Origin of the sequence: Cohnella lubricantis (genome assembly GCF_014212015.1) — a bacterium.
Lineage (GTDB): Bacteria > Bacillota > Bacilli > Paenibacillales > Paenibacillaceae > Cohnella > Cohnella lubricantis.
Genome location: NZ_JACJVN010000028.1, coordinates 1 through 56,988, shown reverse-complemented (window position 1 = coordinate 56,988; position 56,988 = coordinate 1). Strand labels below are relative to the sequence as shown.

Here is a 56,988-nt window from a genome sequence, read left to right as displayed (position 1 = left end):
GGGTCAGGTGTTCAAGCAATTCCCGGTCGACCCGGGCAAACAGGTTGATGTCGGGACCGCGGTTAAGCTCTGGATCAGCAACGGCTATCCGGAAGGAACGAAGGAGAAGTGGATCGACGTCACCGTTCCGCCGGCTGAAGACGGCAAGGAGAGCACGATCCGCATCACGGTCAATGACGAGACCGGCGAGGACATCGAGAGAGTGGCGCCGCAGAAGATCAAGTCGGCGACGACGTTCCGAGTGCTGCTCGTCATGCTGCCCGATACGCAAGGGGTTATCAAGATCTATCGCGATAAAGTGCAGCAAGAGGAAATTCCGGTGCCGTATGAAGACCAGCCGCTGTGGGTGAGTCCGTTCGACCCTCCAGCTGCGGATGATCCGATCGGCGGACTGCCGTTCGATACAGGCGGCCAAGGCGGGGACGGCAACGGCGGCGGGCAAGGCCAAGGCGGTCAGCATGGCGGCCAAGAAAGCAACCCGCAAGGCGGCAACAACGAAGGCGGACAATGACCAAAGGAGTAACCGAATGCCTGAAGGCATAATCTACAAAGCGCTCAGCGGTTATTATTTCGTCGAAGACGATAGCGGAAGAACAGTGCAGTGCAGAGCAAGAGGTATTTTCAAGAAGAGAGGCGAGTCTCCGCTTGTCGGAGACCGCGTGCTGTTCGCGGAGACGGAGAACGGGGAAGGCACGGTGGACGCCATTCAGCCGAGGTCGACGGCGCTCGTTCGACCTCCAGTTGCGAACGCGGACCTGGCGGTGCTGGTGTTCTCCGTCATTCGACCGGAGCTGAACCTGCAGCTGTTGGACAAATTCCTTGTCCATACAGAGCATGCAGGCCTTGATGCGCTTATCGTGCTGACGAAGATGGACGCAACGGCGGACTCGGAGAATGCAGACCGGATTCTCCGTGACGTTGAATCCGCCCGTTCGCTCTACACATCTATCGGCTACGATACGATCGTCACCAGCGCGAAGATGCAGGATGGAATAGACGAGCTTCGAGAACGTCTAAGCCGCCATATCAGCGTATTCGCGGGACAGTCCGGCGTAGGCAAGTCGTCGCTCGTCAATGCGCTCGTCCCCGGCCTTCAATTGGAGACGAATGAGATTAGCGAGAAGCTCGGCCGCGGCCGACACACGACGCGGCACGTCGAGCTGGTGAAGATGGCGGGCGGCGGCTACGTGGCGGATACGCCGGGCTTCAGCCAGCTTGACTTCGCCGAGCTTGGCATCGACCAGATCTCAGACTGCTTCCGGGAGTTCCGGGAGCTCGCTTCCGGCTGCAAGTTCCGCGGCTGCACTCACCTTCACGAACCGGGCTGCGCCGTCATGGCCGCACGGGAGAGCGGAGGCATCGCGGAGAGCCGGTATCAGCATTACGCCGCATTCATGGCGGAATGGAAAGAGAACCGACGGAGGTACTGACATGAACAAGACGATTATCGCACCCTCAATTCTGTCGGCGGACTTTGCCCGTCTCGGCGAGGATGTCCGCGATGTGGAAGCTCGCGGGGCGGATTGGATTCACATCGACATCATGGACGGACAATTCGTCCCGAACCTGACGTTCGGACCGCCGGTCGTAGCGGCGGTCCGTTCGTACACGAAGCTGCCGTTCGACGTTCACCTGATGGTGAACACGCCGGAGCGGCTGTTCGAGGATTTGGTCAAAGCCGGCGCGGACCGGATCACCGTGCATGCGGAAGCGTGCACGCACTTGCACCGGACCGTGCAAGCCATTCGCGGGCTGGGCCTCAAGGCGGGCGTCGCGCTGAACCCGCACACGCCGTTGTCCGTGCTTGATTATGTGCTGGACGACCTGGATCTCGTGCTCATCATGACTGTCAATCCGGGCTTTGGCGGTCAGTCGTTCATCTCGGCCATGCTGTCTAAGATCAAGGCGCTGCGGGAAGAGCTGAACCGCCGCGGGCTTACGGACGTTCATATTGAAGTCGACGGAGGCATTAACGCCGAGACGGCGGGACTGGTGACCGAGGCCGGCGCGAACGCGCTGGTGGCCGGCAGCTATATTTTCGGACATAAAGACCGTTCGCTCGCCATTTCGACGTTGAGATCGTAAGCCCGGAGTTGAAAATTCTCTTATCCTGTCCGGTATAGGGCCAAGCCGTACCCGCATACATATGTATCAAACAGCGCGCGCCAACCAAGGCGAACGGCGGGGCTGCGAAGGGACCGGAGGAGGGTGTGAGGATGAAGTTTTACACGATCAAGCTTCCGAAGTTTCTGGGCGGGTTTGTCAAGGCGATTCTGAACACGTTCCAGAAGAACTGAGCCTCCATGGAACCCGCGGTTCCCGGAGGCTCCGGCTCTGCCGGGAAGACGCTTGCAACGATAGGGGATGGCTGGACGGCGTCCGCCAAAGGGCGGCGGCGGCAGCTTCTGGCGGATGCTTGGCCAAGCAGGCATAACAAAAAGCACCTGGGATCCAGGTGCTTTTGTCAATCATCGGATTTTATAAATTTCCTGAACGCTCCGTAACGTCCGGCGTTATTAGACGCGGGTCACTTTGCCGGATCTCAGGGCGCGGGTGCTCACGTAAACCCGTTTCGGTTTGCCGTTAACCAGGATACGCACTTTCTGCACGTTAACCCCCCAGCTGCGGCGGTTATGGTTGTTGGCGTGAGATACGTTGTTGCCGGAACCAGGCTTCTTGCCCGTAATGTAACATTTGCGTGCCATTAAATCCACCTCCCTACCCAGACCTTGCAGACACTTTCCCTATCATAGCATACGCTAACATGCCTTGCAATCTGCGTTTTGGCTTCAAACCTGGGGAATTTTATAGTACAATGAACTAAAGTCCATAATAACAGCATAAAGGAGTGAATTTCCATGCCCATGCAGCTGGCGACAGAAAACGGGAAAATCGACATCGACGATCAAGTGATAGCGGTCATCGCCGGTTCCGCAGCGGTGGATTGTTATGGATTGGTCGGCATGGCATCCCGCAAGCAATTGAAGGATGGCATTGCGGAGCTGCTCGGGAGGGAGAACCTCGCGCGGGGCGTGGAAGTCAGGCGGGAAGGCGAGCAAGTGCACCTGGATCTTCACGTCATTGTCAGCTACGGAACGAAAATATCCGAAGTCGCCCACAACATCCAGTCGAAAGTGAAGTACGTGCTGGAGGAAGTCGTTGGACTTAAGGTCGACTACGTTAATATTTATGTTCAAGGCGTACGCGTGACGCGCTAGGCAACAACTTGTTGAGGGCTTAATGCCTGCAGATCAACCGACGTCCTTCGGAAGGGGAATTTACATTTGAGCAAACGCAGCTTAAGCGCAGCGGAATGGACGGCAATGGTGCTCGTCGGCGCGGAGCGTCTGGCGAGACATCAAGACCGTGTGAATGAATTGAACGTGTTCCCGGTACCGGACGGCGATACGGGAACGAACATGAACATGACAATGACGGCCGGAGCGGCCGAATTGCGAAATAGACCGTCGGACGAAGTCGGCCGGGCCGCCGAGGTGCTGGCCAAGGGACTGCTCATGGGAGCGCGCGGCAACTCGGGCGTTATTCTGTCGCAATTGTTCCGGGGATTCTCCCGCGCGGTTGCGGGACAACAGGAACTGACAGTGCCGACTTTCGCCGCTGCTTTGCAACAGGGAGTTGATACCGCTTACAAATCTGTGGGCAAGCCGATTGAGGGCACGATTCTGACCGTGGCGCGGGAAGCGGCCAAGCACGGTCTTGCGATATCGCGGCGTACGGCGGAATTAGCCGAGTGGATGGAGGAAGTGTTGGACAAAGCACAGGAGACATTGGAGCGTACGCCGGATATGCTTCCTGTGCTGAAGCAAGTGGGCGTCGTTGATTCCGGCGGCCAGGGCCTCGTTTATATATATGAGGGATTCCGGGATTATCTGGCCTCGCACACAGGCGCCGGATACGGACTGGCGCCGAACGAACCGGCTGCCGGGAAGCTCTCGTCCGATTCTTATTCATCCAATCGCCCGGCGGCAGCGCCGAATATGCGGCATCTCGCTCAATCGCGCATCGAGACAGAATCGATTGAGTTTCCTTACGACATGGAATTTTTCATTCGAAGAGACGTCGCCAAAGCCGGCCCGTTCCCGGAAGACGCCTTCCGGAAGACGCTGGAGAAGGACGGCGACTCGATCATACTCATAGATGAAGGCGACATTGTGAAGGTTCACGTTCATTCCCGCCGCCCGGGGGACGTATTCAACGCGGCGATCGTACACGGCGAGCTGACGGAGATGCGCATTCTCAACATGCGGGATCAGCATCGCGACTTGCTGCATGCGGACGAAGACGCGGGGAAGCCGTACGGCAGCGAGCTTGGCCTTGAGGCGGCTTCCGGGCTGCCCGCGGCGGATAGCCGCGAAGGCCAAGGGCTTGAGGAAGGGCGCGAGACGCCGCCGAACCCGGACGCGTACGAGATGGCGCCGTTCGGTATCGTAGCGGTCAGCGTTGGACAAGGCAATGAAGAGCTGCTGCGCAGCCTGGGCGTCGATGCGGTGATCTCCGGCGGTCAGAGCATGAACCCGAGCACCGAGGACTTCATGAAGGCAATCGGAGGACTAAGCGTGGAGCACGTGTTCCTGCTGCCGAACAATTCGAACGTTCTGCTCGCTGCCAAGCAAGCGGCGGAATTGGCGGACCGTCCCGTCACGGTTATTCCCTCGACCAGCATCCCGCAAGGCATGGCGGCTCTTCTCGCCTACCGGGAAGAAGACTCGGCGAACGCCAACGAAGAGCGCATGATCAAGGCGCTGGACAAGGTTACGACCGGGCAATTGACCCGCGCGGTACGGGATACGCAGATGAACGGCCTGGACATTCGCGACGGGCAATACATCGGCATCTTGAACAAGGATATCATCGCTGCCGAAGACGGCGTGGTGGAAGCCGCTCGTCTGCTGCTTGAGAAGATGCTGACATCCGGCGACGAGCTCGTCATGATTCTGACCGGCGAAGACGCCGATCCTGAATGCACGGGCGCTCTCGTCGCTTGGCTGGACGAGAACTATCCGGACGCCGAGGTCGAGGTTCACGAAGGCGGACAGCCTCTGTACCCGTACTGGTTCATGGTCGAGCAGGTGTGATAACGATTCGCACCCGCCATGCCTGCCTATTCACCATTAGCTTAATATAAGGAGAATGCCACTATGTCCACTCAATCGATTGTCATCGTAACGGACAGTACGGCTGACATTCCCAAGGACATCCGCGAGAAGCTCGGCATCGAGATGGTGCCGCTGAGCGTTCACTTCGGAGACGATTCCTACCTGGACAATGTGACGCTCAGCCCGGCGCAATTCTATGAGAAGCTGCCAGAAGCTAAAGAGCTGCCGAAGACGTCCATGCCGTCTCCGGGGGACTATTACGAGATCTTCAAGCGCCACGTCGACGAAGGTCGGCAGGTGATCTCCATCAACCTGTCCTCTGCCTTGAGCGGTACGCACCAATCTGCTGTTCTGGCCCAGTCAATGCTCGAAGGTGAAGGCGACGTGACCGTCATCGACTCCAAGTCGGCGTCGTACGGCTACGGACTGCTTGTCGTGGAAGCGGCAGAGATGGCGCGCAGCGGCGCGTCGAAGGAAGACATCCTCGCCCGCATAGAGGAATTAAGAAGCAAGACCGGACTTTATTTTCTCGTAGAGACGTTGGAATACTTGCACAAGGGCGGCCGCATCGGCCGGGCGTCGGCGCTGTTCGGCACCTTGCTGAACATTAAGCCGATCCTGACGATCGACGACGAAGGCTATGTCAACTCCATTGACAAGGCAAGAGGCCAGAAGCGGGCTTATGCGCGAATCGTCGAGCTGCTCGAAGCCGACTTCGCGAACGTTCCCGTCGACATGGCAGCCGTCACGACGCCGGGGCGTACGGAGATGGCGGATGAGCTGATCGCGATTCTGAAGGAGAAGTTCCAGATTCGCAAATATACCCATTCCGACATCGGACCCGTTATCGGCACGCATGCCGGCCCGGGTACGATCGGTATCTTCTTGATTCCTTCCAAGGAGCAATGATTGGCATTTAGGAAAGGTTGAAGGGCAATGGCAAACGATTTGTTCGCTATCCCGATTGAGCAACTCCGAGGCGTGAGCACCCAGAAGGCGGGGGAGCTTCACGCCTTGGGCGTCTCATCGGTCGGAGATCTGATCGAATATTATCCGTTCCGCTATGAGGACTACCGGATTCGGCCGCTGATTGAAGTGAAGGACGGCGAGAAGATCACGGTGGAGGGCCAGGTCGCCACGCTGCCGTCGCTGCAGCGATACGGCCGTACCGCCCGTCTCTTGTGCAGGGTGACGGTCGAGGGGATGCTCGTCACGGCTGTCTGGTTCAACCGGGGGTTCCTGAAGGATCAGCTCGAGATGGGGCGCCATATCCATCTGACAGGCAAGTGGGACGCCCGCAGACGCCAGATCACAGTGGCGGAATCATCCTTCCCGGATCGGGGCGGGGCGAAGACGGGAACGCTGCAGCCGGTCTATTCCGTTGGCGGAAGCCTCACGCAGGCTTGGCTGCGGAAGAAGATCGATGAAGCGCTGAATCAATACGGCGCGATGATTCCCGAACTGCTGCCCGCCGAGCTGCTGGACAAGCATGGGCTTATGCCCCGCCGCGAGGCGATTGTCCGGCTTCACCGTCCCGAGAATACGAGTGAAGGGCAGGAAGCGCGGCGCAGGATGGTGTACGAGGAGCTGTTCCTATTCGAGCTGAAGCTGCAGGCTTACCGGGCCGCGAATCGGAAGCAGCCTGACGGCATCGCCCATCAGGTGAACAACGATGAGGTGCGGGCGTTCGTGTCGGCGCTTCCGTTCACGTTAACCGATGCCCAGAAGCAGATCATCAACGAGATCACCTATGACATGAAGCGTCCGTATGCGATGAACCGGCTGCTGCAGGGCGATGTCGGCTCCGGCAAGACGATCGTGTCGGCGGTGGCGCTGTACATGACCGTCCGTTCGGGCAACCAGGGAGCGCTCATGGTGCCGACGGAGATCTTGGCCGAGCAGCACGCGAGATCGCTGTCCAAGCTGTTCGAGCCGTACGGCATCCAGGTCGCCCTGCTGACCGGCAGCTTGACGGAGCGCAAGCGCAAGGACATACTGGCGTCGCTGCAGATAGGGCTGACGGATATCGTCATTGGCACGCATGCGCTCATTCAGGACGATGTCGTCTTCCGGCGGCTAGGATTAGTCGTCACGGACGAGCAGCACCGATTCGGCGTCAACCAGCGGAGCGTGCTGCGCCGCAAGGGGCTGAACCCGGACGTGCTCATGATGACGGCGACTCCGATCCCGCGAACGCTGGCCATTACCGTGTTCGGCGACATGGACGTCTCCACGATCAAGGAGCGCCCGAAGGGACGCAAGCCGATTCTGACGTATTGGGTTAAGCACGGCATGATGGACCGGGTGCTTGGGTTCATTCGCCGCGAGGCGGAGCTGGGCCATCAGACGTTCTTCATCTGTCCCCTCATCGAGGAGTCGGAGAAGCTGGATGTGCAGAATGCGATCGACCTGCATGCCCAGCTGCGGCAGGCGCTGCCGGAGCTGGCGGTAGGGCTGCTGCACGGGCGAATGACCCCGGCCGAGAAGGAAGCGGCGATGGTGGAATTCGCAGCGGGGCGGACGACCGTACTCGTGTCGACGACGGTCATCGAGGTTGGCGTCGACGTGCCGAACGCAACGCTAATGGTCGTCATGGACGCCGACCGATTCGGCCTGTCGCAGCTTCATCAGTTGCGCGGGCGAGTCGGACGCAGCGAGCATCAGTCCTACTGCGTGCTGATCGCAGACCCGAAGTCGGAGAACGGCCAAGAGCGGATGCAGGCGATGACGGACACGGACGACGGCTTCGAGATCGCTAGGCGCGACCTGGAGCTGCGAGGGCCGGGCGACTTCTTCGGCACGAAGCAGAGCGGCGTGCCCGAGTTCCGCGTGGCGAATCTGATGGAGGACTTCGCCGTGCTGGAGCAGGCGAGGGACGACGCTGCAGCGCTGACGGCGGAATCAGAATTCTGGACGTCGCCGCGCTATGAGCGGTTAAGAGCGTTCCTCAGCAGAGAGGCGCTGTTCGACGGGGAACCGTTGGATTAAGCGGGGAACCATTGGACTTGGTGAGGGTAGCGTTGGATTAGGCAAGGGGACCGGTTCAAATTCGGCTTCCGCCGGCATAGGATATTCAAGACTATGCCGGAAGGACGTGTTGGGGATGAGCTATCAGCAGTTCGGCATCAGGCCGGATCTCGTGGAGCGGGTCAAGTTCAAGATGAAGAACCCCGCGACCAAGGAGAGACTGAAGCAGTTAATCGACGGGGCGAACAAATATGATTTGCAGGACCGTGTCAAGGTGGCCAAGTGGGTGAAGTCGGCCGCCCGGATTCTGAACGAGCCGCTGACCAGCATTCAGGAGCAGCAAATCGTGAACTTCGTGCTCGCCCAGAAGATCGATCCGAAGAACACGTTCCACTTGATCAAGCTGTGGGCGATGTTCCGCTGAAGCGCGGCGGACGATCCGCCCCATGATCCTCTGTTCGTTCGGCTGGCGGCTGGTTGCCGCTGTAGGGGAGTCTCTCAGACGCGGAGGGCTTGTCCTTCTTCCTTAGCTGCGCCTCGCCTGAGGCAGGCCGGTCTGTCGGTTCGCGCGTTACCGACAGACCGGCCTATTTCGCATGCCTCTAGCAACGGGTCGCGAGCTCTTCGCGATCGGCTTGGATGTCCGAACGGGCGGCTCAAGCTGCCGCCTCCTGGCGGTGAAGGAGCAGAGCCGGCGAGAGCGGCGGCTTCTGTTCCGATCAGAAGCTCTTCTTGCGGCAGAGAGCCACGATGAACATCGGCTGAGCGTTCTTGATCTGACCGTACGGCACGAGCTCGTGGCCTTTGACGGCCGGAGTCGGATTCGGCCGCCAGACCGGGTTGCGCGCATGGTGCTTCCGCAGCATGCGGTGGGCGTCGTTGTCGGCGTCATGAATCAAGGTTTGGCCGTAAACTTCGAGCAGATCGTACTCCTGCAGAAGCTCCCCGACGAATTCGGAGAAATTGTACTCATAGAAGTGATAGGGGTTGAACGGATCTTCTCCGTAATACAGCCCCGGATTGCAGGTCTGTCTGTTGGGGGTCGAGACGAGGAACAGCCCTCCCGGCTTCAGCACCCGGGCGGATTCGCGGATCCAGTCTGAGCCCCGCGGAATATGCTCGATCGTCTCGAAGGAGACGACAGCCTCGAACGTCTCGTCCTCGAAGGGCAGACTCTGAATGTCCGCCAGCAGATGGCGAATCCGCTCGCCCCCGTATGCGGAGCGGGCATGAGCCAGACTCTCTTCGTCCACGTCGACGCCGGTCACGTCTGCCGCACCGGCCATCTCCATCATTTTGGAGCCGTAGCCTGCCCCGCAAGCGGCGTCCAGCACGCTAAGTCCGCTGACGAAGCGGCACGCCCAGTCGTAACGAAGGAGATGCTCCGCGAAGACGGGATTCATCTTGACTTGCGAATTGATGATCAACCGCTCGCCGGAGAAGCTGACGTGATCATGGCTGCGAGCGGCCACGGGGTGGGTCAGCCCCCGGGCTCCTTCCGACGGCCAGCGTTCCCGGTACAGCCGGACAGCCTCGTTGACGGAAGCGGGATCAAGATGGTTGGCCAATAGTAACCCTCCCTCTTAATCGGTCAAGCATGGGACCGTATTCTTGCATAAAGAGCCGTTTCGCGTCCGCGAACGAGGGATCGACGTAGGATACGCCGCAATCATGCAGCACCCAGGGCTGCTCCTGCCTTGGAACGGCGATCCGGTATCCCGCTCGCAGATACTCCAAGCTCTGGGCGATATCGTAATAATGCCAGCCGGACAGCACATCGTCCCTCCACGGCAAATCGTACTGCGTCATCATCAACAGGCCGTCAACGGTCTCGACGAAGGCGAAGTCTTCTTCAATATCGCCGAAGTTCATTAACTGCACTACGCCGTTGATCGTGCCGTACACCTTCCCCGCCGTATCGCCGCCTTCCCACCATCTTCCGTGTATTGGGAACGTTCTCGCCCCGGTCATCCCGATCAGGCCGATCTCCGGCGAAGCTTCGAATAGTTGAACCATATCGCGGATGAACGAGCGATGCAGAATATAGACATCCTGGTGCATATAGACTTTGTACTTCGCGTCGGTGCGTTTGATCCCTTCGTTGTAGCCTGAGGTCATGCCGGAAGCTCCCGTGATCGGCACGATGTCGATCTCGAATCCATCGGGAACATCCAGCGATCGAATGTACAGCGAGCACTCCTCGAACATCTCCTCGTCATTCGTACAGCAGATGAATGCCACTTTGCGAGGATGGATCTCAAGCATCGGTCTTCCCTCCCAGCAGCGCACGTATGGTTTGTGTCTCCGATTCGGCAATGCCGCGCTCGCATAGAAGCCGGGCGAGCTTGCGGGCCGCCTCTTCTTGGTCAGTCACGGCTCGCTCGATGACGCGAGCGGCATCCAGAAGCTGCGCTTCTCCGGCGCGGAAGAGGGCCGCTATCTCCTCGGTTGTCCGGATCGGGTCTATCTTCCATTCCAGCCGGCGAATGAGCCGCTTAAGCCGGGGGTAGCCGGGCGAGTTCGGGACGCCGGGAGAGAGGGAGGTCAAGTAGCCTTTGATGAGAAAGTGGGTCGACATCCAATAGTCGATCATGGATTCGCCTTCTCTTCGGGCCATCTCCCGGATCCAATGCTCATCTCTTGGAGGCGGTTTGCCGTTCGTTATTCCCTTGTATTCCAAATGGTGCACGCCGCTCATCTGCATCATGCGGGTCAAGCTGGAGAACGTGTAATAACGCAGAGGCGAGTGGTCCTCATAACCCGACCACTCCCCGCGAAGCAGGTTCCGAATGACCGAATAATGGGATAGATTCGCTACGCGGGCGATCAGCTTGCCGTCGTCCTTCAAGTAGGGAACGTACTGGCGCACCAGCTCGATTGGCTTAGCGTGCTGCTCCAAGGAGGCCCCGAACAGAATGTAGTCGAACGATCCGGGCGGCTCCGTGAGCCGGGCGAATTCCGGATCGCCCACCGTGACCGAGGCGACGAGAGAGGCGAGCTCTGCCGCGTGCGGGCTGCGTTCGATGCCGAACAGCTCAGTGTTCGGATAACGGTCCTTCAGCTCCAGCAGCGTAACCCCGCCGCCGCAGTTCAGCTCGAGAATTCGCAGCGGCGTCTCTCTAGGCTCGTCGATCCACCCGATCATATCGTGGTGAATATCGAACACGTTCGGACTGTAGCCCCACTTCTCCACGAATTGAACCGCATTTCGCTTGATGGTCTGCTGATAACGCTTGATGTCCTGCCGGAATGCAGCGCTTCCTTCATGATGGATGAACGTATCGGCGCACAGCATCAGGCGGTAGCCGGCGAGGCGCAGCCGGATGCAATAGTCGTCATCTTCGAAGTTGCCCGGGGAATAGCGTTCGTCCAACTCGCCGACAGTCTCGTAGGCTTCGCGCCTCAGGAGCAGGCAGTAGCCGATCAGCTTAGCCCGCTCCTCCCACTTAGACGGATCTGAACGGTTGTAGCCTTCCGCGAAGGCGAGCATCTCCTCCCGGCCGCTATAGGGTGCCTGTACAGCCGTATAATAGGACGCTTGATTGGTGACCGGGCCTACGGCGCCGATGCGCTCGTCGCTCTCGAGGCAGGCGGTCAACTGCTCCAGCCACCTCGGGGTGACGACGGTGTCGTTGTTGAGCAGCAGCAGCCGGCCGCCTGTCGCCAGCCTCATCCCTTGGTTGCATCCGCGAGGAAAGCCGACGTTCTCGCTGTTGGCGATCAGGCGTATGTCCGGCTGCTTCTTCAGCCATCCGACCGTCCCGTCGGTCGAAGCGTTGTCGACTACGATCAACTCGTAGGGCGATGGCGGCGTGTATGCGCGGATGCTCTCGATGCACGCTTGGGTCAGCTCAAGCTGGTTATGCGTAAGAAGAATTATGCTCGTCGTCATGGCCTATCCACCGCGGCTTCTTCCGAGTGCTGCCGTTGTTGTTCCATGGCGGCCTCCAACCTTTTCTTATTCTCCAGCAGGTTCGGATCATTCGGGAAGTAAGAGAGCGCCTTCTCGATATGCTCCAAAGCTTTGCCGAGTTCCCCGAGCTTCCCGTAGCAGAGCATCAACTGCACATGGGGCACCCAAGTCCAGCACACTAGATTCATCAGGCCGAAATAATCGACCGGAATATCCTGCTCCGCGGCTTCTTCGTACCAGTAGGACGCTAGACGGTATTCGCCCTTCTGCTCGAACCAGAGCCCGATTCGGCAGACGTAGTCCGCCCGTGGCACGTCGTATTCGAACGTCTTGAACAGGTACTGAAGCTCCCGATCCAGATCTCCCCGTTCGTGATACAAGTGGGCGAGCACCCCGCATGCGGCGATATGGTCCTCGAAGTTCTCGACGCTTCCTTGCAGGAACGATTCGTAAGCGGCGAGCGCTTCGTCATAACGCTCGTTGTCGAAGAGCTCGTTCGCTAAGTAGAATTCGCTTCGCCGAGACGGTCCGTCCTTGCGGATGTGCTCCTGCAGGATGGTCAAATTGCGCGTGCGGTTTCGCTTCTCCAGCTTCGGAGCGTGCGTAATCTCGACGGGAGAGAGCAGAAGGCTGCCGCGGATAACGAGAATCTCGTGAATCGGGTATATCCAGCGCGGGGATATCGAACGTTTGACGAGCCGGTTGTGGCGCGTCACGTTGTGCGCGTTGCCGCCAGAATCGCGAGAGAGCACGTAATTCATAATCACGGAATCGATTCGCGTATCGAGCGAGCCCTTGAGCTCGCGGAACCGCTCCCGATCCTTCTCCAACAGCACGTCGTCGGCGTCCAGCCAGAAGATATAATCTTGCGTCGCCTGGTCGAACGAATAGTTGCGGGCCGCGGCGAAGTCCTGAATCCACTCGAAGTCGAAAATCCGGTTCGTATATTGGGATACGATCTCCTTGGTCCGGTCGGTGGAACCCGTATCGACAATGTTGATCTCGTCCACCAGATCATGGACGGAGTCGAGGCAGCGTCCGATCGTCTCTTCCTCGTTCTTGACGATCATGCACAAGCTGATGGTGATCACGGTTCCCATCCTTTCACGTGAAGGGATTCTTGGTTATGGAAAAAGAGGAAGCTGTGCGAACAGAGAATGAATCCGTTCGCAAGCTCCCTTGCGATTAGCCCACGGAGGCGGTACCCCAGAACGCTTCGGGTCCGACGCGCGTGCCTGCCAAGACTCCGCCCAGGCCGGTGCCGGTGACGAAAGCCGTGTACTGCGTCTCCAGAGCAGCCGGAGCGAGCAAATCCTGCGCACTGAAAGAGATGTTCTGGCTGACGGCCGACAGGAACGGCGACTGCGCGGTATAAATAATCGTGCCGCCTGCAATGCTGCCTCCGCGAACGACGTTGATCGTCACCGTGGATGCGACGCCAAGGGATACTCCGATCGTGCCGGACAGGTTGACGATCAGGGAACCGTTGTTCCCGAGTCCGTTGCCCGCGATGCCTTGCGTCTGCAAGCCGATGTCGCCGAACAGCACGGGCGTCGTCGACAACGGAATGGCGATCGTTGTGCTGGCGTTCATCGAGCTTCTCTGGTCAAGGAATGTTCCCATAGATATTCCACCTCCTTTCAAATGAGGCTAAAGTATTCTATGAGAACGTGTCCGGTGAGGTATGGACAAACCAATCCAGGTAAGAGCGGAATGTTGTTGGGACAGGCTCGAATGCGATAGAAGAAGGGGCCCTCCCAAGCCATCTCGGACGGCTGAGGGAGAGCCCCATGTCTTCACTTCGCGATTCGTTCGATACAAGCCGGACTGTCGTTCGCGGCATGGCCTACCGCCTGGCCGACTTCATAAGCCTCCATCTCTTCCGCCGGATAGGGCATCATCAGCTGCTCAAGCCTGGAAGCATCCCATACACGGCGGTTGAGCCACAGCGCTTCGTCTTCCGGCCGGAGAATGACCGGCATCCGGTCATGGATGTCCGCCATCAGCCGGTTCGGCTTCGTCGTCAGCACGGCGCACGTATGCAGCTTGCTGCCGTCTGGCACCGTCCACGTCTCGTACAAGCCGGCGAGGCTGAACAGCCCGCCTCCGCGCAGCGTAATGCGCATCGGGCGTTTCTTCCCGTTATCCAGCTTCTGCCACTCGTAGAAGCCGTCCGCAGGAATGAGGCAGCGTCTGCTGCGGTAAGCGTCCCGATAAGCGGGGCGCAGCGCAATTGTCTCCGCGCGGGCATTGATCATGCGATTGCCGATCTTCGGGTCGTCCGCCCACGGAGGGACGAGCCCCCACTTCAGCATGCCGAGCCGATTGCGCTGCGCGCCGGCAATGACGGCAGGCACGAGCTGGCCGGGCGCTACATTGTAGCGCGGCTCGTAGCCGGAAGCCAGCGCATTCTCAGCTTCGTATCTAGCAAGCAGCTCTTCGAGAGCGATCGTAATGGTATATCTTCCGCACACGGGAGATCTCCTCCTTGCTGGCGCCGCAGCGGGCGCATCTGCTCTCATTATAGCAAAAAAGGTTGACCGCTCCGCGCCAAACGTTTATGATGAAGGGCGAGACGTTAATAACCGAATACGTAACGCGGGAGCTGAGGGAACTTGGCTGAGAGGGAAGCTAATCCGCTTTCGACCGTCAGACCTGATCTGGATAATTCCAGCGGAGGCAGTGATTTGCACATATAACCGTTGGGGCGCAGCATGTTGTTGGCGTCCCTTCGCGTTTGCGATTCGATAGCGGTACGCATGCGTGATAGGCGTGCCGCTACCGAATGTGCGTTCAGGCGCCCTCCGGCTTGTCGGAGGGCGTCTTTTGTTGCGCTTAGGTCGCGTGGGGTGGCGTCTCGCATTTTGAGTGCAGAGAGAGGGAGAATGAGAATGGGAGAGATTGGATCGAAAAGGCTTGGGTCACTAGGAAACAGGTTAGCCTGGAAAGGCAAGGGGATCGCCGCGCTGGCGGCCGTTGCCATTCTGGCGGGCTGCGGCAACAACGGCTCGAACGACGGCGGGGCGTCTTCGCCGGCATCGTCCCCGTCGCCTTCAGGCGCGGCATCGGCTTCTGCGTCCGCGCCTGCGTCGCTGGGTGAAGTGAAGGTCGTCCTCGACTGGACGCCGAACACGAACCATACGGGGCTGTATGTAGCGGCCGCTAACGGCTATTGGGAGAAGCGGGGTCTTACGGTCGATATCGTCCAGCCGCCGGAGAGCGGCGCGGACGCCATGGTGGCGAGCGGCGCGGCCGAGTTCGGCATTGGCGCTCAGGAAGGGCTGACGCTGGCCCGCGAGCAGAACGTACCGCTTGTCTCGCTGGCGGCCATCATTCAGCACAATACGTCGGGATTCGCTTCCCCGGAGGAGAAGAATATTAAGGAACCCAAGGACTTTGAAGGGCATGCTTACGGAGGATGGGGTTCGCCCGCTGAGGAAGCGGTCATCGGCTCCATGATGAAGCAGCAGGGGGCGGATGTCGGCCAAGTGAAGTTCGTCAACGCGGGCACGGCAGACTTTTTCACCGCGGTTACGAAGGATATCGACTTTGAATGGATCTTCTACGCGTGGACCGGCATCGAGGCTGAGCAGCGCGGCATGAAGCTGAACATGGTCTATCTGAAGGACTTCGACCAGCGGCTGGACTACTACACGCCGGTGCTCGAGACGAGCGAGAAGTTGATCCAGAACGAGCCGGACGTCGTGCGGGCGTTCGTCGAAGGGGCGGCCGAGGGCTACCAATACGCGATCGACCATCCGGACGAGGCGGCGGACATTCTGCTGAAGGCGGTGCCGGACCTGAACGCCGATCTCGTGAAGGCGAGCCAGGAGTGGCTGAGCCCGAGGTACCAGGACGACGCATCGCAATGGGGCTTGCAGAAGGAAGAAGTGTGGTCCGGCTACGCCGAGTTCTTGAAGGAGCACGGAGTGCTGACGCAAGAGCTCGACTACGACGCGATGTACACGAACGATTTTCTGCCGCAAAATTCGTGATTTGAAGCCGGCGCCGGCCGCCGGCCTTCCTACATATCATTCGATAATCAATGAGGAGGAATTCGACATGGCGCAAGCGCTGCTGAGCATTCAAATCCTGCCGAAGCTGAAGGCAGGGGACACCGACATCATTCCGTACGTCGACCGTGCGATCGACATCATCAAGGAGTCCGGCGTTCCTTATCGCGTAGGGCCGCTGGAGACGACGATGGAAGGCGATCTGGACGAGCTGCTGGACATTGTGAAGCGGATGAACGCGGCGATGTTCGAGATCGGAAGCCCGTCCGTGCTGTCGCAAATCAAGCTATCCGTCAGCGGAAGCGGCGAAGCCTCGATGGCAAAGCTGCTGCAGAAGTACCCCGATGGCCAGTAGAACGTTGCTGCAGCGGTTCTGGCTCCCGGCAGGCGCGCTGGCGCTGCTCGTCCTGGTCTGGCAGCTCATCTGCAAGCTAGGCGGCGTCGATCCGTGGATTCTTCCGGCTCCGTCGGCGATCGCGCACAATATGTGGGACGACAGCTCCCGGTTGTGGAGCCAAGTGTGGTTCACGCTGCGGCTCGCGCTGAAGGGCATCGGGCTCGGCATCGTCATCGGCGTGGCGGCGGCGCTGCTGTTCCATCTCATTCCCGGCGTGCGCGCCGCTCTGTCCCCGATCATTATTATTACGCAAAATATTCCGTTGATCGCGCTCGGTCCGCTGCTGATCGTCTGGTTCGGCTTCGGCCTGCTGCCGAAGCTCATACTGCTCGTGCTCGTCTGCTTCTTCCCGATCGCTTGGTCGATGCTGTCCGGCCTCGGGCAGGCGGAGCCGCACCTGCGCGAATATTTGGCGATGATCGGCGCGAGCCGCTGGGAAGTGCTGTGGCGGCTTGAACTGCCAGCCTCGCTGCCGTCGTTCTTCACCGGGCTGAAGCTGACCGCCACGTACAGCATCACGGCCGTTATCGTAGCGGAATGGCTCGGATCGAGCGAGGGGATCGGCCACTATCTCGTGCTGAAGTCGAAGGGCTACGACACGCCCGGCGTGTTCTCCGCGATCGCGTGCATCGTGGCGCTGGCGCTGCTGTTCTACGGCGCCGCCGCGCTGCTGGAGCGGCTGGCGATCCGCTGGCGGCCGGGGCGGCAGGCCGCGCAAGGAGGGAGGAGCGCATGAGCGACTGCATAAGCTTGAGCGCGGGCGGGTCGGCGCAGGTGAAGCTGGAGCTGACCGGTATCGGCAAGAGCTACGTCCGCGACAAGCGCCCGCACCTTGTGCTGGACGGCATCTCGCTGCACGTCCGGGAGGGCGAGTTCGTGACGCTGATCGGCCCGTCCGGCAGCGGCAAGTCGACGCTGTTCCGCCTGATCGGCGGCGTGGAGCGGCCGGATGCGGGCACGATCCGCATCGGAGGCCGAGATACGACGGGCGAGCGCGGCCATATCAGCTACATGCCGCAGCAAGCGTCGCTGTTCCCTTGGCTGTCGGTGGCCGCGAATGTCGCTTCCGCGCTGACGACGGCAGGCCTCGGCGCGCAGGAAGCCGCTGCGCTGGCAGCGCAGTGGCTGGAGCGTATCGGGCTCGCGGATGTCGCAGGGGAATACCCGCACGTGCTGTCGGGCGGGATGCAGCAGCGCGTCTCCTTCCTGCGCGCGCTGCTGATGCCCCGCGACGTCATGTGCCTCGACGAGCCGTTCGCCGCATTGGACGCACTGACGCGGGCGGACATGCAGGCGTGGCTGCTCCGGCTGTGGGAGGAGCAGCGCCGCTCGGTGCTGTTCGTCACGCACAGCATTGAGGAGGCGCTGACGCTGTCGGACCGCATCTACGTGCTGTCGCGCGCGCCCGCGCGGGTGCTGCGGGAGATCAAGGTCCCGTTCGAGCGGCCGCGCCGGGCGGACGTCTGGAAGGAGCCGGCATTCGTCCGGCTAAAGGAGGAAGTGCTGGAGCTGCTTCGATCAACGGCTGCCCGTTGACCGCCCATCTGCCATAGGCAAGCCCGTCTTTCGCCCGCCTGCCGACAATACGCAAGGCTGGCCTGCGACCGTACACAAGCCGGCTTGGTCATACGCAAGCCCGCCCCGTTTCGAGCGGAGGCGGGCTATTTTTCGTATAAGGCACAGGGCCTTGCCTTTTGTTTTTTTTCGCTTTATTGCCGCTCTCCCCTTAGCTCAGGTATCGCTCGCTGGCACGGCTTGCTTGGTCCGTTCTTCCGCTCTTCTGTTCCGTCTATTCGCTTCCATCCTGAGCTGAGGGGAGAGCATGCATAAAGCGCGGCAACAGACGTTGTCCGGCCGCGGGATATTCCTGAGTTCCAGTAAGCCACCACAGCCAATCTTACCCGTGGTAGCTTCCCATCGGCTCGTTCAGCACCCACTCAAGCAGCAGCATCTGCTCCTCCAGCCGGGCGATTCGAGCTTCGAGATTTGCGGTCTCGCCGGCAGGGTCTGCAGCGGCCAGCTTCTCTTCGAGCGTTTGCTTTTGCGCTGCTAGTTCATTGTATTTTCGTTTGACTTGATCGGTTGTCCGCATTGATTCATCTCTCCCGCATGTTCTTAGATAAGTAATCGCATTCTATTGTATAGGGAAACCAACGCAAAATCATCCCGGCCGCGGCGCTCTATTTTGGATATTTACTTCGAACGAGCTTCGCAGTATTCTAATTTAGGTATCGACGCCGTTCGCCAGCTGGGCCGGCGCATTGCAGATGAGAGGGTGCCGTCATAGGTGGAGAAGGCCGGTTATAAATCAATTGCGCTCGATATCGCGCAGCGAATTGTTAGCGGAGAATTTCCGGTTGGGTGCAAAATTTCTGGAAGAACTATATTATCAAGCCATTACCACGTGTCGCCGGAGACGATTCGCAAGGCGCTCAGCCTGCTGAAGGACGAGAATATTGTCGACGTGTCCCAGGGCAAAGAAGTTCTGGTCACGTCCGATGTGAACGCGAACGAATACATTACGAAGAACGGCTATTTGAAAACGGCGTATTCGCTCAAGCAGGACTTGGAGCTTCTGCTGAGAGAGAAGAAGGAGCTCGACCGCAAATTCGAGTCTCTGCTGGCCGGCATCGTCGAAGCTTCCGATCGGTTAAAAAATTTAAAGCCCTACCATCCCGTCGAGATCAAGATCGGGGAGAACTCTCCGGTCGCCGGCATGACGATCGGCGCGCTGCAGTTCTGGCAGAATACGGGAGCTACGATTATCGCTCTGCGAAGAGGAACGAACGTCTTCATCTCCCCCGGGCCTCACGTGGTTCTGGGTTCTGGCGATGTACTTGTCGTCGTTGGCGACGACAGCGTGTATCTTCGAACCGAACGGTTCATTAACGGGGCAGAGGAATAAAATATGCTGCAGCGCAGCGCTGTGCAATCATCAGCCATTCCGGCATTCATTGTCGGAATGGCTGTTTTTGTATGGTTGCGCGTTTTTTTACCTCTTGAATACGAACAAGCATTCTGGTTATAATGAGAACAAACGTTCCTATTGATTGGAGGCGCAGACCATGTCCATGGATAAATACATCGGGCGTATGGTCGTCATTGTGTATGTGGATAAGAACGGGAGCTTCAGCAAGCGGACGATTCGCGTGCTCGGCATCCGGTCCGGAACGGTAAGAGCCTACGACGCCGACAAGCGGCAGCCCCGCAGCTTTGAGCTTAGCCGGATTTTGGCTGTGCAGTTGGTGACGCGGCATGCCTCCTGAACGCACCATTCTCCTCGTGGACGGACAGTCCTTCTACGCGTCGATCGAGAAGTCCGCGCATCCTGATCTGCAGGGCAAGCCTGTAGCGGTAGGGGATCCCGAGCGCAGATCCGGCATCATTCTGGCCGCCTGCCCGATCGCCAAGGCGCGCGGGGTGACGACGGCGGAACGGGTCGGCGAGGCGCTGGCCAAGTGTCCGGAGCTGGTCGTCGTTCGGCCGCGGATGCAGACCTATATATCGTATTCGCTTCTGATCACGGAGATATTCGAATCCATTACGGATCAGGTGGAGCCCTACAGCATCGACGAGCAGTTCCTTGACGTCACAGGCTCGCATTCCTCCTTCGGGTCGGCCGAAGAGATTGCGCGTCTGATCCAGACGCAGATTCAGCTGGCTACGGGCGTCTGGTCAAGAGTGGGCGTCGGCCCGACCAAGATTCTCGCGAAGATGGCCACCGATAATTTCGCGAAGAAGCGGCCCGACGGCATTTATCGGCTCGGTCCAGGGAACATGGCCAAGGACCTTTGGACGCTCCCTGTGCATCAGATGTTCATGGTAGCCTCCCGAATGACGAAGCACTTCCTGCGCATGGGTCTGCCGACAATCGGCGACATCGCCCGCCTGGAGTTGGGCGAATTCAAGCGGCGGATGCGCCGGGAGATGAAGAAGCAGAGCGACATTCAAGCGGAATATTATTGGCAGACCGCGCGCGGCATCGATCCGAGCCCTGTCGTGGCGGATATTCGCGGCGAGCTGAAGTCGATCAGCCATGGGAAGGCGCTTCGAAGCAATTTATATCGTACGCTGGCAGATATCGAGACGGTTCTGCTGGAGCTTGTTGTCGAGGTGTGCCGCCGGAGCAGGCGCCATCGGCGGATGGGGCGGGTCGTGTCGGTGGCGGCCTCCGAGACGGACGGCGAGCGATCAGCCGGCTTCAGCCGTCAAATCACGCTGCCGCAGCCGAGCTCGCTGACGCATGAGATTGCGGCGGCGGCGCACAAGCTGTTCGTCGATCATTGGAGCGGCATGCCAGTTAGCCGTTTGAGTGTGGCGCTGACCGACTTATCCGACGACAGCGTGTTTCAACTGACATTGTTCGAAGACAGGGCCGCCACTTACCGCATGGAGCGGGCGACCGACAGGATCAAAGACCGCTATGGCAGCGCCGCAGTCATGCGGGCATCTTCTTTGTTGGCGTCGGGCGTGGCGCGGGAGAGGGCCGGGCAGATCGGGGGCCACTATAAGTAATGAGCAAACTAGATGGGAACGAGCGGTGGAAGTCCAAGATGCTGCTGACCGAGCATCAGGAGCAATATGAAGCGCGAAGGGGAGAGAAGCTGTCCGGACGTCCTACGCCGGAAGAGCTGACGATGATCCGGGACTACATTTTGCTGCCCCATATGCTGACGATCGTAGAGAAGAATATGGAGGATCTGAAGCGCTCATCCAACGTCATGAAGCGCCCTTTCCTGGCAGTAGCGGAGGCGATCGCGAACCGGATCAGCCGGGATATGTACGATCTTCGCCGCGAATTGAGCCGGCGAAGGATTAGAGTCATTGGTGACGAACAGGTAGACTTGGTCGTATACCACCGGTTTGTCTGCCGCGGTTACGAGGATCGCCTCGGCATCGTTCGCGAGGTTATGCGCTCGGAGATCAGCGTGCGCCTGGCGAGATATTTCGGCGATCCCATCCGATGGATGAGCGAGTACGCCAAGACAGGCTTGCGGCCCAAGCAAGACTGAGCGCATGGCCTGAAGCAGGCTAAGCCTAAGGTCTAAGAGGGCCGAGCGCTTGGCTAATAGGCTAAACCTCCGGTCCAAGCAGACCGAACCTCTGAGCGGAACCCGCGGTCAATACCGGTCAATACCGGTTGTAGGGACCGCGGCTGCTCTCGTTGCGGATGAGCAAATAAACGATCAATCCCATGACAGGGAAGAAAAATAACCCAATCAAGACGAGTAAGGCGAATTCGGGACTTCGCCCTTTCTTCATGCAATCACGGTAGGCCCAAACGCAAATCACAATATGGATGATGAACAGAATAACGGATAACAGCAGGAAGAACACAAACAAGCCGGAGAATAACGATGAAGCTTCCGAGATAGGCGCCAACAAGACTCCCCTCCCTTCCTGAATTATACATTAATACGCTTTATAGGAGGGGCGCGTTGCGCCTGCTGAAAATTTTGACCGTCAATTGGCAGGTCGCAATTATCCCTAAATTTTGCGGCCGGGAGGTATAATTCCCGCGGGTTGGGCCACAATGGTAGTACCGGCGCTAATAACGCCGGGGACAACCGCGGAGAAGACTTACGTTTCCCCATAAGCTCTTCGTCCGGTTTCTCCTCTCCCATGAGGGCCTCGTCGCGAGACGGGGCTCGATTTTTTTTATTGTCGCAAGGGAAGCGTCGCTTTTGCCGCGTGTCGGAATGTGGTAACATAGCACAGATGGAACCGCGGACGAGCGCGTAAGCTGCGGCGGTTTATTTGTTTGGGAGAGATGCGAACTTGCGAGTCATATCCGGAGAAGCGAAGGGAAGACCGCTCAAAGCGGTCCCCGGCCAAACGACACGTCCAACCACGGACAAAGTCAAAGAAGCGTTGTTCAGCATGATCGGTCCGTACTTTGACGGGGAAGAGGTGCTCGACCTATTCGCCGGAACTGGCGGACTAGGCATCGAAGCGTTAAGCCGAGGGGCTGGACATTGCGTCTTCGTCGACGCCAATCCGCGCAGCGTGGAGGTCGTCAAACGCAACCTGGAAGCGACCCGCTGCCTGGATCGTGCGGAGGTGTACCGGAACGATGCCCGCAAGGCAATCAAGTTATTGGAGAAAAGGGAAGCGCGGTTCGATCTCATCTTCCTGGATCCGCCTTATATTATGCGGGACTGCGACGAGCTGTTGAACGATATGGCATCGCGCGGTCTCGTAGCAGAGGGCGCAGTCGCCGTTGTGGAGCATTCGTCGGAATTCGAATACGGCGAACGGATCGGTGAATTCCTCCGCAGAAGGCATGCCGCATATGGAGACACCGCACTATCCATTTATAGCTATGGGGGAGAAGCGCAATGACGAGGCAAGAAGGGGAACACCGCGTTGCGGTTTATCCGGGAAGTTTCGATCCGGTCACGTTCGGGCATCTAGACATCATTCGCAGAGCGGCGAAGCAGTTCGACACGCTAATCGTAGCGGTGTTGAACAATACATCCAAGAACCCGCTCTTTACCGTGGAAGAGCGGGTTGTGCTGCTCCAAGAAGTAACGAGAGACTTGCCGAATGTGAAGGTCGACTACTTTAGGGACCTGCTTGTCCGCTACATGCGATCCCGAGACGCCCAAGTGATCGTCCGGGGCATCCGTTCGGTAACAGACTTCGAGTACGAGCTTCAGATGGCGTCCACCAACCGTCAGCTCGACGAAGGCATCGAAACTATTTTTATGATGACGAACCCGAAGTATTCTTATTTGAGCTCCAGCATCGTCAAGGAGATCGCCAAATTCGATGGAGAGGTGCAGGATCTCGTGCCGCCGGCCGTCGAAGCGGCAATGCGCCGCAAGTACGGAGCGCAGTCTTAATATCGACCGCATGCATGCCATATACCAAATAGCACATTATCAAGAAGCGGCCGCTGGCGGCTTCTTTGTTTTTTGCAAAGACAGTGCAAGCAAACCATCATTTTCTAGGCTTTTTGAACGCTCTCCCCTTAACTCAGTATCGAGCCGACACTTTATAAAGATGCAAGAAAAATAACACATACATATATACATACATACGCAGGAAACAGGAATAAGCAAGAAACACAATTATTCTATGCTGCGAGGGATGGTCTAACGGAACGTGGTGAGCGAACGTAAGGATGAGCAGGGCGCATACTTAAATACGATAATTTCTCGAAGGGCGGGACGCCTTGCAGCGATGCATTCACCTGAAAGACAAACTCGTCGAGATAAGTTTGCAAGTAGCCGCCGCCAAGTCCGTGAAACGTCTGGAGCATCCAATCGCGGAAGCTATGGCCGTAGATTCGGAGGTTCACGAATTGACGGTTCGTGCGTAGAAGGGAATCGGCGATAACAGCGGACGTTGCGTTCGGGTCAATATAACGCTCCGCAAAATGAATTTTTCCAACTGGAAGCAGGCAACGATCCCGCACAAACGCTGGGGGAACGACAGCTAGAGCGACTTGATTCAAACAGCCGGTAGTATCCATGGCAACGGCCGTCATAATCGGCGTCTTGCGCCCCTCGGCTGCTTCTTGAACCGATAGGATTCCGCGTCCCAAATAGTCGAGGCCCGCTTGTACGCTTCCCGACAAAGCAGGCTGAGCCTCCAAAGATCCCATGGCGAGACGAAGTTTGCGCAGCATATAGAATGCCGTCTTATACGTGACGGACAGAAGGGATTGCAGGCGGACCGCGTTAATTCCTTGCTCAGGCTGGGACATCAGCCACATCGCGTAGAGCCATTTGCGAAGAGGCGTGCGGCTCTTCTCCAGGATCGTGCCTGCCGTAAGAGAGGTCTGGCGAAGGCAACGGCGGCATTCATACAAAGGGAGACGGCGAGTCGAGATGACGGTTGCATGAGAATGGGCGCAGCTAGGACATTCAAAACCGTTCGGCCAGCGAATCTGGAACAGCCATTCAATGCACGCGGCTTCCGAATCGAATCGGGCATCGAAGGAATCGGCGAATAAATGGTTCATGTCGGGCCCTCCTAATCACGAGAAAAAGGAAAAAAATGTTCTCATCAAAATAATAACGAACATAAGTTCGTATGTCAATCGAAAATTGGAATAAAATAAGTGGCTGAGGAGAGGGGAGAGTGCCCCAAAAGTGTGAAAATGTACACTGCGTGTTGCGGGAGAGCGTTCGGATAGCAGTGCGGCTTATAAAGCAAAAGATTAACGCCGCCGCTTGTTGCCGGGACCGGGCGGGCGTTTGGATGGCCGGATTAGGGCGGCGATCAGAGCGAGCAGCAGGAACACGGCGATGGAAGCGAGCGAGACGAGCGTCATCTCCGAGAAGATACGCAGGCCGGACGGCAAGGCGCCGCCCCAGCCCGAACTGTCGGGGCCGGCGGCGAACACCGACAGCGACGGGGCGAAGCGGGACAGGGAGCCTTCGCGAGCAGCGTAAGCCAGCGGGAAGGTGAAGGCTAGCGCTAGAGCGGCATGAAGCAGCTTGCTTGCGATGAAGCGGGCCCAGGGAAAAGCCGCCGAGGCTCCGAGGGCGGCGCGCGCTTGCAGCAAGCCGCTCCAGCCGGTCCACGCGAGCACGGCGGCGAGAAGCGACACGGCATGGACGGGCGAAGCGTCGAAGAGCGGAGAGCGGCTTGTCTCGTAAGCGCCGAGGTGCAGCTCATACAGGCCGGGGATAGCCAGCCAAGCATCGGCCTCGGGCCAAGCGAGCTGGAGCATCCGAAGCAAGAGGGAGCTCATGATAATTAGCCCGCCAACGGCGAGCAGAAGCGCAACAGCGTGGCTGACGGCATCGGCGATCTGCTTGCCGAAGGGGCGTCCGTCTTCCTCGCGGGCTTCTCTGATGATGCGGGCTACTCTAGCGAACAGAGCGCGAGGCTCTCCCGCCGCGAGAGATGGAGGAACGGCTGGCGCGGAAGGCTTGGCGATGCGCGCCCAGAGGAATCCGGCGGCAATGGCGGATAGCCAGAGACCGAGCACGATGGCCCACCCGTAAGCGGGTGAGTGCAAGAAGCCGCTGCCGACAATAATTACGATGAGAAAGGGATTCGGCAGATGGGAGACGAGCAGCAGCGTGTCCATGTCGGGGTCGCGCACAAGTCCCTTGTCGCGTAGGCGGGAGGCTTCTTTGGCGCCGGCCGGCAGCCCGGCCGTCCAGCCGAACACAATGGCCCATCCGGCTGAGCCGGGGAGCTTGAACAGGCGCCGGACGGCGGGCTCGCACAGCGCTCCCAGACCGTGAAGCAGGCCTGATGCCGCGAGCAATTCGGCCAGCATGAGCGGAGGCAGCATCCCCGGAAAGATCGTTTGCCACCATATTTGCAGCCCGGCAAGGGAAGCGCGGAACGCTTCGTCGGGCGATTGGACGATGCCAATGACGAGCATAAGCGCGCAAGCCCCGGACACAATGGAGAGCGATCGCTGCCACTTGGCAGGACGGGCGCGAGGGGGAGCATCGGACATGACGGCATTCCTCCCGGACGGTAAGGGTTGCCTCATCCGGCGGCAGAAGACGGCCGAAGCGGACGAGGAGGCGCTGAGCGGAGAGGCGGCGCCTATCTCAATGTACGCGCGCTTGTCCGGCGATAGACCACCATCTAGTCCAAGCGAGGGGGGAGCTCGGGGGAGGCGGGCGTCGAGTCTGAGAAGGCAGATGTCAAGTATGGAAAAGACAGGCGTCGAGTATCGGCATCTGCCGACTAAGGGACGGCAAGCTTCTTAAAATTGCACAGGCGGCTTGGTAAAGTCGCGCATGGCAAGCCGCGGATTGGAATCGCTGAACGCAAGCGAATACACGGCCGTCGCCCGCGCGTCCATGGCAAGATAGGGCCAGGGGCCGTCCGCGGCGGATTGGACGACGGGCACGGCCGATGTCCGCTTCATCCGGCGAAGCAGTTCACGCCCTGTCGCCGTGAAGCCCAGGACGCGGATATAGCCGATGCCGGACGCCAGCGCGGCGGCGGACAAGTCTTCCTTGCGGTGCCCGAGCAGAATGCGCAGCAGCGTTCTCTGCAGCTTCGTGCGGGTATAGCGTCTCGTCTTGAGCGTATCGAGCAAGCTCTCGACGGTTCGCTCCGGCAGCAGCGACAAGCTCCGGACAATCCGATGCTCGAGGCCCTCGGTTACCTCCGCATAGGAGGCAAGCTCCGCGGCGTCCGCCCGATATAGTTGATGGAGCAACGGTCCGGAGAACGATTCCCAAGTAACCGGCGAACGTCCCTCGCGGGCTTCGCGCTCCAATATTTCCAATGTGGAAGAGGGAACATAGGGGGCGAGGTCCGCCAATTGGCCGGACTGGCCGAGCAGCTGCCGCAGCGCCGTCGCGCTGGCGATCGCGGCGTCGGTAATGGTGGTCTGGCTGTACTCGGAGCGTTCACGGCGGATGGAATAAGGCTCGATCGGGCTGCCCAGACGCCGTAAGGCGAGCAGGTAGTGGAGGCCGAGCGTATGATTCGGCTGGTCGAGCCGATACTCGGCGTCGCCGCCGGCGCCCGCCGCGCGCAAATAGCGGCGGACCGCCTCCGCGTAAGCGGCGGGGTAAGGCAGACCCTCCTTCAGAAGCCGGGCGAGCTGGCCGCCGACTTCTTCGGGCTCCTCCGCCAGCCGGTCCGCGATGCGGACCAGCGTCTCGGCGTCGCCGCTCTCGCTGCCGAAGCAGAGCGCGTCGACGACGCCCGTCGCATGCAGAATGGCGACGGCGCCGTGCGCGAACCACTGCGCAGGCTGGGAGCTGTACGCGGCGGGCAGCTCCAGCACCAGGTCGCAGCCGGCGCGAAGCGCCATCTCGGCCCGCGCCCACTTGTCGGCCAGAGCCGGCTCGCCGCGCTGCAGGAAGTGGCCGCTCATGACGGCCACGACCGCGTCGGCTCCCGTTATTTTCACCGATTGTTGTATATGATATAAATGTCCGTTATGAAGCGGGTTGTATTCGACGATAAGCCCGACGGTACGCATGTCATGCTCCTTCATTCGGAAGTTTGGTCTAGTATCAATATAACACGAGACAGGAAGGAAGTTCGAAGCGGACGCGTTCTGGTTGACAAAAGCGTTCGTCGAAAGATATAATAACTTTTGTTTGTTTGGAGTGATATGGATGCTGCTAAACGTTCAAGAACTGGCTCTTCGCAAAGAACCGGTAACGTTAAAAGAAACCTTCGATGCTGCGCCGATCTTCGCTGGAATGCGAGACGTGAAGCCTCTGGGTCCTTTGACTGCGGAATTAACCGCCTACTACGTTGACCGGACGATCGAAGTGACGGGAACGATCGCCTGCAAGGTTCAGTTGTTCTGTTCCCGCTGTCTCGATCCGATCGAGCAGGAGATGGACGTGCCGTTCCGAGAAACCTTCAAGGTTGTCTCCAAAGAAACGGCCGATTCCGGCGAACAGGATGACGAAGAATTCGTGCCGATACAGGGAGAACGGCTCGAGCTTCGCCCGTACGTAGAAGAACAATTGCTGCTTCACTTGCCGCTTGCTCCGATCTGCCGGGAAGACTGTCAAGGTCTGTGCCCGGAATGCGGGACGAATCGCAACGAACAGCAATGCGGTTGCAGTACGGAGAAGATCGATCCGCGGCTCGCTTCGCTTAAGGATTGGTTCGGCCAGTAGTGATTTTCGACACGACGATGAACGCCGATCTAGGCAGCTTCGACTCTGATAAGGAGGTGGGAACATGGCAGTCCCTTTTGGTAAAACATCGAAATCCCGCAAAAACAAGCGCCGCACGCATTTCAAGCTGGTTGTCCCGGGTATGGTTAAGTGCGATCAATGCGGCGAGCTGAAGCTTGCGCACCGCGTCTGCAAAGTATGCGGAACTTACAAGGCCCGCGAGGTCATCAAGCAATAATGCACTAATGGAGATAACGCGTCTCGGCGTGACTGGCGTCTGGCGCGTTTTTCTTTATCTAGAATTGGCACCAGGTATCAATATAAACCTATAAGGCGGTGACGGCATGGAACGGCTTCCGAAACGTCAGCGCCATCAAGAGCTAAGCCGGCTTATCGAGGACAATCCGTTTCTGACCGACCGCGAGCTGACTAGGCTGCTGAAGGTGAGCATTCAGACGATCCGGCTGGACCGGTTGGAGCTTGCCATTCCCGAGCTTCGGGAGAGGCTCAAGGTGATGGCGGAACGGTCATACGATCCGGTACGGTCGCTTCCTCTGCATGAGGTCATTGGCGAAGTGGTGGATTTGCAATTGGACAAGAGCGGCATCTCGCTGTTCGAGATCCGCGAAGAACATGTCTTCTCCCGCAGCGGCATCGCTCGCGGGCATCATGTGTTCGCTCAGGCGAATTCGCTTGCGGTAGCCGTGATCAACGACGAGATCGCCTTGACGGCTTCCGCCGATATTCGGTTCCTTCGTCCGGCCCGGCTTGGGGAGAAGTGCATCGCGAAAGCCTATGTCAGGTCTGGCGGTTCCCAGAAAGGAAAGGCTAAAGTAGAAGTGTGCACGTACGTCGGCGACGAGATGGTCTTCCAAGGATACTTCGTCATATACCGTTCACGCGCCGCGGACAGCATGGAATCGGTAGGAGGAGAAGAAGCGCATGAAAATCGCGATTGACGCGATGGGGGGCGACCTCGCGCCTCATGCGCCGGTAGAAGGGGCGCTAGCAGCCGCGAAGGAATGGCCGGATACGCAGCTTCTGCTGGTAGGCAAACCGGATGTTGTTCAGCCGCTGCTAGGCAGCGGCCGTCCATCTAATATCTCGGTCGTGGAAGCGCTGGAGACGATCGAAGCGGATGACGAGCCTGTACGTGCAGTTCGGCGCAAGCCGAACTCCTCGATGGTCGTCGCAGCGCGCCTCGTCAAGGAAGGCGAAGCAGACGCGATGATCTCGTCGGGCAACACCGGCGCGCTGATGACGGCGGGGCTGCTCGTGGTCGGGCGGATGAAGGACATTGAACGCCCCGGGCTGACGTCGATTATCCCGTCGATTGACAAGGTTGGAGTTCTTACGCTCGATCTTGGCGCCAACATGGACGCCAAGCCGGAACATCTGCTGCAGTACGCCATGATGGGCAGCTTGTACCGGCAGAAGGTGCACGGGATATCGAAGCCTCGCGTCGGCCTGCTGAATGTAGGGACGGAAGCAGGCAAGGGCAATGAATTGACCAAGGTGGCTTTCGAGCTGCTGGAGCAGGCTCCGATTCACTTCATCGGCAACGTGGAGGCGCGGGATGTGCTGGAGCGCAACTGCGATGTTCTCGTCTGCGACGGATTCGCGGGCAATATTCTGCTCAAAGCGCTGGAGGGCGCCGGCGACTCGTTGTTCAAGGTGCTGAAGGCGGAGATGACCTCTTCGCTGATGAACAAGCTGGCGGCTGCCGTCCTTAAACCAAGCCTCAGAAGAGTCAAGCAACTGGTCGATTACCGCGAACATAACGGCGCTCCCTTGCTAGGAGTGAACGGGCTTGTCGTGAAGAGCCACGGTTCCTCGAACGCCCTGGCGACGAAGAACGCTATTCGCCATACGCGGACGGCGATTCAGAACGGTCTCATCGCGGCAATAGCCGACGAATTCGGCGGAAAGTGAGTGAAGACGCATGAAGGGTATTCCCGTAGGCGTTCTGGGAACGGGCAAGTACAGCCCCGAGCGCCGCTTGACCAACCAAGAGTTGGAGACGATGGTGGAGACGAACGACGAGTGGATCGTGACCCGCACGGGGATCCGGGAACGCCGTATCGCCGCCGCGGATCAAGCGACGTCCGATCTTGCTTACGAAGCTTCTGTGCAAGCGCTCAAGGCAGCGGGCATTACGGCTGACCAACTGGACCTGATAGTGGTATGCACAATTACGCCCGACATGTTCTTCCCTTCGACGGCTTGCCTCGTGCAGGAGAAGCTGGGAGCGAAGAACGCGGCGGCTTATGACTTGTCAGCCGCTTGCTCCGGCTTTATCTACGGACTGGCTAATGCATCCGGCTTCATCGCCATGGGGACTTATAAATACGTTCTAGTCGTAGGAGCGGAGACGCTGTCGCGCATTACCGATTATACGGACCGCAACACGTGCATCCTGTTCGGCGACGGCGCGGGCGCTGTCGTGCTAGGCCAGGTGCCGGAAGGCCGAGGCTTCCAATCGTTCAAGCTCGGAGCAGACGGAAGCGGCGGCGATCTGATCAACATCCCGGGCGGAGGCTCGCGGCTGCCTTCCACGGCGGAGACTGTGGCCGAAGGCAAGCACTATCTCTATATGAACGGACGCGACGTGTACAAATTCGCGGTTCGCATCATGGGCGGCGCAGCGGAAGAAGCGCTGGAGATGGCAGGCCTCGGCAAGGATGACATCGATCTGCTCATTCCGCATCAGGCGAACATCCGCATCATTCAGTCGGCAGTGGAGAGGCTGAACTTGCCGGAGGAGAAGTGCGCGATCAACATCGACCGCTACGGCAACATGTCGGCTGCATCTATCCCTGTCGCATTGGCGGAAGCGGTGGAGGAAGGGCGCCTGAAGGAAGGCGACCGGCTCGTCATGGTCGGCTTCGGCGGCGGGCTCACCTGGGGCGCTTCGGTGCTCGTATGGTAAAGGCAAGGCAGGAGGCCCTTCTGCTCGCCTAGAAGTATAAATTCAAGGTGGAGGGATAACCGATGGGCAAAATCGCATTTGTATTCCCCGGCCAAGGAGCGCAGGCCGTCGGAATGGGACAGGACGCCTATGAGCAGTACCCCGCGTCCCGCGACATCTTCGACCGAGCGGATCGGGCGCTCGGCTTCTCGGTGTCGGGCCTGGCATTCCAAGGCCCGGACGAGCAGCTGCGCCAGACGGCGAACACGCAGCCGGCGCTGCTGGCGACGAGCATCGCGCTGCTGGAAGCGTTCAAGCAGCGCGGCGTAACACCCGATTATGTCGCCGGGCACAGCCTCGGCGAATACAGCGCGCTTGTCGCGGCGGGCGTGCTCGCGTTCGACGACGCGGTTCGCCTCGTTCGCTCGCGCGGCTTGTTCATGGAACAAGCCGTGCCTAGCGGCCAAGGCGGCATGGCCGCGGCACTCGGCGCTGAGCGCGAGTCGCTCGAGGCGCTGTGCCGCGACGTCTCCGCCTCGGCCGGCCTCGTCGAGCTCGCCAACGTGAACTGCCCCGGACAGATCGTCGTGTCCGGGACTGCGGCGGGCGTCGCCGCCGTGGTGGAGCGAGGAAAGGAAGCCGGCGCCAAGCGGGTCATCCCGCTGGACGTCAGCGGCCCGTTCCATTCCTCGCTCATGCAGCCGGCCGCCGACAAGCTGGCGCATGAGCTGGCGAAGGCGGAGTTCCGCGACGCGGCCGTGCCGGTCGTCGTCAACGTGAGCGCTGCGCCGGTCACGTCCGGCGCCGCACTGCGCGAGCTGCTCGTGAAGCAGGTCGTGTCTCCCGTCCTATGGGAGGACACGGTGAAGTTCCTGATCGGCGAAGGCGTGGACACCTTCGTCGAGATCGGCTCCGGCACTGTGCTCGCCGGGCTGATCAAGAAGATCGACAAGACGGTTCGCGTCGTGTCGATTAACAGCGCGGCGGCGATCGCCGAGGCGGAATTGGCTTGATTCTGCGATAAAGGAGAGTGCAGTCCATGGCTCAATTGGATCTGACAGGCAAAGCGGCGCTCGTCACCGGCGCCTCCCGCGGCATCGGCCGCGCCATCGCGATTGCGCTGGCGAAGGCGGGAGCGGACGTAGCGGTGAACTATGCCGGCAGCGAAGCGGCTGCCGCGCAGACGGCTCAAGCGATCGAAGCGCTGGGACGCAAGGCGATTCTGGTGCGGGCGAACGTAGGCAAATCTGCTGAATTCGAAGCAATGGTTCAAAAGACGCTGGAAACGTTCGGCAAACTGGATATACTGGTGAATAACGCCGGCATTACGCGAGACAATCTAATCATGCGGATGAAGGAAGAAGAATTCGACGACGTGATCGAGACGAATCTCAAGGGCGTGTTCAACGGCATCAAGGCGGTTACCCGCCCGATGATGAAGCAGCGTTCCGGGCGCATCATCAACATCTCTTCGGTTGTCGGCGTGTTAGGCAATCCGGGTCAGGCGAATTATGTCGCTTCCAAAGCGGGAGTGATCGGCCTGACCAAGTCGGCCGCACGCGAGCTGGCTTCGCGCAGCATTACGGTTAACGCCGTAGCGCCGGGCTACATCGAGACCGATATGACGGACAAGCTGTCCGCGGACATTCGCGAAGGCATCCTCGGCCAAGTGCCGCTCGGCCGGATGGGTCGGCCGGAAGACGTGGCGAACGCTGTCGTCTACCTGGCTTCCGAAGCGGCCGCTTACATGACCGGACAGACGCTTCACGTAGACGGCGGCATGTACATGTGACGCTGTCTTCCAAGCGGGCAACCTGTTGGCGGCCGCTGGAAGAGAACGTTTACGCTATGGCTTTTTGTCCATGATTCACGTATAATACAAAAGGGAGGTGAACCGGATGTCCGATGTATTTGATCGCGTAAAGCGCATCGTGGTCGAACGCCTGGGAGTGGAAGAGGCAGAAGTTACCAACGAAGCGAATTTCAAGGATGACTTGGGCGCTGACTCTCTCGACGTCGTCGAACTCGTGATGGAGCTTGAAGATGAATTCGATCTGGAGATCTCCGATGAGGATGCAGAGAAGATCACAACGGTGGGAGAAGTCGTAAATTACATACAATCTCATGCCTAATGATCCAAAGGTCCCGTTCCAGTAACGGGACTTCTCCACATTCGGAGCTTTTTTAAGTAGCTGAAGAGGTGAACAACGGTTGAAACAGCGCGTCGTGGTTACCGGCATGGGGGTTGTCTCCTCACTCGGTAACGATGTTCAAGCTTTCTGGAATAACCTGCTCGCCGGCAAGTCCGGCGTTAGCTATATCGAAGCATTCGATACGGCCGATTATCCGACGAAGATAGCGGCGGAAGTGAAGAATTTCAATCCCGAGGAATTCGGTATCGATAAGAAGGAAGCCCGCCGGATGGACCGCTTCGTTCAATTCGCGCTCGCGGCCAGCTTGAATGCCATGAAGGATTCAAAGCTGCAGATCGGCGAGAATGTCGAAGCGGACCGGGTCGGCGTCAGCGTCGGCTCCGGCATCGGCGGTCTCGGCACGTGGGAAGATCAGCATACGATTCTGATGGAGAAGGGCCCGCGCCGCGTCAGCCCGTTCTTCATTCCGATGATGATCGCCAACATGGCCAGCGGCCAAATCTCGATCTCGACCGGCGCCAAAGGCCCGAATACGACGACGGTTACCGCTTGCGCAACCGGCACTCATTCGATCGGCGATTCGTACAAGATCATTCAACGCGGCGACGCCGACGTCATGATTTGCGGCGGAGCGGAAGCAACGATCCGGCCGATCGCCGTAGCCGGATTCTGCAATATGCGCGCGATGAGCACGCGCAATGAGGAGCCGGAGAAGGCGAGCCGTCCGTTCGACGTCGATCGTGACGGATTCGTCATGGGCGAAGGCTCCGGCGTACTCGTGCTTGAGTCGCTTGAGCACGCGCAGGCACGCGGCGCGCACATCTATGCCGAAGTGATTGGCTACGGCATGAGCGGAGACGCTCACCATATGACCGAGCCAGATCCGGAAGGCGCAGCCCGCTGCATGCAGCGAGCAATCAAAGACGCTGGCGTAGAACCGCAAGCGATCGAGTACATTAACGCGCACGGCACGTCTACACCTGTCGGCGACAAGTCCGAGACGACGGCGATTAAGGCGACGTTCGGCGACCACGCCTACAAGCTGGCCGTCAGCTCGACGAAGTCGATGACCGGCCATATGCTGGGCGCAGCCGGCGGCGTAGAGGCGGTTATTCTCGGCCTTGCGCTGGAGAATGGCATTCTGCCGCCGACGATCAATTTGGACAATCAGGATCCCGAGCTGGATCTTGATTACGTACCGAATACGGCGAGGAAGGCCGGCATTAAGGTCGCGCTCTCGAATTCGTTCGGATTCGGCGGCCATAATGCTACGGTAATCATGCGCAAATACGAAGCCTAAGGGCGCGATCGTTTGACGCAGGCGGCGCTAGCCGCCTGCGTTTTTCGATTTAGCTGTTCGAAGGCATTATTTATTAATCGGATTCCGGCCTCGCGCCGAATCTATCTGGAGGAGCATCTAGATGAGCGATCCATTCAGCCGATTGCAGGACAGGCTGGGCATCAAGTTCCGCGACGGCTCGCTGCTGCGGCAGGCTTTCACGCATACGTCCTATGTCAACGAGCATCGAGGCGCCCGTACCGAGCACAATGAGCGTTTGGAGTTTCTCGGCGATGCCGTGCTTCAACTGACCGTATCCGAAGTGCTGTACCGGATGTATCCCGATCGTCCGGAAGGGGAGCTGACGCGTCTGCGGGCGAGCATCGTTTGCGAACCTTCGCTCGTCCGTTTTGCCGAGGCGCTCGATTTCGGTCAGGTCGTGCTGCTGGGCAAAGGGGAGGAGTTGACCGGAGGGCGGACCCGTCCTTCGCTGCTGGCGGACGCCTTCGAGGCGTTCGTCGGCGCTCTGTACCTCGATCAAGGCTTGAATGTCGTACGGACATTCCTGGATAAGCATCTGTTCGCCCATCTGCCGAAGGAGAGCCGCTTGCCGCTTAAGGATCATAAGACCGAGCTTCAGGAACGAGTCCAGCAATGGAGCCTGGGGCAGTTGGAATATCGAACGGTAGAGGAGAGAGGCCCGGCTCACGACCGGGAATTCGTCGTCATCGTGTCGGTCGGCGAGCAGCCGCTCGGCGAAGGCGTCGGCCGTTCCAAGAAGGAAGCGGAGCAGCAGGCGGCGTCGCGCGCGCTCTGGCAGCTGCAGGAGAACGGCTTGCCGGGCAAAGCGGACAACCCAAAGAATGCAAGGGGTGACGGATAACCGATGTATTTGAAAGGAATCGAATTGGCCGGCTTCAAATCGTTCGCGGACCGCACGGCGCTGGAGTTCGGGCGCGGCATTACGGCGGTTGTCGGACCGAACGGCAGCGGCAAGAGCAACATCTCCGACGGCATTCGCTGGGTGCTCGGGGAGCAAAGCGCCAAGAGCTTGCGCGGGGGCAACATGCAGGACGTCATTTTCGCGGGAAGCGACGCGCGCAAAGCCGTGAACTTCGGTGAAGTGTCCATTACGTTCGACAATACCGACAAGTCGCTGCCGCTTGATTTTACGGAAGTGACGGTTACCCGGCGGGTTCACCGCAGCGGCGAGAGCGAATACTTAATCAATAAGCAGCCATGCCGCTTGAAGGACATCACGGAGCTGTTCATGGACACCGGTATCGGCAAGGAAGCCTATTCGATCATCGGTCAGGGCCGAATCGAGGAGATTCTAAGTACGCGCTCGGAGGACCGGCGCGGCATCTTCGAGGAAGCGTCCGGCATCGTCAAATACAAGTCGCGCAAGAAGGAAGCCCAGCGCAAGCTCGAGGACACCGAGGCGAATCTGCTTCGAATTAACGATCTGGTCGTTGAACTGGAGGGACAGGTCGAGCCGCTGCGGGAGCAAGCGGAGAAGGCCGAGAAGTTCAAGACGCTGAAGGAAGAGCTGAAGTCGAAGGAGATCTCGCTCTACGTCCATCAGATCGAGACCGTTCACGCCACTTGGGCGGAGACGAACGAGAAGCTGGCCAAGCTCAAGGAAGAGGAGCTCGCGCTGTCGACGGAAGTGATCCGCCACGACGCGATGCTCGAGGAGGACCGGCAATCGCTGCTTCGCCTCGAGGAGACGCTCGAGAGGCTGCAGGACGACCTGCTGCGGACAAGCGAGGAGACGGAGAAAAGCGAAGGCTACGGCGAGCTGCTCACTGAACGGCGCGCCAATCTGGAGCGCAGCCGAGAGGGCCTCGCCGCAAGCTTGGCGCAGGCCGAGCAGCGTCTGGCCGAAGCCGAAGCGGAAGGCGAGGCGCTCGGAACCCGCCGCGAGCAGCTCGATCGCGAGCTGGCGGAGATGCGCGAACGCGTCGCTTCCGAAGAGACGAAGCTCAGCTTCGCGGAAGGCGACGGCGATGCGGAGGAGCGTCTCAAGGCGGAGCTGTTTGATACGATGAACGCGATGGCGCAGGCGCGCAACGACATTCGCTACTGCGAGACGCAGCGCGACGTGCTCGAGAAGCGAATCGGCCGCGCCGAGGGTGAGCGCGCGAAGTGGCAGGAGCAGCTCGACGCGCTGTCTGCGCGGCGCGAAGAGCTGGAAGCGCGGCTCGCTGCATGTACGGCCGCGGTTGTCGAGGCGCGCGACTTGTACATCGCGGCAGGAGCAAGATCCTCGGAGCTGCAGAAGCGTCTCGAGGAAGCGCAGGCGGAAGCCCGCAGAGCGGAGCAGCGGCGCGAAGCGCTTGTGTCTCGGCGCGACACGATCAAGGAGCTGCAGAATGATTACGACGGCTTCCAGCACGGCGTCCGTGAAGTGCTGAAGGCGGCGAAGCGCGGCCAGCTGCACGGCGTGCACGGCGCCGTCGCCGAGCTGGTCGGCGTGCCGGCTCACCTCGAGACGGCGATCGAGACTGCGCTCGGCGGAGCGCTGCAGAATATCGTCATGGAGAACGAGACGACCTCCCGCGCCGCCATCGCTTATTTGAAGCAGCGGCAATCGGGACGCGCGACGTTCCTGCCGCTTGACGTCATTCGGCCGCGGACGCTTGGCGACGGCGACCGGCGAATCGTGAACGAAGCCGAAGGCTTCGTCGGCGTCGCGTCCGAACTCGTCAAGTTCGAGGCTCGCTACGCGGGCATCGTTGGCAGCTTGCTCGGCAACGTGCTGATCGCCGAGAAGCTGGAGCAGGCGAACAAGATCGCTTCAAGGCTGCAATACCGCTACCGCGTCGTTACCCTTGAGGGCGACGTCGTCAATCCGGGCGGCTCGATGACTGGCGGCAGCCTGCAGAAGAAGTCTTCCAATCTGCTCGGGCGGCAGCGTCAGCTCGAGGAGCTGGACCGCGACATTGCCGCCGCTGAGCAGGCTCGGTCGGCTTCGCGCGATCTCGTCGACGATCTGAAGAAGGAGCTGGCGCAGGTCAGCCAGAATATCGACCAGCTGCGCGAGCGAGGCGAGCGCGAGCGGTTAAGCGAGCAGCAGGCGAACACCGAGCTGCAGCAGCTGAAGAACGAGGAGAAGCAGCATGGCGAGCTGCAGGCGGCGCTGGCCGGCGAGTCGGCGATCATCGGCGATGAGACGGCGAAGCTGAACGCGGCGCGCGAAGAAGCGGAAGCGAGATTGGCGCAGCTGGCGCAGGAAGAGAAGCGGCTGCAGGATCAGATCCGCGAAGCAGAGGAGCTTCGCCGCAGGAGCCAGACGGCCAAGGAAGAGCTGCAGGCATCGCTCACCGAGCTTAAGGTGGCGACGGCGCGGCTCGAGCAGGACCGGCAGGCGATCGGCGAGCAGGAAGCCCGCCACAAGGCGGAGCGTGCTCGGCTCGTGGCCGAGCGCAGCCAACTGACGGATGCGCTGGCGCAGAATGCGGCCGAGTTCGAGCGGACGGAGAGCGAGATGGTCAGCCAGCGCGAGCGGCTGAACGAGCTGCGGCTGCAGAAGCAAGATTTTACCGCGAATATCGAATTTAAGCGCTCCGATCGGGCTGAGCGGCTGAAGCAGCTGGAGCTGAAGGAGAACGAGACGAAGGAGCAGCGGGCCCGTCTGAAGCTGGTCGAGGATCAGCTCCGCCAAGCGGACATCTCCTCCAACCGAATGGACGTCGAGCTCGATAACCTGCTGCGCAAGCTGAGCGAAGAATACGAGATCGGCTTCGAGTGGGCGAAGACGAAGTATCCGGTTCCGGAGGACGTGCCGGCGGCGCAGAACGAGGTTCGGGAGCTGAAGCGGAAGATTACGCTGCTGGGCGATGTCAACCTCGGCGCCATCGAGGAGTTCAAGCGCGTGAGCGAGAGGTTCGAGTATTTGTCCACGCAGAAGAATGACCTGATGGACGCGAAGTCGAAGCTGCACGAGATTATCCGTGAGATGGACGACGAGATGTCCAAGCGATTCCGCTCGACGTTCGACGAGATTCGCAAGCACTTCGTCGTCGTGTTCTCCCGCTTGTTCGGCGGCGGACGCGCCGACCTGATCTTGAGCGAGCCGGACAAGCCGCTTGAGACAGGCATCGATATCGTCGCGCAGCCTCCGGGCAAGAAGCTGCAGAACCTGCAGCTGCTCTCCGGCGGCGAGCGGGCACTGACGGCGATCGCGCTGCTGTTCGCTATTCTGAATGTTAAGCCCGTGCCGTTCTGCGTTCTTGACGAAGTCGAGGCCGCGCTGGACGAGGCGAACGTGGCGCGTTACGCGCATTACATGCGCGAGTTCTCGGAGTTGACGCAGTTCATCGTCGTTACCCATCGCAAAGGAACGATGGAGGAAGCGGACCGGCTGTACGGGGTGACGATGGAGGAAGGCGGCGTCTCGAAGCTCGTCTCCGTCCGCCTCGAGGAAGGCGAAGAGATGATCGCGACGGCGTAAGATAAGGTACGATAGAGCAACGGGATGAAGACATCTCGTTTGGTTTGGAGGAATTATAAGCATGAGCTTCTTCAAAAGATTAAAGGAAAGCATCGCCTCCAAGGCGGAGGCGGTGACGACCAAATTCCGCGACGGGCTGGCCAAGACCCGCGACGTGTTCGTCGGGCAAGTGGCCGATCTGTTCTCCCGCCGCAAGAAGATCGATGAAGCGTTCTTCGAGGAGCTGGAGGAGATTCTGATCGGCGCGGATGTCGGCGTGAACACGGTGATGGAGCTTATCGACGAGCTGCGGGCGGAAGTGAAGAAGAGCCGGATCGAGGACCCGTCCGAGCTTCAGCCGATTCTGTCCGAGAAGCTGGTCGGATTGCTGAAGGGCTCCGGCGAATCGGTCGAGCTTAACGTTCAACCGAGCGGCATTACGGTCATTCTATTCGTCGGCGTGAACGGTGTCGGCAAGACGACGACGATCGGCAAGCTGGCTTGGCGGTTCAAGCAGCAAGGCAAATCGGTTCTGATGGCGGCGGGCGATACGTTCCGCGCCGGCGCGATCGAGCAGCTTGAAGTATGGGGACAGCGCGTAGGCGTGGATGTCATTCGCCAGAACGCGGGCTCCGACCCGGCGGCCGTCATGTTCGACGCCGTTCAGGAAGCGAAGCGCCGCGGAGTGGACGTCCTGCTGTGCGATACGGCCGGACGCTTGCAGAACAAGGCGAACCTGATGGAGGAGCTGTCGAAGATCCATCGCGTCATCCAGCGGGAGATTCCAGGCGCGCCCCACGAGACGCTCCTTGTGCTGGACGCGGCAACCGGCCAGAATGCGCTGCAGCAGGCGAAGCTGTTCGGCGAGAAGAGCGGCGTGAGCGGGCTCGTGCTGACGAAGCTCGACGGCACGGCCAAAGGCGGTATCGTCATTGCCATCAGGCATGAGCTGTCGCTGCCGGTGAAGTTCGTCGGTCTGGGCGAAGGCATGGACGACCTGCAGCAATTCGACGCCGAGCAATTCGTGCACGCGCTGTTCGCCGGTCTGGCGAGCGAAGCCGATGCTTCGGAGGAAGGCGGCGCTTAAGCTGCGATGAGCAATAGAATGTTTGAATAATCGAGAGAATGGCCGCCTTCGATCGGACGAAGGCGGCCATTTTGGGTGTTGACATGAGAATACCTAAACACTAATATATTTCGTATGCGAAATATTTGCATGTAACCTTTCGAGTAGTTAAGGATGGAGGCCGCGAATGGCGGACAGAGAGCAAGTCACCCGGATTTTCAGGTCGTTTCGCGAGGTCAACCAAACATTTCACCATGCCATCTGGAAGGAAGCGGAAGTTCTTGGACTGACGCCGATCCAGTATTTTGTGTTGAAGACGCTGCATGAGAAGCCGCGCGTTCGGTTATCTCAGCTTGCAGAATCTATTCATATCGGCAGCAGCGCGGCAAGCGGCATCGTTGACAGGCTGGTGAAGTTGGGAACAATCAAGCGGGAACGGTTAGAGACCGACCGGCGCTCCATTACTTTAATGCTGACGGAGAAAGGAGAGGAGCTGCTCAGAAGGGCGAGCGATACCTCCATGGATCGGATTGCGCCGCTGCTGGATTTGAAGGAAGAGGATGTAAGCGAGATGATTCGCATTCATCAACTTATCGTACAGAAATTATTAGAAGTGGAGAGAGGGTAAGGAATGAGCCAGGCTTTAGCAAACTTAAAGAGAGGCCCCATCATGGCGGCCATTATTATCGGTGCGTTCGTTACAATCTTGAACCAGACGCTCCTCAACGTCGCATTGCCAAGCATCATGGACGACTTAGGTATTACGACGAACACGGCCCAATGGCTGACGACCGGCTTCATGCTGGTCAACGGGGTACTGATTCCGCTAAGCGCGTATCTGGTACGCCGGTTCACGACAAGGCAATTATTCATAACGGCAATGCTGCTGTTCTTAATCGGCACGGTGTTCTGCGCCTTCGCGGAGAGCTTCACAGTTCTGATGGTCGGCCGGATCATTCAGGCGGCCGGCGCTGGCATCATGATGCCGCTCATGTCGATCGTTGTTCTGACGATCTTCAAAGTTGAGGAACGGGGCAAGGCGATGGGCATGATGGGCGTCGCCATGATCTTCGCGCCAGCAGTCGGCCCGACGTTGTCCGGCTGGATCGTCGAGCATCATTCGTGGCACGTTCTGTTCTATATCATTGCTCCATTCGCGCTTCTGGCGCTCGTCTTCGGCATGATCTTCATGAAGAACGTCTCGGAGACCGCGAAGCCGAAGCTGAATTCGCTCGGCGTTATTCTGTCCACGCTTGGCTTCGGCGGCTTGCTGTACGGCTTCAGCGAAGCGGGCAACAACGGCTGGAACAGCACTGAAGTGTACGTCAGCCTGATTGTCGGCGCTGTAGCGCTTATTCTCTTCGTCATGAAGGAATTGCTCAACAAGCAAGAACCGCTGCTCGAATTCCGCGTGTTCAAATACGATATGTATTCGCTCACGACGGTCGTTAACATCCTGATCACGATGGCGATGTATGCCGGCATGATTCTCGTTCCGGTCTACATGCAGAACATTCTCGGCCTGTCGCCGATCAAGTCCGGCCTGGCTCTGCTGCCTGGCGCGATTCTGATGGGCATCATGTCGCCGGTAACCGGCGCGATCTTCGACAAGATCGGCGCGCGCTGGCTGGCGGTCGTCGGTCTCGTCATCACCGCCGCGACGACTTGGGAATTCGGCCAGTTGACGGTCGATACGACTTATACGCATATGGTTATCATTTACACGCTTCGCATGTTCGGCATGTCCATGCTGATGATGCCGATCCAGACGGCCGGCCTCAACCAGCTGCCGCAGCGGCTTAATCCGCACGGCTCGGCGATGTCGCAGACGCTGCGTACGGTCGGCGGCGCACTCGGCACCGCATGGCTCGTAACGGTCATGTCCAACAAGACCAAAGAGCTCGTGACGGAGATGGTTGTATCTGCCCAGATCGATCCGAAGGATCCGGCTAACGCCGATCAAATGATCAAGATCACCAACGAAGCGACGGTTAGCGGCATCAACCACGCGTTCCTGTATGCGTTCTGGCTGACGATTGCCGCGCTCGTGCTTGCCTTCTTCATCAAGAAGACGAAGCCTCAGAAGGACTTCAAGGCTGATGTCGAGACGCAAGGCAACTCGCAAGCAAGCGCTCAGGCTTCTGCGGAAGCGTAAGGTAAGCGCAGCTTCATTAAGTTGAAGCGGCAGTTCCTGGCACCCCATAGCTTACTACAGCTTTCGATTACTCTTGGCGTTTCGATAACCTATCGAAGACAGCCTCCTTCACCGCTGGTCACGGCGTGCGAGGGAGGCTTCTCTTCGTTTGTTCAATGTCATATTAACTTACAAATATAAACAGAGAACTCGTGCGCGGCACCCAAAAACCCAAATGTATGTTATAAATACTAACAAAAAATCATTTCCAGCATTGAACCGCATCCATCGAAGCTCCTACAATAAGGCTCAAGATTACGGGAAAGGCGGGATCACAGACGGAATGCTGACATTGTGGAATCTGTTCAAAGCATTCGGCATCGCCACCTTGCTCGGATATGGAGGCGGCCCTGCCATTATCCCGCTCTATGAGCATCAGGTCGTCAGCCGGTATCAATGGCTTGATTCGGAAGACTTCGGCCGCGCGCTCGCCTTCGGCAACGCGTTCCCGGGGCCGATCGCGACGAAGCTGGCCGCCTACATCGGCTTTAAGGTGGCGGGTTGGGCCGGAGCGGCTGTCGCCCTGGTCGCGGTTGTCCTGCCTACGGCGCTCGTGATGATCGCGCTTGCTGGCGTCATGATGAAGCTGTCCGGCAATCCGGTCATCAAAGGGATGATCCGAGGCGTGCAGCCGGTCATCTTCGTCATGCTGGCGATGCTGGCATGGGACTTCGTCAAATACGCTTTCCAACCGATGGCCGGTCCGCTTCCGTTCCTGCCGCTGCTGCTGGCCGCTGTCTTCTTCATCATGGTTCAGTTCTATCAGGTGAACGCGGTGTGGGGCATCCTTCTGGCGCTGGTCGTCGGCGGGGTGTTCATGAGAAGCTCGTGAAGCGGCACGTCAGAGGGTAGACGGATAAGAGGAGGAGAACAGCATGGGGACGTTGTTAATCCGGAATGCGAGAAATATCATCACGATGGACGGCGAGCGCCGGCAGTATCCGGGAGGCAGCTTATACGCGGTCGGCCAGGAGATCGTCGCAATTGGGTACGACCTGCCCTATGAGACGGCGGATACGGTCATCGACGCCCGCCACAAGATCGTCTATCCGGGCCTGATCAATACGCATCATCATCTCTATCAGAATTTGACGCGGAATATTCCGTTCGCGCAGAAGACCGAGCTGTTCGATTGGCTCATCACCCTGTACGAGATTTGGCGGCATCTGCGGCCGGAGGACATCTACGTCAGCGCGATGGTGGGATTGGGCGAGCTGCTGAAGACCGGCTGCACGACGGCGGCCGATCACTTCTACTGCTTCCCGAACGGCGTATCCGGCGAGATGATCGACGAGGAGATCCGGGCCGCGGCGGAGCTCGGCATCCGCTTCTTCCCGACGCGCGGCTCGATGAGCCTTGGACGCTCGAAGGGCGGCCTGCCGCCGGACGAAGTGTGCCAGGACGAAGAGACCATTCTGCGCGATTCAAGGCGATTGATCGAGACCTATCACGATCCGCGCAGGTTCTCGATGCTGCGCGTCGGCGTCGCGCCTTGCTCCCCGTTCTCGATCACGGCGGATCTGCTGCGCGAATCCGCCGATCTGGCCCGCAGCTACGGCGTCCGGATGCATACGCACCTCGCCGAGACGAAGGACGAGGACGCCTTCTGCTTGGAGAAGCTCGGCATGCGCCCGCTTGAATTCATGGAGAGCACCGGCTGGGTCGGGGACGACGTCTGGTACGCGCACGGCATCTACTTCGACGACCATGAGATCAAGCATCTGCACACGCACAGCTGCGGCGTCGCGCACTGCCCGACGAGCAATATGAAGATGGGTTCCGGCGTTATGCCGCTGGTCAAGATGCTGGAGGCCGGCGTCAAAGTCGGCATGGGCGTTGACGGCTCCGCGTCGAACGACGGTTCGAACATGCTGATGGAGGTCCGCGTCGCTCATCTGCTGCACAATCTGACGCACGGCACGACGGCGATCGGCGCGGCCGATTGCCTGAGTATCGCTACGCGCGGTTCCGCTCGCGTGCTCGGCTGGGAGGACGACATCGGTTCGCTCGAGGTTGGGAAAGCCGCCGATCTGTTCCTGATCGACACGCGCCAGCTTGGCTTCGCGGGGGCGCTGCACGACGATATGGCGCTGCCGGTGCTGACAGGCTTGACCCAAACCGTCGACATGACAATCGTCGGCGGCAAGGTGGTCGTCAAAGACGGCAGGCTCGTGAACGTCGACGAGGAGAAGCTGGCGATCGCGGGCCAAGCGGCCTCGAACCGGCTGGTGAACGAAGCTTCGCTGCGCACGAAGATTGACTACAGCCGCATGCGGAGCGATCGGCGGTATCCGAATTTCTAAGAGGGAGGCGCTGCGATGTGTACGATCGGGATCGTCGCCTGCCGGAATCTGGAGGGGGAGCTTCGCATCTTCGGCTTCAAGAATGCGGATAACCCGCCGGTCGGCTATTGGCACGGCCGGACGGGAACGAGCGTCGGCGGCGGCGGCGTCGGCGAAAGCGGCGTACAAAGCCGGGGAGGAGCAGTCGCCGGCAGCGGCGGCTACGCTTCGCTTGCGTTCGGGCTGCTGCCGCAGACCGGCGTCAACGCCGGATTAAACGAGCGAGGGCTGCTCGTCATCAGCTCCTTCTTCGGCTTCGAAGCGCCGGAACAGGCGAAGGAGCCGGACGGCTATTGGCACGGCGACATCCGCGGGAAGACGCAGGCGGAAGCGCTGGCCCGCTGCGACAGTGCGGCTGATGCACTCGCCCTTCTGGCGGAACGTTACCGGGCGGAGGACGGGCCGACGACAGGAGGCAGTCACCTGCTGGCGGATCGCGAAGGCCGGCTGTACGCATTCGAGCATGCCTTTGGCGAGATGGCGTGGCAGGACGCTTCGCAGGCGGGCTGGGCGGCGAGAAGCAATCAGTCGTTCGGGCTGTTCCCGGCCGAGCAGCGCAGCCAGCGGGAAGAGATCGTGCGCGACCGGGAGCTCCGGCTGCGAACAGCGGAAGAGGCGCTTGCCGGACTGGCGGGGCGGCCGATGCCGGAGGAACAAGCGCTGGAGGCGCTCCGGCGGCTGCTCGCTTCGCACGGTCCGTCCGATGGCGGCGAGGAGCTGGGCAGCATCTGCGCGCATGGCGTTCCGTACGGCCGCTCGAACGCTGCGGTGCCGCACGACACGGTGAGCGGGCTGCTCTGGAACGTCAGCGCGGGAGAGATGGCCTACACGAGCGGGCCGCCCTGCCGCTCGACATGGCATAAGTTGCGATTCGCAGACGAAGAGGGGAGCTGACGGCATGAATTTCGAAGGCAAGAGAGTGCTCATTACCGGCGGCGGCTCCGGCATCGGAGCGGCGGCGGCCGAAGCGTACCGTAGGGCAGGGGCGGAGGTGGCAGTCTTCGACATCTCGTTCAAGGAAGAACGGCTGGCGGACAAGCGGATCGAGATTCCCGTCGACCTGACCGAATCCGAGCAGGTTCAAGCGGCGTTCAGCCGGCTGTGGGAGCTGTGGGACACGCTCGACGTGCTGGTGAACAACGCCGGCGTCGAATACGTCGCTTCGCTGGAGGATTCAACGGAAGCGGGCTGGGACCGAGTGATGGACGTCAATGTGAAAAGCGTGTTCCTCTGCTGCCAAGCGGCGTTGCCTCGCCTGAAGGCATCCCGCGGCAACATCGTCAACACCGCTTCTCAGCTGGCGTTCGTCGGCTCTTCGCTGTTCACCGCCTATACCGCTTCCAAGGCAGCCGTCGTGAACTTCACCCGCAGCCTGGCGCTGGAGACGGCGAAGGATTGCGTGCGCGTCAACTGCGTCTGCCCGGGCGCGATCGATACGCCGCTGCTTCGCAGGCAGTTCGAAGGAGGGCGAGGGCCGCAGGGGACGCTGGGCGATCTGATCGGCATGCACCCGATGGGCAGGCTCGGCCATCCGGAAGAGATCGCCGAATGCATCCTGTTCCTCAGCAGTCCGGCGGCGTCGTTCGTAACGGGCAGCGCGATGATGGCGGACGGCGGCTATACGGTTCATTAAGAAGGAGGACGGATCGCGATGTCTGATGGATTGCTGGTAACGGGCGGCACGGTGCTTACTGTCAACGAGAGGAACGAGGTCATCGAAGACGGGGCCGTGTTCATCGAGCGCGGCCGAATCGCTGACTTAGGCGAAGCCGCCGCGCTGAACGAGAGATACCCGAACGCCGAGCGGCTCGACGCGGCAGGGCAGGCCGTGCTTCCGGGCCTTGTCAACCTGCATTTGCACTCCGGCCTCATTCGCGGTACGGCAGAAGATCTGCCTGTATTCGAATGGCTGGCGAAGTACGTCGACCCGAAGCACCGGGCGCTCACGGAAGAACTCGCTTATGCGGCGGCGCGGCTGAGCTACGCCGAAGGCATCCTGTCCGGCACGACGTGCGTCATGGATATGTACCGCTTCATGCACCGCTGCGCGGAGGCGGCGGACCAGCTCGGCCTTCGCGCGACGCTGGCGCCGTACGTCGTCGACAAGCCGGGCATGGACTACTTCGAGTCGCTGGAGAAGAACGAGCGGCTCGTTCGCGAATTTAGCGGCGCGGCCGGCGGCCGTATTCAGGTGTGGTTCGCGCTGGAGCATCTCACTTACTGCACCGAAGGGGCGTACCGTCAAGCGGCGGCGCTTGCTGAGAAGTACGGCACCGGCATTCATACGCATGGCGAAGAATCGCGGGAGATGGCCGCAAGGCTGCATCAGGAGACCGGCAGATGGCCGGTCGAGCTGTTCTGCGACCGCGGCATCCTTGGCCCGAAGACAGTGCTGGCTCACTGCGTCTGGCTGCAGCCGGAAGAGATGGAGCTGCTGGCCAAGACGGGCACGTCCGTCGCGCATTGCCCGGTCAGCAACCTGAAGCTCGCTTCCGGCATCGCGCCGATCAAGGAGCTGCTCGATCTCGGCGTGAACGTCGGCATCGGCACGGATGGCGTCAAGGAGAACAACAACCTTGACATGCTCGAGGAGCTGAAGTTCGTGCCGCTGCTGCAGAAGGCGAGGCTGCTGGACGCGACGGCCATTCCGGCCGAGACGGCGCTTCGCATGGCGACGATTGACGGCGCGAAGGCGCTTGGCTTGGATGAGGAGATCGGGTCGCTGGAGATCGGCAAGAAGGCGGATCTGATCGTCGTCGACTTCCGCAAGCATCATCTGACGCCAATAATGCGCGGCAAGTATAGCAACGCCGTGAGCAATCTCGTCTATGCCGCTTCGGGCTCGGACGTCAGCCACGTGTTCGTGGAAGGGCATCCGCTGATGAAGGACCGCAAGCTGCTGACGGCGGATGCGGAGCAGATCCGGCTGGAGGCGCAGGATGCGGCGGAGAAGCTCTTCGCGCTGCGCGAGCCGTTCATTCCGGCCTGACCGGGCTTGGTCTGGCCGCAGCGAGATTTTCGGAACGGGATAGGACGGAAGCGTCAAAGCTTCGCCAACACAACCAAGGGGAGGAACTACCAATGGCCTACAAACCAACCGAAGAAGTCATAACGATCTTGAATCAGCTCGGGCCTTCCTTGCTGGAGACTAAGGAAGCGCGTTCCATGCCGGCCGAGGTCTATACGTCGCAAGCGTTCTTCGACTTCGAGAAGGAAGCGGTCTTCGCCCGCAATTGGCTGTGCGTCGGCCGTCAGGAGCAAATTCCGAACCCCGGCGACTATTATACGATCCAGATCAACGACGATCCGCTTATCGTGACCCGCGACAAGAAGATGAATATTCACGTCATCTCCGCCGTCTGCCAGCATCGCGGCCATATCGTGGCCGAAGGATCGGGCAACTGCAAGAACTTCCGCTGCCCGCTGCACTGGTGGACTTACGGGTTGGACGGCGAGCTCATCTCCGCGCCGGAGATGATTCGCATCGAGCCTTTCGACATTCTCCGCCATGACCACAGCCTGCCGAGCCTCAAGGTTGAGATCTGGAACGGCTTCATCTTCTGCCACTTCGATCCCGATGCGCCTCCGCTGGCGCCGACGCTGACGAAGCTCAACGAGGAGATGGCCAATTACCGCGTGAACGATCTGGTGGCGATGCCGTTCGTCGATATCGAGGGCTGCGAATGGAATTGGAAAATCATGATCGAGTCGTCGCTCGAGCCTTATCATACGAATTATTTGCACAAAGGACCGCACGACTTCGCGCCAAGCCAGCTTGCCGGCTTTATCGACTTCGACGAGAACGACGGCCAAATCATGCACCCGACGGGCTTCACCCATGTCGATGCCGGCTTCTCTCCGGACATGATGGCGAACTTCCCGGCGATCTCGACGCTGACGCTCGAGCAGCGCCAGAAGATGACGATCGCCGCCGTTCCGCCGATGCTGACGCTCGGCCTCATGCCGGACCAGGTGTTCTGGAACATCATTCTGCCGCAAGGCCCGGGCCGCATTCTGTTCCGCTCCGGCCTGCTGTACCCGCCGGAGACAGTCTCGCTGCCCGACTTCGAAGAGCGTTACAAGCTGGCGAACGACAGCATCCAGCTCATTAACGAGCAGGACCTCGCGGCGAACGCTTCGCTGCAGAAGGGGCTTACATCCCGATTGTCTCGCAGAGGCCGCTATGCTGCGCTGGAGCGGACATTGCCGCAGCTGAATAAATGGCTGGCGAAACGCTACTTCGATTATGCGAAGACGGCCGGCGTCGATCTCGAGCTGGTTGATCCCGTGTGAGGCTGCCAATGAAGGACACCCGCGAGATTCGAGAGCTGATGCTGGAAGGCCCTGAGCTTCGGCTTCGGCTGCTGGTCTCCGGCAATCCGCAGGGGAGGCCGGTGCTGTTCTTGCACGGCATTACGGAGAATGCGATGGCGTTCGAGCCGATCCTGCGCGCGCTGCCGGAAGACTTGTACGCGCTCAGCCTCGATTGGCGAGGCCGCGGCGCGTCCGATAAGCCGGAGAGCGGCTACGGTGTTAGGGAATACACAGAGGACCTGGTTACCGTGTGGAATCACTTCTCCGGCCATGCCGATAAGCCGCTGCTGGTCGGCCACTCGATGGGAGGGCGCGCGGCTTGCGCGTTCGCGGCGCTCTATCCGGAGCTGGCTTGCGGCGTCGTCTTGATCGATCCGCCGATCTCGGGTCCGGGCCGGCGGCCGTTCCCGATGCCGCTCGCCCGATTCCTCGAGCCGAAGCGGGCGCTCGCGGCCGGAGACATGCCGCTGTTCCGCTCCTATTACTCAGGCGCTGGCTTCGATTACGACCGCAAAGCGAAGGAGCTGGCGGAATGCTCGGAGCAGGCGATCGCGCAGTCATATGAGGCGATGAACAAAGATTCGTTCCATACGTACTACCGGATGCTGCGGATACCGGCGCTGCTGATTACCGCCGGCTTGTCCCCGCTCATCACAGCGGACGACGAGGAGGAGCTGAGCAGCTTGAACCCGTCCGTGCTCGTGAAGCGGTTCGAGGATGTCGGCCATGAGGTGCATAAGCTCGCGCCAGATAGGCTCGTGCGGGAAATGCTGGATTTTCTATCATCCTTGTCTTAATCAACGGAGGTGTTATCGATGGCGAAGAAGCTGGACATCGAAGCAATCTGGCCGGAAGGGATGGCGAAGCCGTCCATTCCGTACAGTCCCGCGGTACGCGCGGGCAACTGGCTGTTCCTCTCGGGGCAGTCGGCTTCCGATCTGGTGACGGGGCTCGCCGCGGAGGCGGAAGTTCCGGACGCTTTCCCATATTATCAGAATGCGATGGGCAAGCAGGCGGCCTATCTGTACGGGAGAGTCAGCGCGATTCTAGAGGCGGCCGGCTTGTCGCCGGATCAAGTGGTGCGGGCGAATCAATGGTATGCCGCCGGCATGAAGGATCCCTCATACCGGACCGGTGATCTGACGGTCAACAACAAGCGCTACGTGGAGGAGAAGCATAAGTTCTTCCGCCATGTGAGCCCGCCGAGCACCGGCATCGGCGTTCGCGGCCATCTGGTGGAAGGGGCGAAGGTGGAGGTCGACTTCACGGCTCTTCGGTCGCCGGACGGCGAACTGCCTTCGCCGGTATCCGCTCCGGACGTGGCGAAGCCTGCGGCCGGACATGCGGAGGGCGTTCTGCTCGGCCATTGGCTATTCCTGTCGGGCGACTTGGCTTCGGACTGGAAGGGCAACTGGGGCGAGAGCGGCAATGAAGGCGGGATTCATGCGTTGGCGCCGGAGGCGAGGACGAAAGGCCTCTATTGGGGTGATGAGCCGGCGGCGAAGCAGACGGAATACGTGCTCGGACGTCTGGAGAAGGTGGCGCAAGCAGCGGGCACGAGCTTGAAGCACGCGGTCAAAGCTTATGTCTACTTAAGCGATCCGGCTGACTATTGCGCGTTCGAGGACGTCTGGGCGAAGTGGTTCCCCGATCCGCAGAACGCGCCGGCGCGTGCGCTTGTGCCGAGCGTCGAGATTGGCGCGAAGGGCTGCCGCGTCGAGATCGGTATGGACTTGCTCTTGCCGGAAGCCGCGCATCTGCGGAGGCCCGTCAACGGCGGCTGGGCGCCGAAGAGCAAGGAACCTGCGGCGATGCGGGCGGATGACCTGATCTACTTCAGCGGCCTGATGGCGACTGATCCGGCGACGGGGCTTGCGGAAGAAGCGGCGATGACGCCGGGGCTGCCGTACTTCGGCTCCGCCGGCTACAAGCAGATGAAGTTCATACTGGCTAAAGCGAAGCGGATTGCGGATACGGCCGGCGTCGGCATCGAGCAGATAGTGAAGGCGACGCTGTACTTCGCCGATCTGAGCCTGTACGCAGGGGCGATGGACGCGTGGCGGGAGGCGTTCGCGGAAGCGGGACATTGCCCGGCCGTGACGGCGGTTGAGGTTAATCGAGAGCTGTGGGTGCCGGGCTGCGGCATTCTCGCCGATATCGTGCTCTACGATCCGCAGGAGGGGTGAGGGGCGCTATGGTCAGAATCGGCATGCTGACCCCTTCCTCCAATACGGTGCTGGAGCCGATCACAGCGAAGCTGCTTGAGGATGCGGAAGGCGTCTCTGCGCACTTCTCGCGTCTGCGGGTGACAGCGATCGCCTTGGACGGCAGCTCGGACGACCAATTCGCGGAAGTGCCGATGCTGGCTGCGGCATCGCTGCTGGCGGATGCGAACGTGAATCTGCTCGTCTGGAACGGCACTTCCGGCAGCTGGCTCGGTCTGGAACGGGACGCCGAGTTATGCGCTCGGATCGAGCAGGAGACCGGCATTCGGACGACGACTTCCTCCCAAGCGTTGAAGGAAGCCTATGAGAGGCTGGGCGTGAAGCGGCTTGCGCTGGTTACGCCTTATACGGCGGATGTTAACGAGCGCATCGCGAATCAATACGAAGGGCTTGGCATTCAGTGCGCCGCTTCGCTCTGCTGCGGCATTCGCGTGAATGAGCAATTCGCGAACGTTCCGGCGGCGAAGGCGTCGGACATGATTGAGGAAGCAATCATCACATCGCGTCCGGACGCCGTTGCCGTCGTATGCACGAATATGAACGCCGCGGCGATTGCTGCCGCGGCGGAGAGGCAATACGGCATTCCGGTGCTGGACTCGGTATCGGTCACGGCTTGGCAGGCGCTGCGGATGACGGGAGTCGGCACCGAGCCGCTCGCTGACCGCTGGGGGCGCATCTTCCGGGTCAGGTGATCGGGAACTGAGGGATCAATCTATCGCAAGTACGGAGGATGAATCAGAAGGGGGCAGACCAGATGGAACGGTTGGATTGGTTGATTCGCGGCGCTTTGGATCCTCGATCAGGCGAGCGTGTCGATATCGGCCTGCAAGGCGGCCGAATCGCTCTTATTCGCCCGATCGCGGAGACAATGCCGCTTCCGTCCAGCATTCGAACATTCGACGGCGACGGCTACGCGGTTCTGCCAGGTCTGGCGGAGACGCATATTCATCTGGACAAGGCGTTCCTCTCATCCAGACTGCCGGGCGTTGCGGCGGGTCTGCAGCAGGCGATTGAGATGACCGCCGCGCTCAAATCCTCTTATACCGCCGATGATATAAAGGCGCGCTCACGCGAAGTGCTGAACCGGGCTTCGGCGTTCGGCGTTACGCTGCTTCGCGCCCAGGTCGAGATCGATCCGATCCTCGGCCTGATGAGCTTCGAATCGGCGCTTGAGCTGAAGCGCGAATATGTGTCCGCGATGGACGTGCAGCTGGTCGCATTCCCGCAGGAGGGCATCTTCTGGCAGCCCGGAACGGCGGAGCTGCTGGAGCGAGCGGTGCGAATGGGCGCCGATGCGGTCGGCGGCATTCCGTATAACGACCGCGATTCGTCCGAGCATCTGGACTACTTGTTCCGTCTGGCGGAGGTGTCCGGCTTGCCTGTCGACCTTCACCTAGATTTCTCGGACGATCCGCGGCAGCTTGCGATACAAGACGTCATCGCGCTGACGCGCAAATACGGCATGCAAGGGCGCGTCGCGGTCGGCCACCTCACCTCGCTCGGTTCCGTCGAATTGGATGCAGCCAGGCGAATCGCGGCGGGCATTGCCGAAGCCGGAATTCACGTCTTTACGCTTCCTGCGACCGATCTATACTTGAACGGACGACAGGATACATGCCGCGTCCGGCGCGGCTTGACGCCCGTTCGGCTGCTGCTGGAAGAGGGGGCGAGCGTGTGCTTCGGCTCGAACAATATCCGCAATGCGTTCACCCCATTCGGTACCGGCGACCCGCTTGATATCGGATTGCTGCTTGCGCAGACCGCCTATATGGGCACGAGCGAGGACGTGATGACGGTGCTCGGGATGTGCACGACGCAGGCAACCTTGGCTATTCGCGGCAAGAAATCTGACATATTGGAAGGGGCAACGGCCGATCTGGCGCTCGTTCGGGCGGATTCGGCAGCCGGAATCCTATACGACAGGCCTAGGGATCGGGTTGTCTGGAAAGACGGGCAACTTGTCGGTGAACGGGCGAATGCATCGGCATGACCCAATAATGGGCTGAATTTATCCGCAGAGATCATGCGCTAAACGTATTTTTCATAAAATAGTCATAAGAATTGTCATGAAATATTACATTACATCTTGCTAAATAGGTGATACCCTCCTAAAATGTTATATAAAATAACATAAGAAAAACGGGTTGCTTATGTGAGAAGGCCGTTCTAAGGAGGGGTATTCGTGCAATTGACGATCGAGCAGGCTTTATCCATCTATCCCTTGTCCGAAGGCAGATTGATTGCGGGGAAGTCGGGCAGCCACCGGGTCATTCGGTCCATCAACGTCATGGATGCTCCGGATATTACGGACTGGATCAAGGAAGGCGAGATGCTGTTCACGACCGCCTACCTGATCAAGGATCGGCCGGAGGATGCGGCTGATCTGCTGCGCAAGTTGAATCATAGAGGCTCGTCCGGGCTTGGGATCAAGCTGGGGCGCTTCTGGACGTCGATTCCCGACCCGCTGATCGCGCAAGCGGACGAACTAGGTTTTCCCCTCATTGAACTTCCGTACCAATTCACGTTCTCCGATCAGATGAACGGCCTCTTTAACGCCGAGATGAAGCGCAATACGGTGATGCTGCAGGATGTCCTCGACAAGCAAGTGCGGCTCATGCGGTTCGCGCTGCAATCCGATCCGATGCGCCAGCTGTTCGATACGATCGAAGGGGTAATCGGCGAACCGATCGCGGTCATCGGCTCCCGCGGCCAGATGGTCTACAACTCCTCGGGCGTACCGGACGCCGACCTGCAGGCCGGATGGCCATGGACGCAGCGGCACAACTGGGTCAAGACGCCGGCTTGGCAAGCGTTCCGCGTGCCGCTCATGAAGCAGGAACAGTGCACGGGCTTCCTGCTCTTCTTCACCCCTCGCGTGATGCTGTCGCCGATCGAAGAAAGCCTTTATTTCCAAGCGGCGGAGCTTCTGTCCTTCCATTTGAATTTTAATTATGAAGATTACTTCGAGCTGTCGGTCCAGAAAGATCTCGGATTACTCATTAAGCGTCATCTGAAGAACGGCCTTGATATCGCGACGGTTATGGAGTATGCGGGCAAATGGGAGATCGACCTGCTCGATCAGCCGTATCGATGCGTCTGGACGGAGCTGGCGTCTCCTGCGGACGGAGATGCCGCCGGGAACCTGGATCGCCTCAAATCGGAATTCCTCTCCCACTCGAAGCTTCAGGAGCTCAAAGGGCTTCATATCGTGCTCGACGACGGTTTGCTCTCGGTCTTCCCGAATGCGGGCGATGATGGCGGCGACGTGCTCGTCACGGCGTTGGAAGCGTGCTTGGCAGGAATGAAGCAGGGCGGGGTCGATGCTTACAAGGCGTCGATCAGCGACCGGAAACGCGCGCCGGAGAAGCTGGCGGAAGCGTTCGGCGAATGCAAGGAAGCGAGCCGGCTGTCGCGGGATTGGGGAATGAGCGGACGAATCGCCAGGTATGAGATGCTGGACCTCGCGTATATTTTCGAACAGGTGCCGCGCGAGCGGATGAAGCTGTATTGCGACCGGTGGCTGGGCGGCTTGATGGGCAAGGACCCGGAGTATGTGCAGGAGATGATGCGAACGCTCGAGACTTATTTGGATAACGACGGCCAATTGAATGAGACGGCGAAGAAGCTGTTCATCCACCGCAACACGGCGACCTACCGGATCGAGAAGCTTGGCGAGCTGCTGGACGTAGACTTCAAGCGAATTAACGACTTGTTAAGGTTGAAAATGGTGTTCTTGTTCCGGCGGATGCTCGCCCGCGAAGGAACTTCTTCCGATCGAAAGGTTTAGTCACGACAGATTTGTCTGAATTTTCCGCCAGGAGGTGCGCGCTTATGGCCGCTACATTGATACGCAACGCCATCATTCTAACGATGAATTCGAATTCCGAGATCTTGGCGGGAGACGTGCTGATCGAAGGCAACCGGATCGTTAAGATCGGACCTGGACTCGCAGACGAGTCCGAGAGTGTGATTGACGCGGGCGGGAAGGCGCTGCTGCCCGGCTTCGTGCAGACTCACATACATCTGTGCCAGACGTTGTTCCGCGGACGGGCGGACGACCTCGAGCTCATCGACTGGCTGCGCCGGCGGATATGGCCGCTTGAAGCGGTCCATTCGGCGGATTCCGTCTATTATTCTGCGCTGCTAGGCATCGGCGAGCTGATTCGGAGCGGAACGACGACGATTCTCGATATGGAGACGGTGCACCATACCGAGTCCGCCTTCGAAGCCATCAAGGCAGGCGGCCTGCGGGCGGTCTCGGGCAAGGTGATGATGGATCATGGCACCGAGGTGCCAAAGCCGCTTCAGGAGAAGACCGAGGAATCGCTGCAGATGAGCGTGGACCTGTTGGAGAAGTGGAACGGCGCCGCCGGCGGGCGGATTCAGTACGCGTTCTGCCCGCGGTTCGTCGTCTCGTGCACCGAAGAGCTGCTTGTCGGCGTTCGGGATTTGTCAGCACAGTACGGCGTTCGCGTGCATACGCACGCTTCGGAGAATCGGGACGAGATTGCGATCGTCGAAGCAGAGCGGGGGATGCGCAACGTCGTCTATCTCGACCATATCGGACTTGCGCGGCCGAATCTCATTCTGGCGCATAGCATCTGGCTGGATGAAGAGGAGAAGCGGATCATTCGGGAGCGCGGCGTCAAGGTGACGCATTGCCCTGGCTCCAACATGAAGCTCGCTTCGGGCATGGCGGAGATTCCGGATCTGCTGGCTCGCGGCATTCCGGTCGGTATCGGGGCCGACGGCGCGCCGTGCAACAACAATCTGGATATGTATCAGGAGATGCGGTTGACCGCCTTCATGCAGAAGGTACAGCATGGTCCGACAGCCATGGATGCGCGCACTGTGCTGCGCATGGCGACGATGGGCGGCGCCGAGGTGCTCGGCATGGAGAAGGAGATCGGCAGCGTCGAAGTCGGCAAATTGGCCGATCTGCAGCTGCTCGATCTGGAAGACTTCCATGTCTACCCTTCCTATGATACTGACCTGTACTCACGCGTCGTCTATGCCGCAACGCGCGGCGATGTCGATACGGTGCTGATTGACGGAGAGGTGGTCATGTCAGGCAAGCGGGTGCTGACGATCGACCGAGAGCAGACGCTGAGGGAGGCGGACCGGTCGCTAAGGGCGCTGCTGGAACGGTTGCCGTAAGCTCGGAAGAAAGTGCTGACATAGGCGATTCGGATCAGTTGTGGCGGTGAGTCGAATATAGCGGTCACTCCGGCGACTTGGTCACAGCTTTGAATAATTAGAGGTGCGAGGAGATGAGGTGATGGACGCTTACGATGTGCTTCGGCACACGGCGGAATCGGAGGAGCCTGCTGTGTTGGCGACGGTCATCGGCGTAGAGGGCCACGCTTACCGGAAGTCCGGCGCGATGATGCTGCTGCTAGTTAACGGGGGCAAGGTAGGCAGCATCAGTCCGGGCTGTCTCGAATCGGACCTCTCCGAGCGGGTGCCGATCGTGCTGGAGAGCGGGGAGCCCGAGATCGTACATTATAATATGAAGCCGGAGGAAGATATCGTCTGGGGCGAGACCGTCGGCTGCGGCGGCAAGCTTCGCATTCTGCTTGAACCGGTTGCGGGAGAGTTGAGGATGACGCTGCGGGAAGCTTACCGGCATATGGAGGCGGGGGAAGCGGTGCGGTTAGTCCGACGGGGAGCGGAACCGGCGCTCTGTTATGCATTGGAGGCGGCAGGAGGCAATGCAGCGATTGGTGCTTCGAGCGCAGGCGGCGATGCGACAGAGTCATTCTACGCCGTGCGGCTGGAACCGCGGCCAAGGCTGGTGATGTTCGGCGCAGGGCAGGATCTCGATCCGATCTTCGCGGCGGCCGGCCGTATCGGCTTCAGGCTGGCTGTCGCCGATTGGCGCGCGGGGCTGCTCTCCGCTGATCGGTTCCCCGGAGCTGAGCTCGTCTCAGGCACGGCGGCGGAGATAGCGGCGAAGCTGCGGCTGAGCTCGGCGGACTACGTAATCGTCTGCGGCCATCAGCTTCGCAAGGACCGCGAGATGCTGGAGATGCTGCTGCCGATCAAGCCGGCGTATGTGGGCGTCATGGGCTCCAGCAGCCGAATTCGGCTGC

The 56,988-nt window shown here is 59.8% G+C and carries 58 protein-coding genes and 1 riboswitch (1 of these 59 only partly in view); of the genes, 46 read left to right on the top strand and 12 right to left on the bottom strand.

Going from position 1 to position 56,988, the window contains the following annotated elements:
- The 4 genes from pknB to spoVM form a co-directional block, all read left to right on the top strand.
- Positions 1-511, top strand: the end of a protein-coding gene (gene pknB, locus H4Q31_RS07670; protein WP_185178489.1) for a Stk1 family PASTA domain-containing Ser/Thr kinase. The gene continues 1,637 nt to the left of window position 1, outside the view; only the last 511 of its 2,148 coding nucleotides appear in the window; its start codon lies off the left edge, out of view; its stop codon occupies positions 509-511.
- Between the two features lie 16 nt (positions 512-527).
- On the top strand, positions 528-1,430 hold the full coding sequence (gene rsgA / locus H4Q31_RS07665; protein WP_185178488.1) for a ribosome small subunit-dependent GTPase A: 903 nt from the start codon (positions 528-530) through the stop codon (positions 1,428-1,430).
- Position 1,431: 1 nt separating this feature from the next.
- On the top strand, positions 1,432-2,085 hold the full coding sequence (gene rpe, locus H4Q31_RS07660) for a ribulose-phosphate 3-epimerase (protein WP_185178487.1): 654 nt from the start codon (positions 1,432-1,434) through the stop codon (positions 2,083-2,085).
- A 131-nt stretch (positions 2,086-2,216) separates the two neighbouring features.
- On the top strand, positions 2,217-2,297 hold the full coding sequence (spoVM, locus tag H4Q31_RS07655) for a stage V sporulation protein SpoVM (protein ID WP_010345573.1): 81 nt from the start codon (positions 2,217-2,219) through the stop codon (positions 2,295-2,297).
- Between the two features lie 219 nt (positions 2,298-2,516).
- Here the strand turns inward: spoVM and rpmB are convergent, their stop codons facing one another.
- On the bottom strand, positions 2,517-2,705 hold the full coding sequence (gene rpmB, locus H4Q31_RS07650; protein WP_185178486.1) for a 50S ribosomal protein L28: 189 nt from the start codon (positions 2,703-2,705) through the stop codon (positions 2,517-2,519).
- Between the two features lie 153 nt (positions 2,706-2,858).
- Here rpmB and H4Q31_RS07645 point away from each other — a divergent pair, with 153 nt between their 5' ends.
- The 5 genes from H4Q31_RS07645 (at position 2,859) to H4Q31_RS07625 (ending at position 8,508) form a co-directional block, all read left to right on the top strand.
- Positions 2,859-3,218, top strand: coding sequence for an Asp23/Gls24 family envelope stress response protein (locus H4Q31_RS07645; RefSeq protein ID WP_185178485.1), 360 nt, complete (start codon positions 2,859-2,861; stop codon positions 3,216-3,218).
- A gap of 66 nt (positions 3,219-3,284) precedes the next feature.
- Positions 3,285-5,096, top strand: a complete 1,812-nt coding sequence (locus H4Q31_RS07640; RefSeq protein ID WP_185178484.1) for a fatty acid kinase ATP-binding subunit FakA — start codon at positions 3,285-3,287, stop codon at positions 5,094-5,096.
- A 63-nt stretch (positions 5,097-5,159) separates the two neighbouring features.
- Positions 5,160-6,026, top strand: coding sequence for a fatty acid kinase binding subunit FakB (locus tag H4Q31_RS07635; RefSeq protein ID WP_185178483.1), 867 nt, complete (start codon positions 5,160-5,162; stop codon positions 6,024-6,026).
- A gap of 27 nt (positions 6,027-6,053) precedes the next feature.
- A complete protein-coding gene (gene recG / locus H4Q31_RS07630) occupies positions 6,054-8,105 on the top strand; it encodes an ATP-dependent DNA helicase RecG (protein ID WP_185178482.1) in 2,052 nt (683 codons plus the stop codon).
- A 115-nt stretch (positions 8,106-8,220) separates the two neighbouring features.
- A complete protein-coding gene (locus H4Q31_RS07625; protein WP_185178481.1) occupies positions 8,221-8,508 on the top strand; it encodes a stage VI sporulation protein F in 288 nt (95 codons plus the stop codon).
- Positions 8,509-8,803: 295 nt separating this feature from the next.
- Here the strand turns inward: H4Q31_RS07625 and H4Q31_RS07620 are convergent, their stop codons facing one another.
- The 6 genes from H4Q31_RS07620 to H4Q31_RS07595 form a co-directional block, all read right to left on the bottom strand.
- A complete protein-coding gene (locus H4Q31_RS07620) occupies positions 8,804-9,652 on the bottom strand; it encodes a class I SAM-dependent methyltransferase (protein WP_185178480.1) in 849 nt (282 codons plus the stop codon).
- The gene (locus H4Q31_RS07615) at positions 9,636-10,349 is read right to left on the bottom strand and encodes a glycosyltransferase family protein (protein ID WP_185178479.1); all 714 of its coding nucleotides are present in this window, start codon (positions 10,347-10,349) and stop codon (positions 9,636-9,638) included. Before H4Q31_RS07615 ends, H4Q31_RS07620 begins: the two co-directional genes overlap by 17 nt.
- Positions 10,342-11,976: a glycosyltransferase gene (locus tag H4Q31_RS07610; protein WP_185178478.1), complete on the bottom strand. Its 1,635-nt coding sequence runs from the start codon at positions 11,974-11,976 to the stop codon at positions 10,342-10,344. Before H4Q31_RS07610 ends, H4Q31_RS07615 begins: the two co-directional genes overlap by 8 nt.
- Positions 11,973-13,088 carry a tetratricopeptide repeat-containing glycosyltransferase family 2 protein gene (locus H4Q31_RS07605; RefSeq protein WP_185178477.1) on the bottom strand — a complete coding sequence of 372 codons (1,116 nt, stop codon included), beginning with the start codon at positions 13,086-13,088 and terminating at the stop codon, positions 11,973-11,975. The genes H4Q31_RS07610 and H4Q31_RS07605 overlap by 4 nt, the downstream gene beginning before the upstream one ends.
- Positions 13,089-13,182: 94 nt before the next feature.
- Positions 13,183-13,620, bottom strand: a complete 438-nt coding sequence (locus H4Q31_RS07600; RefSeq protein ID WP_185178476.1) for a hypothetical protein — start codon at positions 13,618-13,620, stop codon at positions 13,183-13,185.
- A gap of 173 nt (positions 13,621-13,793) precedes the next feature.
- Positions 13,794-14,471 (bottom strand): SOS response-associated peptidase, encoded by a 678-nt coding sequence (locus H4Q31_RS07595; RefSeq protein WP_185178475.1) that lies wholly within the window; start codon positions 14,469-14,471, stop codon positions 13,794-13,796.
- A gap of 114 nt (positions 14,472-14,585) precedes the next feature.
- Positions 14,586-14,696, top strand: a riboswitch (TPP riboswitch).
- 192 nt (positions 14,697-14,888) lie between these two features.
- Here H4Q31_RS07595 and H4Q31_RS07590 point away from each other — a divergent pair.
- From H4Q31_RS07590 to H4Q31_RS07575, 4 genes are all read left to right on the top strand, one after another.
- Positions 14,889-15,992, top strand: coding sequence for an ABC transporter substrate-binding protein (locus H4Q31_RS07590; protein WP_185178474.1), 1,104 nt, complete (start codon positions 14,889-14,891; stop codon positions 15,990-15,992).
- A 67-nt stretch (positions 15,993-16,059) separates the two neighbouring features.
- Positions 16,060-16,365: a thiamine-binding protein gene (locus tag H4Q31_RS07585; RefSeq protein WP_185178473.1), complete on the top strand. Its 306-nt coding sequence runs from the start codon at positions 16,060-16,062 to the stop codon at positions 16,363-16,365.
- Positions 16,355-17,143, top strand: a complete 789-nt coding sequence (locus H4Q31_RS07580; protein ID WP_185178472.1) for an ABC transporter permease — start codon at positions 16,355-16,357, stop codon at positions 17,141-17,143. Before H4Q31_RS07585 ends, H4Q31_RS07580 begins: the two co-directional genes overlap by 11 nt.
- Positions 17,140-17,943 carry an ABC transporter ATP-binding protein gene (locus H4Q31_RS07575; protein ID WP_185178471.1) on the top strand — a complete coding sequence of 268 codons (804 nt, stop codon included), beginning with the start codon at positions 17,140-17,142 and terminating at the stop codon, positions 17,941-17,943. The genes H4Q31_RS07580 and H4Q31_RS07575 overlap by 4 nt, the downstream gene beginning before the upstream one ends.
- A 361-nt stretch (positions 17,944-18,304) precedes the next feature.
- Here H4Q31_RS07575 and H4Q31_RS07570 read toward each other — a convergent pair whose 3' ends face one another.
- Entirely contained in the window at positions 18,305-18,499 is a 195-nt protein-coding gene (locus tag H4Q31_RS07570) for a hypothetical protein (RefSeq protein WP_185178470.1), read from the bottom strand.
- Positions 18,500-18,694: 195 nt separating this feature from the next.
- Here H4Q31_RS07570 and H4Q31_RS21755 point away from each other — a divergent pair, with 195 nt between their 5' ends.
- The 4 genes from H4Q31_RS21755 (at position 18,695) to H4Q31_RS07550 (ending at position 21,419) form a co-directional block, all read left to right on the top strand.
- Positions 18,695-19,312, top strand: a complete 618-nt coding sequence (locus H4Q31_RS21755) for a GntR family transcriptional regulator (protein WP_185178469.1) — start codon at positions 18,695-18,697, stop codon at positions 19,310-19,312.
- 160 nt (positions 19,313-19,472) lie between these two features.
- Positions 19,473-19,673: a hypothetical protein gene (locus tag H4Q31_RS07560; protein WP_185178468.1), complete on the top strand. Its 201-nt coding sequence runs from the start codon at positions 19,473-19,475 to the stop codon at positions 19,671-19,673.
- Complete coding sequence (locus H4Q31_RS07555; protein WP_185178467.1) at positions 19,663-20,922, top strand: DNA polymerase IV; 1,260 nt, start codon at positions 19,663-19,665, stop codon at positions 20,920-20,922. The genes H4Q31_RS07560 and H4Q31_RS07555 overlap by 11 nt, the downstream gene beginning before the upstream one ends.
- Positions 20,922-21,419, top strand: coding sequence for a YhjD family protein (locus H4Q31_RS07550; protein ID WP_185178466.1), 498 nt, complete (start codon positions 20,922-20,924; stop codon positions 21,417-21,419). Before H4Q31_RS07555 ends, H4Q31_RS07550 begins: the two co-directional genes overlap by 1 nt.
- Positions 21,420-21,537: 118 nt before the next feature.
- On the opposite strand, the gene H4Q31_RS07545 is transcribed toward H4Q31_RS07550, so the two are convergent.
- The gene (locus H4Q31_RS07545) at positions 21,538-21,789 is read right to left on the bottom strand and encodes a PLDc N-terminal domain-containing protein (protein WP_185178465.1); all 252 of its coding nucleotides are present in this window, start codon (positions 21,787-21,789) and stop codon (positions 21,538-21,540) included.
- A 396-nt stretch (positions 21,790-22,185) separates the two neighbouring features.
- Here H4Q31_RS07545 and rsmD point away from each other — a divergent pair, with 396 nt between their 5' ends.
- The gene (rsmD, locus tag H4Q31_RS07540) at positions 22,186-22,749 is read left to right on the top strand and encodes a 16S rRNA (guanine(966)-N(2))-methyltransferase RsmD (RefSeq protein ID WP_185178464.1); all 564 of its coding nucleotides are present in this window, start codon (positions 22,186-22,188) and stop codon (positions 22,747-22,749) included.
- Positions 22,746-23,252, top strand: a complete 507-nt coding sequence (gene coaD, locus H4Q31_RS07535; protein WP_185178463.1) for a pantetheine-phosphate adenylyltransferase — start codon at positions 22,746-22,748, stop codon at positions 23,250-23,252. Before rsmD ends, coaD begins: the two co-directional genes overlap by 4 nt.
- Positions 23,253-23,485: 233 nt before the next feature.
- On the opposite strand, the gene H4Q31_RS07530 is transcribed toward coaD, so the two are convergent.
- The 3 genes from H4Q31_RS07530 to H4Q31_RS07520 form a co-directional block, all read right to left on the bottom strand.
- On the bottom strand, positions 23,486-24,376 hold the full coding sequence (locus H4Q31_RS07530; RefSeq protein ID WP_185178462.1) for a transposase: 891 nt from the start codon (positions 24,374-24,376) through the stop codon (positions 23,486-23,488).
- A 198-nt stretch (positions 24,377-24,574) separates the two neighbouring features.
- Positions 24,575-25,834 (bottom strand): hypothetical protein, encoded by a 1,260-nt coding sequence (locus H4Q31_RS07525; protein WP_185178461.1) that lies wholly within the window; start codon positions 25,832-25,834, stop codon positions 24,575-24,577.
- Positions 25,835-26,089: 255 nt separating this feature from the next.
- Entirely contained in the window at positions 26,090-27,325 is a 1,236-nt protein-coding gene (locus tag H4Q31_RS07520; protein WP_185178460.1) for a nucleotidyltransferase, read from the bottom strand.
- Positions 27,326-27,464: 139 nt separating this feature from the next.
- Between H4Q31_RS07520 and H4Q31_RS07515 the strand changes: the two genes are divergently transcribed.
- From H4Q31_RS07515 to H4Q31_RS07385, 27 genes are all read left to right on the top strand, one after another.
- A complete protein-coding gene (locus H4Q31_RS07515) occupies positions 27,465-27,980 on the top strand; it encodes a YceD family protein (protein WP_185178459.1) in 516 nt (171 codons plus the stop codon).
- Between the two features lie 64 nt (positions 27,981-28,044).
- The gene (rpmF, locus tag H4Q31_RS07510) at positions 28,045-28,218 is read left to right on the top strand and encodes a 50S ribosomal protein L32 (RefSeq protein ID WP_080840160.1); all 174 of its coding nucleotides are present in this window, start codon (positions 28,045-28,047) and stop codon (positions 28,216-28,218) included.
- Between the two features lie 106 nt (positions 28,219-28,324).
- Positions 28,325-28,939, top strand: a complete 615-nt coding sequence (gene fapR, locus H4Q31_RS07505; RefSeq protein WP_185178458.1) for a transcription factor FapR — start codon at positions 28,325-28,327, stop codon at positions 28,937-28,939.
- Positions 28,923-29,912: a phosphate acyltransferase PlsX gene (gene plsX / locus H4Q31_RS07500; protein WP_185178457.1), complete on the top strand. Its 990-nt coding sequence runs from the start codon at positions 28,923-28,925 to the stop codon at positions 29,910-29,912. The genes fapR and plsX overlap by 17 nt, the downstream gene beginning before the upstream one ends.
- Positions 29,913-29,922: 10 nt before the next feature.
- A complete protein-coding gene (locus H4Q31_RS07495) occupies positions 29,923-30,909 on the top strand; it encodes a beta-ketoacyl-ACP synthase III (protein WP_221626766.1) in 987 nt (328 codons plus the stop codon).
- A 62-nt stretch (positions 30,910-30,971) separates the two neighbouring features.
- Positions 30,972-31,901: an ACP S-malonyltransferase gene (fabD, locus tag H4Q31_RS07490; RefSeq protein ID WP_185178456.1), complete on the top strand. Its 930-nt coding sequence runs from the start codon at positions 30,972-30,974 to the stop codon at positions 31,899-31,901.
- A gap of 26 nt (positions 31,902-31,927) precedes the next feature.
- Positions 31,928-32,680, top strand: coding sequence for a 3-oxoacyl-[acyl-carrier-protein] reductase (gene fabG / locus H4Q31_RS07485; protein ID WP_185178455.1), 753 nt, complete (start codon positions 31,928-31,930; stop codon positions 32,678-32,680).
- Between the two features lie 106 nt (positions 32,681-32,786).
- Positions 32,787-33,020, top strand: coding sequence for an acyl carrier protein (gene acpP / locus H4Q31_RS07480; RefSeq protein ID WP_185178454.1), 234 nt, complete (start codon positions 32,787-32,789; stop codon positions 33,018-33,020).
- Positions 33,021-33,099: 79 nt separating this feature from the next.
- Positions 33,100-34,341, top strand: coding sequence for a beta-ketoacyl-ACP synthase II (fabF, locus tag H4Q31_RS07475; protein WP_185178453.1), 1,242 nt, complete (start codon positions 33,100-33,102; stop codon positions 34,339-34,341).
- Between the two features lie 121 nt (positions 34,342-34,462).
- Entirely contained in the window at positions 34,463-35,203 is a 741-nt protein-coding gene (gene rnc, locus H4Q31_RS07470; protein WP_185178452.1) for a ribonuclease III, read from the top strand.
- Positions 35,204-35,206: 3 nt separating this feature from the next.
- Complete coding sequence (gene smc, locus H4Q31_RS07465; protein ID WP_185178451.1) at positions 35,207-38,776, top strand: chromosome segregation protein SMC; 3,570 nt, start codon at positions 35,207-35,209, stop codon at positions 38,774-38,776.
- A gap of 61 nt (positions 38,777-38,837) precedes the next feature.
- On the top strand, positions 38,838-39,842 hold the full coding sequence (ftsY, locus tag H4Q31_RS07460) for a signal recognition particle-docking protein FtsY (RefSeq protein ID WP_185178450.1): 1,005 nt from the start codon (positions 38,838-38,840) through the stop codon (positions 39,840-39,842).
- Between the two features lie 166 nt (positions 39,843-40,008).
- Positions 40,009-40,449 carry a MarR family winged helix-turn-helix transcriptional regulator gene (locus H4Q31_RS07455; protein ID WP_185178449.1) on the top strand — a complete coding sequence of 147 codons (441 nt, stop codon included), beginning with the start codon at positions 40,009-40,011 and terminating at the stop codon, positions 40,447-40,449.
- Between the two features lie 42 nt (positions 40,450-40,491).
- On the top strand, positions 40,492-41,976 hold the full coding sequence (locus H4Q31_RS07450) for a DHA2 family efflux MFS transporter permease subunit (protein WP_281064864.1): 1,485 nt from the start codon (positions 40,492-40,494) through the stop codon (positions 41,974-41,976).
- Positions 41,977-42,298: 322 nt separating this feature from the next.
- Positions 42,299-42,847, top strand: coding sequence for a chromate transporter (locus tag H4Q31_RS07445; protein WP_185178447.1), 549 nt, complete (start codon positions 42,299-42,301; stop codon positions 42,845-42,847).
- A 43-nt stretch (positions 42,848-42,890) separates the two neighbouring features.
- Positions 42,891-44,318 carry an 8-oxoguanine deaminase gene (locus H4Q31_RS07440; protein ID WP_185178446.1) on the top strand — a complete coding sequence of 476 codons (1,428 nt, stop codon included), beginning with the start codon at positions 42,891-42,893 and terminating at the stop codon, positions 44,316-44,318.
- Positions 44,319-44,333: 15 nt separating this feature from the next.
- A complete protein-coding gene (locus tag H4Q31_RS07435; RefSeq protein ID WP_185178445.1) occupies positions 44,334-45,251 on the top strand; it encodes a hypothetical protein in 918 nt (305 codons plus the stop codon).
- A gap of 4 nt (positions 45,252-45,255) precedes the next feature.
- A complete protein-coding gene (locus tag H4Q31_RS07430; RefSeq protein WP_185178444.1) occupies positions 45,256-45,990 on the top strand; it encodes an SDR family NAD(P)-dependent oxidoreductase in 735 nt (244 codons plus the stop codon).
- 18 nt (positions 45,991-46,008) lie between these two features.
- A complete protein-coding gene (locus H4Q31_RS07425; protein WP_185178443.1) occupies positions 46,009-47,346 on the top strand; it encodes an amidohydrolase in 1,338 nt (445 codons plus the stop codon).
- A 92-nt stretch (positions 47,347-47,438) separates the two neighbouring features.
- A complete protein-coding gene (locus tag H4Q31_RS07420; RefSeq protein WP_185178442.1) occupies positions 47,439-48,650 on the top strand; it encodes an aromatic ring-hydroxylating oxygenase subunit alpha in 1,212 nt (403 codons plus the stop codon).
- A gap of 8 nt (positions 48,651-48,658) precedes the next feature.
- Positions 48,659-49,468, top strand: coding sequence for an alpha/beta fold hydrolase (locus H4Q31_RS07415; RefSeq protein ID WP_185178441.1), 810 nt, complete (start codon positions 48,659-48,661; stop codon positions 49,466-49,468).
- An 18-nt stretch (positions 49,469-49,486) separates the two neighbouring features.
- Positions 49,487-50,857, top strand: a complete 1,371-nt coding sequence (locus H4Q31_RS07410; protein WP_185178440.1) for a RidA family protein — start codon at positions 49,487-49,489, stop codon at positions 50,855-50,857.
- An 8-nt stretch (positions 50,858-50,865) separates the two neighbouring features.
- Positions 50,866-51,588: a maleate cis-trans isomerase family protein gene (locus tag H4Q31_RS07405; protein ID WP_185178439.1), complete on the top strand. Its 723-nt coding sequence runs from the start codon at positions 50,866-50,868 to the stop codon at positions 51,586-51,588.
- 62 nt (positions 51,589-51,650) lie between these two features.
- Complete coding sequence (locus tag H4Q31_RS07400; protein ID WP_185178438.1) at positions 51,651-52,886, top strand: amidohydrolase family protein; 1,236 nt, start codon at positions 51,651-51,653, stop codon at positions 52,884-52,886.
- Between the two features lie 192 nt (positions 52,887-53,078).
- Complete coding sequence (locus H4Q31_RS07395; RefSeq protein WP_185178437.1) at positions 53,079-54,683, top strand: PucR family transcriptional regulator; 1,605 nt, start codon at positions 53,079-53,081, stop codon at positions 54,681-54,683.
- A 44-nt stretch (positions 54,684-54,727) separates the two neighbouring features.
- Positions 54,728-56,053 (top strand): 5'-deoxyadenosine deaminase, encoded by a 1,326-nt coding sequence (locus H4Q31_RS07390; protein ID WP_185178436.1) that lies wholly within the window; start codon positions 54,728-54,730, stop codon positions 56,051-56,053.
- A 121-nt stretch (positions 56,054-56,174) separates the two neighbouring features.
- Positions 56,175-56,988: XdhC family protein (locus tag H4Q31_RS07385; RefSeq protein WP_185178435.1), on the top strand; the 814-nt coding region annotated here is incomplete at its 3' end.

Coding starts and splice junctions, on each gene's coding strand:
- H4Q31_RS07390 (WP_185178436.1), top strand. CDS start 54,728: ATGGCCGCTACATTGATACGCAACGCCATCATTCTAACGATGAATTCG.
- H4Q31_RS07430 (WP_185178444.1), top strand. CDS start 45,256: ATGAATTTCGAAGGCAAGAGAGTGCTCATTACCGGCGGCGGCTCCGGC.
- H4Q31_RS07400 (WP_185178438.1), top strand. CDS start 51,651: ATGGAACGGTTGGATTGGTTGATTCGCGGCGCTTTGGATCCTCGATCA.
- plsX (WP_185178457.1), top strand. CDS start 28,923: ATGAAAATCGCGATTGACGCGATGGGGGGCGACCTCGCGCCTCATGCG.
- smc (WP_185178451.1), top strand. CDS start 35,207: ATGTATTTGAAAGGAATCGAATTGGCCGGCTTCAAATCGTTCGCGGAC.
- H4Q31_RS07415 (WP_185178441.1), top strand. CDS start 48,659: ATGAAGGACACCCGCGAGATTCGAGAGCTGATGCTGGAAGGCCCTGAG.
- H4Q31_RS07635 (WP_185178483.1), top strand. CDS start 5,160: ATGTCCACTCAATCGATTGTCATCGTAACGGACAGTACGGCTGACATT.
- H4Q31_RS07445 (WP_185178447.1), top strand. CDS start 42,299: ATGCTGACATTGTGGAATCTGTTCAAAGCATTCGGCATCGCCACCTTG.
- H4Q31_RS07525 (WP_185178461.1), bottom strand. CDS start 25,834: ATGTCCGATGCTCCCCCTCGCGCCCGTCCTGCCAAGTGGCAGCGATCG.
- H4Q31_RS07645 (WP_185178485.1), top strand. CDS start 2,859: ATGCCCATGCAGCTGGCGACAGAAAACGGGAAAATCGACATCGACGAT.
- H4Q31_RS07560 (WP_185178468.1), top strand. CDS start 19,473: ATGTCCATGGATAAATACATCGGGCGTATGGTCGTCATTGTGTATGTG.
- fabD (WP_185178456.1), top strand. CDS start 30,972: ATGGGCAAAATCGCATTTGTATTCCCCGGCCAAGGAGCGCAGGCCGTC.
- spoVM (WP_010345573.1), top strand. CDS start 2,217: ATGAAGTTTTACACGATCAAGCTTCCGAAGTTTCTGGGCGGGTTTGTC.
- H4Q31_RS07520 (WP_185178460.1), bottom strand. CDS start 27,325: ATGCGTACCGTCGGGCTTATCGTCGAATACAACCCGCTTCATAACGGA.
- H4Q31_RS07610 (WP_185178478.1), bottom strand. CDS start 11,976: ATGACGACGAGCATAATTCTTCTTACGCATAACCAGCTTGAGCTGACC.
- H4Q31_RS07575 (WP_185178471.1), top strand. CDS start 17,140: ATGAGCGACTGCATAAGCTTGAGCGCGGGCGGGTCGGCGCAGGTGAAG.
- coaD (WP_185178463.1), top strand. CDS start 22,746: ATGACGAGGCAAGAAGGGGAACACCGCGTTGCGGTTTATCCGGGAAGT.
- H4Q31_RS07450 (WP_281064864.1), top strand. CDS start 40,492: ATGGCGGCCATTATTATCGGTGCGTTCGTTACAATCTTGAACCAGACG.
- rsgA (WP_185178488.1), top strand. CDS start 528: ATGCCTGAAGGCATAATCTACAAAGCGCTCAGCGGTTATTATTTCGTC.
- H4Q31_RS07455 (WP_185178449.1), top strand. CDS start 40,009: ATGGCGGACAGAGAGCAAGTCACCCGGATTTTCAGGTCGTTTCGCGAG.
- H4Q31_RS07625 (WP_185178481.1), top strand. CDS start 8,221: ATGAGCTATCAGCAGTTCGGCATCAGGCCGGATCTCGTGGAGCGGGTC.
- acpP (WP_185178454.1), top strand. CDS start 32,787: ATGTCCGATGTATTTGATCGCGTAAAGCGCATCGTGGTCGAACGCCTG.
- H4Q31_RS07405 (WP_185178439.1), top strand. CDS start 50,866: ATGGTCAGAATCGGCATGCTGACCCCTTCCTCCAATACGGTGCTGGAG.
- H4Q31_RS07555 (WP_185178467.1), top strand. CDS start 19,663: ATGCCTCCTGAACGCACCATTCTCCTCGTGGACGGACAGTCCTTCTAC.
- rpmF (WP_080840160.1), top strand. CDS start 28,045: ATGGCAGTCCCTTTTGGTAAAACATCGAAATCCCGCAAAAACAAGCGC.
- H4Q31_RS07615 (WP_185178479.1), bottom strand. CDS start 10,349: ATGCTTGAGATCCATCCTCGCAAAGTGGCATTCATCTGCTGTACGAAT.
- H4Q31_RS07495 (WP_221626766.1), top strand. CDS start 29,923: ATGAAGGGTATTCCCGTAGGCGTTCTGGGAACGGGCAAGTACAGCCCC.
- rpe (WP_185178487.1), top strand. CDS start 1,432: ATGAACAAGACGATTATCGCACCCTCAATTCTGTCGGCGGACTTTGCC.
- H4Q31_RS07550 (WP_185178466.1), top strand. CDS start 20,922: ATGAGCAAACTAGATGGGAACGAGCGGTGGAAGTCCAAGATGCTGCTG.
- H4Q31_RS07585 (WP_185178473.1), top strand. CDS start 16,060: ATGGCGCAAGCGCTGCTGAGCATTCAAATCCTGCCGAAGCTGAAGGCA.
- H4Q31_RS07530 (WP_185178462.1), bottom strand. CDS start 24,376: ATGAACCATTTATTCGCCGATTCCTTCGATGCCCGATTCGATTCGGAA.
- fapR (WP_185178458.1), top strand. CDS start 28,325: ATGGAACGGCTTCCGAAACGTCAGCGCCATCAAGAGCTAAGCCGGCTT.
- H4Q31_RS07435 (WP_185178445.1), top strand. CDS start 44,334: ATGTGTACGATCGGGATCGTCGCCTGCCGGAATCTGGAGGGGGAGCTT.
- fabG (WP_185178455.1), top strand. CDS start 31,928: ATGGCTCAATTGGATCTGACAGGCAAAGCGGCGCTCGTCACCGGCGCC.
- H4Q31_RS07440 (WP_185178446.1), top strand. CDS start 42,891: ATGGGGACGTTGTTAATCCGGAATGCGAGAAATATCATCACGATGGAC.
- H4Q31_RS07600 (WP_185178476.1), bottom strand. CDS start 13,620: ATGGGAACATTCCTTGACCAGAGAAGCTCGATGAACGCCAGCACAACG.
- H4Q31_RS07515 (WP_185178459.1), top strand. CDS start 27,465: ATGCTGCTAAACGTTCAAGAACTGGCTCTTCGCAAAGAACCGGTAACG.
- rpmB (WP_185178486.1), bottom strand. CDS start 2,705: ATGGCACGCAAATGTTACATTACGGGCAAGAAGCCTGGTTCCGGCAAC.
- H4Q31_RS07420 (WP_185178442.1), top strand. CDS start 47,439: ATGGCCTACAAACCAACCGAAGAAGTCATAACGATCTTGAATCAGCTC.
- H4Q31_RS07410 (WP_185178440.1), top strand. CDS start 49,487: ATGGCGAAGAAGCTGGACATCGAAGCAATCTGGCCGGAAGGGATGGCG.
- H4Q31_RS07580 (WP_185178472.1), top strand. CDS start 16,355: ATGGCCAGTAGAACGTTGCTGCAGCGGTTCTGGCTCCCGGCAGGCGCG.
- H4Q31_RS07570 (WP_185178470.1), bottom strand. CDS start 18,499: ATGCGGACAACCGATCAAGTCAAACGAAAATACAATGAACTAGCAGCG.
- H4Q31_RS07590 (WP_185178474.1), top strand. CDS start 14,889: ATGGGAGAGATTGGATCGAAAAGGCTTGGGTCACTAGGAAACAGGTTA.
- rnc (WP_185178452.1), top strand. CDS start 34,463: ATGAGCGATCCATTCAGCCGATTGCAGGACAGGCTGGGCATCAAGTTC.
- H4Q31_RS07425 (WP_185178443.1), top strand. CDS start 46,009: ATGTCTGATGGATTGCTGGTAACGGGCGGCACGGTGCTTACTGTCAAC.
- ftsY (WP_185178450.1), top strand. CDS start 38,838: ATGAGCTTCTTCAAAAGATTAAAGGAAAGCATCGCCTCCAAGGCGGAG.
- recG (WP_185178482.1), top strand. CDS start 6,054: ATGGCAAACGATTTGTTCGCTATCCCGATTGAGCAACTCCGAGGCGTG.